This window comes from Lysinibacillus sp. NPDC058147, from assembly GCF_042884205.1.
Lineage (GTDB): Bacteria > Bacillota > Bacilli > Bacillales_A > Planococcaceae > Lysinibacillus.
On record NZ_JBHVUJ010000002.1, the window covers coordinates 129,667 to 187,337 of the forward strand.

Sequence of the window (57,671 nt, forward strand, 5' to 3'; positions counted from 1 at the left end):
ACAAGGAATAACAGGAACGACAGGGGCAACTGGGCTTCAAGGAATACCAGGGACGACAGGAACGACAGGAGCAACTGGACTTCAAGGAATAACAGGAACAACAGGAACAACCGGGGTTCAAGGAATAACAGGAACGACAGGAGCACCTGGACTTCAAGGAATAACAGGAACGACAGGAGCAACTGGACTTCAAGGAATAACAGGAACGACAGGAGCAACTGGACTTCAAGGAATAACAGGGACGACAGGGGCAACCGGGGTTCAAGGAATAACAGGATCGACAGGAGCAACCGGGGTTCAAGGAATAACAGGAACGACAGGAGCAACTGGACTTCAAGGAATAACAGGAACAACAGGAACAACCGGGGTTCAAGGAATAACAGGATCGACAGGAGCAACTGGACTTCAAGGAATAACAGGAACGACAGGGGCAACTGGGCTTCAAGGAATACCAGGGACGACAGGAACGACAGGAGCAACTGGACTTCAAGGAATAACAGGGACGACAGGGGCAACTGGACTTCAAGGAATAACAGGGACGACAGGAGCACCTGGACTTCAAGGAATAACAGGATCGACAGGAGCAACTGGATTTCAAGGAATAACAGGATCGACAGGAGCAACTGGACTTCAAGGAATAACAGGGACGACAGGGGCAACCGGGGTTCAAGGAATAACAGGAACGACAGGAGCAACTGGATTTCAAGGAATAACAGGAACAACTGGGCTTCAAGGAAATCCTGGTGCAACAGGAGCAACTGGCTCCACTGGTCCAACAGGTTCGAATGGTCCAGGACTAATGGAAGTTTACTTAAGTACAGATCAATCAGTTGCAAACAATGATTTTCTTGGGATTGGGAGTTCCTCAGCTTCTTTCATTAAAAATACATTTGTAGTTCCTCAAAATGCAGTTATAACAAGTTTAACTCTTAATATAAGAGATCATATTTTAACTGTTGGAGATATTACATCTGCACAAATATATTTAAGTACAAATTGTGGTTTTACTGCCCCGATAGCTACGGGTATTATAGCAACCATTACAGGACCTAGTACATCTACTTCTCCAAATTGTTGTACAACTACAACCTCAAACTTCTCTGTAAATAGTTGTACTCTTCTGTCCGTAGAAATAACTACTTCTGGTGGATCTTTTGCAAACGGTGTATCGGCAACTATTCGATATCATTTGCCCTAATAAAATTACCATGTTATAACTCCAATCATCCAAGTTAAATCATTTGCGGAATAGACATTCTAAATCCGCTCAATCATTCGAGAAGTTAAAAATCGTTACATTTACTGGTGCTGAAGCAGCCAAAGAAGGAACTAATAAAATACAAGTAGCTAAACGTGCGTAAGTTGCAAATATTGTAGCTGCACATTAGAAGATGACCAGCAAAGCTAATTTAGCCGAGCTGGTCTTTTTAATTTACATAATCAACTATAAGTCCTTAGCCCGATATGGTATAAGTCTATCACTGTATTTACGAGTAAATAAAACTTTGATATTCTATTTATGGAAAATATTTCTTAATGAAGGGGGTAATCAAGGTGTTAAAGTGAACAAAAAAATTTTATTTGTTGGGGCATTAATTATTTTTTTGGAAATGTAAATCTAGAAATCAAGGAGGCAATTCTTTTATGAAAAATAAACTATCTGCGGTGTTAGCAGCTACATTAGCGTTAACGATGAGCCTACCAACAGGTGCGATGGCGCTTTCTAGTAGTCAGACTACGGTTGTAGCTAGCCAAGAATTAGCTAGTCAAGAACTGAAAAAGATTGCTTCAGAGAAGGCTACTTTACTCACTAAGTCCTATGAGACGACGAGCGTACAGTATGCGCTAATTGATAATGGCAAACTAATTTTGTCGGATCAGACAGGCAAGAACGATATGAATGGTAAACAGCCGCTGACCAAAGATACCCTATACGGGATTGGTTCAGTCAGTAAAATGTATACAGCGGCGGCTGTAATGAAATTGGTCGATGAAGGAAAAGTCGATTTGGATACTCCTGTCGTCCACTATGTTCCTAATTTCAAAATGAAAGACGAGCGTTACAAAAGTATTACGCCACGTATGCTGTTGAACCACTCCTCCGGCTTGCAAGGTAGTACGCTTAGTAATTCGTTTTTATTTAATGATAATGATACCTATGCCCATGATAACTTATTGCAGGAATTGTCGAACCAGAGCTTGAAGGCGGACCCTGGCGCATTCTCGGTATACTGCAACGACGGCTTTACGCTAGCCGAGATTATGGTGGAGAAAGTCAGCGGTATGAGCTTTACCAAATTTATGCATCAATAGTTTACAAAACCCTTAAAGCTAAATCATACGAAAACGCCGCAGGACAAATGGGAAGACGATAAGCGAGCTGGACTTTATTTTCCAACGTTCCAAGGGCAGCTTCCTACTGAATCGGTGAATGTGATTGGTACGGGAGGGATCTCTTCCACAGCAGAAGATATGGTGCGATTCTCACAAATTTTTATGGGACAGGAAAAAGGAATCCTCTCTGATAAGGCAGTTAAGGCGATGGAGCATGAGGAATATAAAAAAGGAATGTGGCCAGGAGATGGAGAGAATATTGTCAACTATGGTCTTGGCTGGGATAGTGTGAAACTATATCCATTTAGTGAATATGGGATAAAGGGCTTGGCTAAAGGCGGCGACACGGCACTGCAACATGCTTCACTGGTCGTACTTCCTGAACAGAAGATGGCAGTGGCTGTGTTGTCCTCTGGCGGTAGCAGCACTACAAATCAACTGATGGCGACTGATATACTGCTCGCTGCGCTTAAAGAGAAGGGCACAATTAAGGATATCAAGCCGAACAAATCCTTTGGCAAGCCGGTCAAAGCCAAGATGCCTCAAGACGTAGCAAAGAAAGCGGGTTTTTACGGCAATAGTTTCGGTCAATTCAAAATAGAAATTACGAAGAATGGAGAACTGATCTTACCATCTAATCCAGAAGAAAAATATGTATATACTGCAAATGGAAGCTTTATTAATGCGGAAGGTACCTCCAAGTTCAACTTCATCACAGAGAAGAATAGACGAACATATTTGAAGGAGAGCACATTTATATCGATGCCAGGCTTAGGGCAAGCAGTGATTACTCAATATGTAGCCGAGAAACTAGAAGACAATGTGCTATCGAAGGAAACCACTGCCGCATGGGCAAAGCGGGAAGGCGTCAAATTCTATCTTGTGAACGAGAAATTTAGTTCTATGCAATATTTAATGATGCCTACAAATCAAATTAATAGCAAGGAAGGCATGGAGGGCTATTGGGAAAGCAGAAAAATTACAGGCCCTAACACTGCGATGCATCAGCTCCAAATACCTGTGATGGGTGGCCGTGATACGTCGGAAGCCCGTTTCTATACAGAAGGCGACGATGAATATATGGAGATGTCCGGATCTTTATTCGTAAGTGAATCTAACGTAAAACCGCTGGATGCAGGCCGATCATCCAAAGTTACGCTGCAAGCAAATGGGCATGCGAAATGGTTTACGATCCCGCAAGCGGCAGCAGGGAAAACGATGACCGTAGCGTTGCCATCAAAGAGTTCGTTCGCGGTGTATGATGAGAATGGAGTATGTATCAATTTTACCGTTGCAAGCGGCAATAACAAAGTAAAACTGCCGAAAAGCGGAACAGTTGTATTTGCTGGCGTGCCGAACTCGGAATTTGCAATCACGTTGAAATAACTATAATTCAAGAACGGCTTCAACAAAAACAATACGACACAGAAAAAACTAGTGCTCATTTGACTGCATTCTCAACTCGGAATTATGGAATTATGCAGAAGATAATAAAAAAATAAACAAAAGCCTCTATAAATGAAGTGAACCCCAAATGTTAGACCAAAAATCTAACTTTTGAGGTCACTTCATATTTGGTAGTGGCGTTTAAACTAAAATAATGAAATTGGATTTTCAATTTTATTTATAATAGGTGGATATAGATCAATATTTTCTTCTGTTTGTAAAGATGAATTGATCCCTTTGATTGTAAATTAGTCCTAAATCTAATTTCCAATCTACTCTATTTGAAATTCCAGAATATGATATATCTTTTTCTCTAAGGCAATAGATCTCCCTTTATATACTCCAGCAAAATCAATCCATTCTTGATCGAGTGCTATAGGTGTGTTGCATTTGCAACACACTTTTTTTATGAAAATTGCGTCAAAAATGATAATTAAATATGATGAATAATAATTTTACTAATCCAAGCAGCAAAGATAATCCAAATAATTATAAAAAGAATGCCAACAAACCAATTCTTTGGTTTTTCAGATTGTTTTAACTTTTCTGCAGCTTCTTTATTATCTTCAATTACATGCGGTGGAATTAGTTTTAAAGCGAGGGTAATTCCCAAAGGTACAATTATCAAATCATCAAGATACCCTAGAATAGGTATAAAATCTGGGATTAAGTCTATTGGGCTAAAAGCATATGCAACTACAAGCATTGCCAAAATCTTAGCATACCATGGTGTTCTGGGATCTTTATAAGACAAATAAAGTACAAATAAATTTTGTTTTATTTTTTTTGCAAAGGCTTTTAATTTGGATATTAAACTGTTGTTCATTGAAAATCTTTCCTTTCGCTACTATGAAGTATAAGTTATCTAAGTGAAAAGGGAAATAAAAACTAATGAACAATGAATCGTGTCAGAATAAAGGAAAGAAGATATGTTTAGAGTTCTTGACGACCGGACAAATGAAACGCTTTATCAAAACAAGGACAACATCTAGAGTTTTGTATTTGTAAACTGTGTAGTAATGATAAGTCGTTTACAATTTTGAAGAGTTAAACATGCGTAAATACCTTCAAAATAAAAAACAAGCAACCAATAAAAATTGATCGCTTGTTTTTGTACAGCAGTTTGTTAAATATATAACTCTATTGGGGGGATATATAACAATACCCATCTATTTAAATGAAATTTTGAGGAACACATTCACGAACACCAGAATTTCTCAATGAGTTAAATAAAGCTGCACCGATTCTTAATAAAACATTGTTATCTGTTCCATTTTCTAAATCATAAATAACGTAGTATGCATTATCAACTGTAAAAATACATTTTCGTTCTAATTTAAATCCAGGTGGTACAGGTGGAAGAGTAATAACTGGTCGAATCACAGGTGTATCTCCTTCATCTCTGATAAAATTGAAAGTTTGTTGGTCAATCTCATAGATATTAACTGGATCAATCTCCACACCTTGAGCTGGAATAGTAACTTCATCTTCAACTAATAGGAAAAAGCGTTCGTTTCGAAAATTGAAAAGACTTCTCGCTCCAATTTCAAATGATGCCATTTTATATTCACCTCCTCTTCTATTCAATATTGTATTCATATCGAATACTGTTGTTTGGACAAAAAGGAAGGTGGAGTAAAGAATAATTTCTGGACTGAAGTCATTAAATGCTAATAGTAAGTGTGAGATTGGATTACGAATATCATATATGCGTATAGCTTTAATGAACAATATGAGGATTAAATGAAAATAGAGCGATTATAATATCGCTCTAAAAAACTCATAAAATCCCATTTTCATCGGAATAGCCCAAATAAAGAATCCAAGGAGGGCAATTGGGCCAAGCAATAAATTATAAACCCTAGTTGGTAATATTCTTCCCAATATAGCTCTATAAATTGCTACACAAACCACCATTACAATAGGCAGTAATAACATAGGTGGAATGAAATAAAGCAGACTTCCATCAAGTGATAAACTTGAAAAGATGTCCATTGAATAACCTCGGTATGTATTTTTTGTAAATGATAACATAAAAAAGCCGCAGCGTCGTCACACGCTACAGCCCAGAATTGGTTACCCATTTGTGGTTTGTCAGTACAAGTATTATACCACAACTTAGGATGGCAAACCTAATGGGTTAACAAGGACGTAACGAAAGAGAATTTACTGAAATGGATTGAAGACTATAGCTGGATGATTGAGTCAATCGAAGAAGCAAGGCAGCCAGTGACGAAAGTCGATAATAATAGCTACATCGGTGCTAAAACCGCTATGTATGGAATTGAGGCAACACTTCCAAAGGCAAGTGGAAGTACAAGTGATCTGAGGTACAGAGACGGGTGTATTCAAGTAACAAACGCATTCGTGAATATGAGTATAAGGTTGCTGAAGTACAGAAACGTATTCCATTAGTAAATGAAGATAGAGAAATTGAGGTACTTCACAGGTTGCTTAATGGAAATAGCATGCGAGCAATAAAAAAATGAGAATAAAGCAAATGTACTTGCTGAAGTGACTAAAATTAGAGGCAAGATAGTTACTCTTTCTTTTGAAATAAAATCTCTTAGCATGTATTTTTCGAATTTAGAAAGTAGAATAGAAGAATTAAAAGAAATAATTAGAAAATCTTCAAATAATGTTGGAGGGCATCAAAGGTTTAATGGTTGGCGTTTTATTAGTGGATGGGTTAACACCTTGACTGAAGGTAATCAAATTGTTGAACGTGCTATTTAAGCAGGTAAAATAAGCTATGCTACGATTCGAGGTACAACTAAATAGAATTTCAAAGCCCGGGTACTCAATTAATTTTGAGCCTGGGCTTTTTTTGTTTATTATAGCTTCTCTAACATTTCAACAATTTTGTATATTTGCTCCTATTTTTTGATATATATATTCATTTGTGCAAGTGTTCATTCTTAGAAGATACGTAGTCCAATACTTATTAGGAAAATAGCTGCTATTAAAAAGAAGGGAATGAAAAAGGTTCTAATGCCTGATCGCATAAAAATTCCTCTTGCTGGATCAACTCCTACTAGTACTCCTCTTTGAACCCTTCCATGGATATCTCTGACTTCTATAAGCTCACCTTGGTGTCTAAATAGTTGACACATAGTAACCCTCCTTTCAGAAGAAAATTTTACTTAGATTCCTACAATAATTAGTAGAACAAACAATACAACAATTAATGTAAAAGAAGTTGTCGTGAATCCTCACATATCACCTCCTTTAGAGCATGGTAATTTAATATATGATTAATAAGAATAATGTTATAGAATAATTGTCAATAGCCACCTGAAATTTCTTTAATATAAGGTCAAAAAGATCTGTTATACTTTTGCATGAAAGTAGTAGAAACAAGTGAACTAATAAGCATAAAATAATCACCACCTGAAAAACCAGATAGGGATAGGCTGTTAGTTAAATATTCGATTTACGAAATATAAAACATAAAACAGAGTTGATTCTACACATTTTGTAGATTAACTCTGTTTTTATGTTTTAACAGCAACAATCTTTAAGAAAACAGCCTTTTCAAAAGAGCACCTCAATTACAAATGGTTATGTACCGAAGGTCGTTCTATTGCCTTCGATGCGAAGGAAATAAGCAATGCTAGTTTCCCCCTTGAAAATTTATTAGATCACCAATATGAAATACTAGAATCATGGCATAAAAATAAAGCATTTTCGTTTCTCGTTGTGAGTTTTCGTAAGTATAACAAAACATATCTTCTACCTTTCGAGGTTCTACAAAAGAGCTTTTAACGGTAAAATTATTGCGTATACAATTGGTCCTGTTCAAGATACGAACTTTGTCTTAGATACGCTTCATCAACTCCACCATCTTCCAGAAGGGGTTACCTTGCATAGTGATCAAGGCTCTGTATATACATCGTATGACTATCAAAAAGCAGTAAAAGAAAAAGGAATTACCATGAGCATGTCTCGTAAAGGCACGCCCGCAGATAATTCCCCAATCGAAACGTTTCACTCCTCGCTAAAGTCAGAAACGTTCTACCTTGACGGCATACACAGCACAACGAATGCATGTGTAAAACAAATCGTCGAAGATTATATTACTTATTATAACAATATCCGTATTCAAACGAAACTAAACAACCAGTCGCCCGTTAAATACCGGCAACTGGCTGTTTAAAAGGTGTTTTCTTACTGTCTCAAAAACGACAGTCAGTGCCCGAAGTATAAGGCTTTTATGATTTTAACATTAAAATCTGTTTTAAATTAAAGAATTTGTGTTAATTCTGAGTTCACAAACCGTTGGGCAGCAATGATTACACCTGCAGCTGTTCGTCCATAAACGCTATATATTCCGCCATTTTGATTTGGAACAATTTCAACTTCATATTGAGCTGCAACTACACTTGGAGTTACAAAAGTAGATCCATTAGCAATTGCGGCAAAAGGAGTTGTTGACAATAATTGTCTTGAACCGTCTAATCTAAAAACTCTTACTACCCCAGTTAGTAAACCTCCAGTTAGATTGAGAACTTTGATACGAACACTAGAGGCATTAGCTGGTTGATTTCCTGTGTTTTCAATTGGGCCAGTTGTTAAAGGCATGTAATATTCACCTCCTCATAACTAAAGATGAATAATCTGCAGATTACATTTTATAGTATGTAGTATTCTGTTACACTCTCTAGTCTAATTAATCAATTTCTATAATTAAAAGAAAAATGTTAATAGAAAAAATACCAAAAGAAAGTCTGTAAACAAATGTGATCCTATATATCAAGACATATTATTGTAGTAGAAACACCTAATAAGGTGAAGGGTCACCAGGCTGGGAGGGCGACCCTTAAATCGGAAATGTTAATATCCAGTCATGAATGTAGCGCCGATAATAATTAAAAGAATAAATAGAACAACAATTAAGGCGAATTGTGAACCATTACCATAACCGCCACCATAGTAGTAGCCGTTATTAATGCCACCAACGTTTCCACCATAGTATCCCATAAAGAACACCTCCTTTTTACAATATATAAGATGTTAGATGTAGAGAAGGAGTATGTTTAATAAACCATTTAGCTATAAGCATTTAAAAATATATTTTTGTGAGATAAGACCATAAAAAAGGGCCACTTGGAATGGAGTGACCCTTTGTAAAAAAGATAAGGAGGCGTAAGGCTAAATTAGCTTTACCTTACTATTATTATGATGTAATTGCTATGTTTGTATAGTGAATTGCCTGTGAATAGATTTAAAAATAAAAAAGCTATAGCGTCGTCATACGCTACAGCAAACTAATGAACAATATGAGGAAAATGTTCAGTACAAGTGGATGAGTTATGTTTAGGTTTTCGATTAGGCAATATGTATTGGCGGGATAGCGCTGTACAATAACGGTTGCTACCCCGAAACTAATGTATGTAATGGGATTAAGTAACTTTACAACTATAAATAAGTGTGGAATGGCTGAAGTGATAATGAAAAGAATCCGAAAAGAGGGATTACTATATATAACTATAATATATAAGCTTGGAGGGTCACTTGGTATAAAAGTGACCCTAAACACTAAAATTGTAGAAAGGCTAGAAAGCTTACACTATTAAAACTAATTGTTTTGTTGATTATTAGTCTTTAAGTTTGTGTAACTAATTCTACAGCTTCTATTACCAAAGGAGTTCCTGCTGTGATTGTACCAGTAACACCGTTAAAAGTTAATTCTGTTGCAGAAATTGTATATGAATCGCCTGCTTGTAGTACTCCATTAATATAGAAATTATAGTAACCATTTGTTACTACCGGAAAAGCAGTAGCGGCATTCCCGCTATCATCTAGAAATGCAGTTGCAGGGACTGTTGTACCGTCAGCAACTGTTAAATTTGCTGCTAACACATCAAAAAATCTTGTGGAAGTACCATTAACGTTTACATGAATATTAATAATGGAAAGTGCCATTTTATCTCATCTCCTTTCAAGATAAAAAGTTTAAAAGATTTTATATTACATTTGTTGAAATCCTAATGATTCTATAATGATGGGAGTTCCAGCAAAAATTGTCCCATTAAATGAATTAAGGATTAATGAATCTGGGGTTACTTTATACGCACCGCCCTCTTGCATTACAGCATTGATATAAAGATTGACATATCCATTAGGATTAAAAAGTTTGAATTCTGTTACTGGATTACCATTATCATCAGTAAATAAATTTGCAGGAATGGTTGCTCCATTTGTTAAGTCAATATCTTCAGTAACAATATAAAAATATCTATTTAATGTTGGAATAATAGTTCCTTTAGGGATAACAACTGGAGGAGGTTGAATAGAACCTATATCAATAGCTTTAATACGGGGCAAAAGAACTCGGTTATTTTCACCACAACTGTCACAAATCAATTTTTGTGAGTCCATTTTTTATCACCTCCATTCCTTAATATGTTAGCAACCCCGTAATCTATAGGCGTTTGTTACTTATAAATTTAGAAAACTGTGCATTCACTAATATTCTATGAATTAATGTCGGAAGGGGATTGGTAATATGACTATTAAAGAGATCTAAATAATATTTTTAATGAAATGATGGGATTTTTTAAATACCTAAAATCAAAGGAAAGGTATGAAAATTGAATCTTGAAGAAGTACAGGGGAGATAGTACTGAACAATTTGAGGATACAAACTATTAAAAAGGGTCACTGAGTTTGGAAGTGACCCTATAGAGGGATGGTGTGACGGTTAACTAACGCCACAACCTAATAAGTGCGTGCGATACACTCAACCTTAGAGTGTGCAAATTAAGATTACCTATACATTAAAAAGCCGCAGCGTTTGCAGACGCTACAGCTCTTTAAGAGATATTAAACCTTCATGTAAATTAATAATCTTCTAATATTGTTTATATTGATCTTCCTCAAATACCTGTTTTATATTTAGAAATATTCTTTTCTTTTTCAAAAATTGAAGTATTCTGTTCGTATTTTTTTGGATTAGATAGCTTTTCAAGTTGTTGTAACAACATATCGTGAGAAATATCATTTAAATCTTCGGACTCTTTCATGTTTTCTTGAGTTTGTTTTACTTCCCTAATAAGTAATCTAACTAATTTTTTTTCAATTGTCTTCACAATATATGTACGTATATAACCATCTTCATATCTGATTTCAAGTTTAGGTTTGTTATTTTTTTCGTCTTCGTCTTCGTCTTTATGTATATTTTTAATTCCAAATAAATCTAAGAGACTTTCTTTTTTTATATTTTTATTTACCTCTATTTTCAAATAATTTAATGTACTACCAGATTGAATTTTCATTCATAATTCTCCTTAAAATTGAGTATTTTTATACCCTATTATAACCTCTAAAGTTAATAAATGGGGGTTATTATGGAAATTTGCTAAATTATCGATTTAAGGAATACGAGCAAAAGATTGCAGAGGTGCAAAAGCGTATTCCGTTAGTAGAAGACGATAGAGAGGTGGAAGTCCTTCATAAGATTGCTGGATGGTGATAGTATGCGAGCTATTGGTAAACAGATGAGATTATCAAGTACAACGATATTCAGGGTAAGAAATAATATATTGAAACAAATGATGAAGTAGCCGAGAGGCTACTTCTTTTTAGTTAATTCTAATAGTATTGATTCTTCAACTAACGAAGCAAGGTAGTTGAAGAAAAATTTATGGTATACTTAATTTGGTAAATATGGAAAAATAAAAGGGGATTACGTTTTAGGAGGGTTTGTCTGGATTGCTCCAACGTGGTTATACATAAAATACTATTTACATACTAATCCATTTAATTACTTAAGAATGAAAGTTAATGTTAATTTAGGTTTATTTTGGGGAGTAGTTCTTTCACTGTTACTTGGCTTATATTTTGCTATTGAAACTTATATCATTAAGCAGCAATCATTCCAATTTTCATTATCTATTAATGATTACTTAAATGGTATTTTATTGGCTGGGATTGCTGAAGAAATTGTTTTTAGGGGATTTATTTTACAAGAGATTAATAAAAAAGTGGCCTTTGGGAAAGCAAATGTAATTACCGCATTATTATTTTTAGTAATCCACTATCCAGTTTGGATTCACAATAACATATTCTTTCATTTTGGGACGCATGTATATATTTTTGTTTTAGGCTTACTTTTTGGGTTCGTGTACAAAAAGACGGGGTCATTATGGTCAGTTATTATATTGCATGCACTTCATAATTTCTTTGTTACCATTATTTAGTGAATGAAATACGTATTAATTTTTTCATTTTATTCAAGTAATCTGGCACGTACCGCTTAAAACCTTATTAATTATCTAAGCAGCTAGGAAATTGTAAAATATATTTTAACGATTCGATTTGAAATCATTTAGGTCAATTTATATTATAAAAAAGGAGATACTAATGGAAAAAAAGAAAAAAAGCAAAACAAAAATGAATTCCTTGAATGGACTAAAACAATAATAATCGCAATTGATTGCTTTTATTATAAGACATTTCTTATTTACGCCAATAGTTGTGGACGGGGAATCGATGGAACCTACACTTCATAATGAAGAACGTATAATAATAAATAAATTTGCTTATAAATTTAATTAACCACAACACAATGATATTGTAGTATTTCATGCAACTGAAGATACAGATTATATAAAACGTGTAATTGGTTTGCCAGGGGAACATATTTCTTATAAAAATGATCGATTGTTTATTAATGGAAAACCTATAGAAGAGCCTTATCTAGAACCTTTAAAAAAGGAATTAAGACAACAAAAAATAGCAGGAAGTTTAACAGAAGATTTTTCACTTGAACAATATACAGAAGAAAAAATAATTCCTGAAGGATTTGTTTTTGTAATGGGTGACAACAGACGAAATAGTAAAGACAGTAGAATTTTAGGATTCATTCCTATAAACAAAATAATAGGGAAAGCGAGTATTGTTTATTGGACAAAAAGCGATATTCGATTCGCTAAATAAATAACTCAAAATATCCTTACTGATTCATGTGTTGAATACCAAATTATTTGTATTATTCATTTTGCAAATAATCCCGAATGTGAAAAACAGTGGTTTGATTTTACAACTGAAAAAAAATCTCTTACTTAAACTAACGATGTGCTTATTTGGCTTTAGTATTAAAAAAGAATGACTGGGCAGAAAAAGATTTACACAGTAAAAAAAATAAACAAGGACCATTGGTGTTAATTAGCCCATTAAAAGATACTCTAAAAGGAAACAGTAAGACAGTTCTTTATACAGATCGAACTTGCGCCTATAAAAGTCTATTTGATGATTTTCTTACATAGAAGCACATTAAAATAAGTTCAAAACATTTAAATACACTTAAATAGAAGGGTATAAAAATCACTAATTTGCTAAACCTTCATATTATGCACATCAAAAAATTAAAAACATCAGGATAGAAATCAAGGTCATAAGGATTACTTATTGAAAAAGATAATATTAATGTAATTTACTTATGAATATAAATGAGCTATCATGGGTATTGGAGAAAAGATGCTTTAACAATTTATATAGGCCTTTTCAAAAAGATATTTAGGGGGATCCGCAAATGGCACAAGGTAATTTACACAACAGCCGCGCATCATTCGAAGTTAATGGTAAAACTTATAATTACTATGACTTAGCTGCGATTGAAAAAGCTGGCGTTGCAAAAGTTTCAAACCTTCCTTACTCAATCAAAGTATTATTAGAATCAGTTTTACGTCAATATGATGCATATGTTATCAAAGAAGAGCACGTAAACGAATTAGCAAAATGGGGTAACGGTGCAGATCCAGAAGCTGAAGTACCATTCAAACCTTCTCGCGTAGTATTACAAGACTTTACTGGTGTACCAGTAGTAGTTGACCTTGCTTCTCTACGTTCTGCTATGAAAGAAATGGGCGGCGACCCAAGCAAAATCAACCCTGCTATTCCAGTTGACCTTGTAATTGACCACTCAGTACAAGTTGACAAATACGGTAATGCATCTGCATTAGCAGCAAACATGGACCTTGAATTCGAACGTAACGCTGAGCGTTATAACTTCTTAAAATGGGCTCAAACTGCTTACAATAACTTCCGTGCTGTACCACCAGCAACTGGTATCGTTCACCAAGTAAACTTAGAGTATTTAGCTCCAGTTGTACACGTAAACGAAAATGCTGACGGTACATTCGAAACTTTCCCAGATTCAGTAGTAGGTACTGACTCACATACAACAATGATCAACGGTATCGGCGTTCTTGGATGGGGCGTTGGTGGTATCGAAGCTGAAGCAGGTATGCTTGGTCAACCTTCATACTTCCCAATCCCAGAAGTTATCGGTGTTAAATTAGTTGGCGATCTTCCAAACGGAACTACTGCTACTGACTTAGCATTAAAAGTAACTCAAGTATTACGTCAACGTGGCGTAGTTGGTAAATTCGTTGAGTTCTTCGGACCTGGCGTAACTAAATTACCACTAGCTGACCGTGCGACAATCTCTAACATGGCTCCTGAATATGGTGCTACATGTGGTTTCTTCGCAATTGACGAAGAATCATTAAACTACATGCGTTTAACTGGTCGTGACGAAGAGCACATCGCGGTTGTAGAATCTTACTTAAAGTCTAACCACATGTTCTTCGATCCAACTTTAGAGCCAGTTTACACTGACGTATTAGAAGTAAACTTAGCTGAAATCGAACCAAACCTTTCTGGTCCAAAACGTCCACAAGACTTAATTCCACTATCTCAAATGCGTACTCGTTACAAAGAAGCAGTAGTGGCACCACAAGGTACACAAGGTTTCGGTTTAACTGAAGATGAATTTGCAAAAACTTCTGTAGCTAAATTCGCTGAAGGTGATGTAGAAATCCCAACAGGTGCTGTAGCAATCGCTGCAATCACTTCTTGTACAAATACATCTAACCCATACGTATTAATCGCTGCGGGCTTAGTTGCGAAAAAAGCTGTAGAAAAAGGTCTAACTGTGCCTAAATGGGTAAAAACTTCTTTAGCACCAGGTTCTAAAGTAGTAACTGGTTACCTTGAAGATTCAGGTTTACAAACTTACCTTGACCAAATCGGTTTCAACACTGTAGGTTACGGTTGTACAACATGTATCGGTAACTCAGGTCCATTACTTCCTGAAATCGAAGACGCTATCAAAGAGAACGATTTATTCGTAACTTCAGTTCTTTCTGGTAACCGTAACTTCGAAGGTCGTGTACACCCACTTGTAAAAGCTAACTACTTAGCTTCACCACCACTTGTTGTTGCTTATGCACTTGCTGGTACTGTGGATGTTGACCTACAAAAAGATTCATTCGGTAAAGACAAAGATGGCAACGATGTATTCTTCGCTGATATCTGGCCTTCAACTGAAGAAGTTAACGCTGTATTAGGTACTGTAGTTAACCGTGAATTATTCCAAAAAGAATATGAAACTGTATTCACAGCGAACGAAAAATGGAATGCAATTGAAACATCAACTGAGTCTCTATACACATTTGATGACAAATCAACTTACATCCAAAACCCACCATTCTTCCAAGGTCTTGCGAAAGAGCCAGAAGCTATCAAAGGCTTAGAAGGCTTACGCGTTATGGCGAAGTTCGGTGACTCAATTACAACTGACCATATTTCTCCAGCTGGTGCAATCGGTAAAGATACACCTGCAGGTAAATATTTAATCGAAAACGGTGTTGCAATCCGTGACTTTAACTCATACGGTTCTCGTCGTGGTAACCACGAAGTTATGATGCGTGGTACATTTGCAAACATCCGTATCCGTAACCAAGTTGCTCCTGGTACAGAAGGTGGTTTCACTACTTACTGGCCAACAGGTGAAGTAGAGTACATCTATGACGCATGTATGAAATACCAAGCGCAAGGTACTGGCTTAGTAGTACTTGCTGGTAACGACTACGGTATGGGTTCTTCTCGTGACTGGGCTGCTAAAGGTACTAACTTACTTGGTATCAAAACAGTTATCGCACAATCTTACGAGCGTATCCACCGTTCTAACTTAGTAATGATGGGTGTTCTTCCACTTCAATTCATGCCAGGTGAATCAGCTGATACTTTAGGCTTAACTGGTAAAGAAGAAATCTCTGTTAACATTACTGACAACGTGAAACCACGTGAAATCTTAACAGTTACTGCTAAATCTGAAGACGGATCAGTTAAAACTTTCCAAGCTTTAGCTCGTTTCGACTCAGAAGTAGAAGTAGACTACTACCGTCACGGTGGTATCCTACAAATGGTTCTTCGCGCGAAAGCTGCTCAATAATCATTTAAATAAAAACCGATCTCTTAGGAGATCGGTTTTTGTCTATACATAGGGGGATTTGATTTGCAAAAAGATAAACTAAAAGAGCGTGCTTTATCAATTGTTCCAATACCAAGTCATTATAAACTAATCATAGAAGAGTATTCTGAAGACGAAAGAATGATGTTTTCATGGGTGAATGAACATCAAGATGAAAGTATAACTGTTTAGTTAGACTGCTCTGGAAACCTCATATACTTATCAACTTATCAATTGAAAAAAATCATTCTGTTTCTGAGACAAACTTTTTATCTATTGATGAAAAAAGAAGATGTGCCGAACAATTTTTACTTAGTTATTATCCATCTGCACTAGAAGATTTAACGTTTTCAAAATCTAAACAACTATCAAGAGTGGATCGTTTTTATTTTGAACAAATTGTCATGGATTTACCGCTAGAACATGCTGGTTGTTTTATAGATGTTGATGCATTAGGAAATATTGTGGGGTTTAGATAGGATGGAGTGAAGATGAGTCCTAAAATCCCTTCAAGGCTAGTTTCAAAGGAAGCGCTATTGGAATATGTGCGGAATACATTGGCGTTACAACTAGTAATAACAAAATTATCTCGTGATGTTTACAATGTGAAGAAAGATGGACTCCAGCTCGTGTATCAAGTAAATTCATTTTTACACTTTAAAGCAGATTCTTTAGAACCACAATTAACGATAATTCATGATGAGAATGAGCCTGAAAGTTATGCTGCTCTTCCTTCATTGCCAACTAATATGATTGCCAATGAATTTACGAATGAAGAGATCATTGGTATAACAGATGAACTGGAGCTTATTCGAGAAGTAGACAGAGGACCAGAGATAGGAATCGTGTGGCGTAAACGGGATTGGGAGATGAGAGAGAAAGATTTATCATTGAACAATTTTTTTGAAATGAGATCAGAAGATACAGTAAAGGCTATTATTTCAAAGAAGACTGGTAAAATTCAAAGCTTCGTATGGATGTATGAACGCTCAGGGAATCTACAGCTTAGTCAAGCAGCCTGTTATCAAAAAGCATTAGATTTTTTGCTGAAAATAATTCCTGATTACTATCCTTATCTTCAACGATTAATTTGAGGAGATGAGGATGAGGATGATACGTCACTTAGAGAATCATTTATATTCCAAGCCTATAATAGCCAAGGTATAGCTATTCATGATATGGTTGTCGTTGTTGTTAATCGTATGACTGGTCAGATTGATAATTATGCTGGACCAAATTTTGATTTGTTTGAGCTTAGCCAAGTTCCAACAGAACCAGCTATTTCTCTGGAAGAAGCGTACCGTCGATTTGTAGAAAATGTCGATTTTCAATTGGTATGGGACAAAAATTACGATGACGAAATAGAGTCTTATCAACTGGTCTACCAAGCTTGTGATCGACATATTAGGTTACCTATCCGTTATATTGACGCAAAAACTGGCGAAATTATTGACAGTAATGTTTAACTTTTTTCAATGAATTGAGTTTGTAACGGCAGTTATAGAAGTCTCCAACCTCTAAAGGTAGTGAGATGAATGAGGTTTAAAGTTATTTTTCAGAGAGTGTCAAAACATCTGTATACAGTTGCAAAAACCGATTTCCAAGGAAGTCGGTTTTTTTACTCTGTCAAAATTAAATGGTCAGTGTAGAAATTAATCGAAGTGACGGATAGAACTACCGAATGTATAAAAACAACCTAAATATTAAGAGGTCATAGTTTTAAAAGCTTTACTCTTCTGCAATATCCAACTGTTTGTAATAGCTCTCTACAATGGGAAAAATATCTGGGTTAGAGTCATAGTAGGTGTTATCAATTTCACTTAGTGTGAATTTAAATTCCTTTCCACTATCAATAAGAGTAATACCATATCGCCATCCAACACGTTCGTCTTGATTGTCTTGCGGAGTAAACTTTATATCTTTAATCAGAAAAACGAATTCATTGATTTGTTCTTGCTTAGTTATCGTTTTTGAAGCACCAGTTGAACCATCTTGGATGATCACTTTATCGATGCTTTCAATTTTTGCATCCTTATAAAAAGCTTCTAATGATTGCATTTTTCCATTTGTACAAGCAGAAACCAAAAACAGACTTATCAATAAAACTAGAAACAAAATCTTTTTCATAGACTTCCTCCAAAAAGCTAAGTTTAATTTATTTCCAATTAGACGAAATAAATTACAAATAGTTACAGATTGTAGTAGATTCCTTTCCATTTAATATAGGGAGTAGATTAGATTTTTCAAATGCCATTGCCTCGACAATGGTATTAATACACCATAAAAATCTTGGTAATGGATAGGCAGGCTGAAGTGGTGGATAGAACCACCGAAATCGTGGATAGAAACGTCAAAGTCATGGATAGAACTGCTGAAATCCTGGATAGAAGCGTAAAAGTCGTGAAGACCCTGCCAAAATGATGGATCGAAACGTCAAAGTGACGGATAGCCCTGCCAAAATGATGGATCGAAACGTCAAAGTGACGGATAGCCCTGCCGAAATGGTGGATGAAGACGTCAAAGTGATGGATAAACCACTGAAACGACGGAAAGAGCGGCCGAAACGACGGAAAGAATCTCCAACGACGGAAGGTCCCGCCGAAGTGATGGAAAGAATCGTCAGAGCGACGGATGAAACCACCGAAACGACGGAAAGAATCGTCAGAGTGACGGATGAAATCATCGAAACGACGGAAAGAGCGGCCGAAACGACGGAAAGCCCCGCCGAAGCGACGGAAAGAACGGCCAATGCGACGGATAGCCCCATCAAAGTTGCAATTCTAACCATCAAAATGACGAATAGGATCATCAAAAATCAACAGTTAGAATCGCAATATTTAAATAAGTCTAAACGCTAAATTTGCCCTTCAAACTATAAAACTGTAAACAAATGGCAATCGACATAGAGATGACTGCGAAATAAATCAATGTTATTGTTCCAATCTGCAAGGACAGTACAACCCCACCTATGCTTGCACCGAGTGCACTGCCTAGATAATTTACAGAACTGTTTAAAGCCACTGCTGAACTCCCGTTATTCGGCTGATATGATAGTAAAATATGTTGTTGAGGTGCTTGGCATGCCCAACCCATTGCTCCCCAGATAAAGAACGGTAAGTATTTTAATATAGGTAAGTTAATCATCAAGGGTATACAAATAATGGATAAAGTTAAAGCGAATAAAATGATTGTAACTAAAGTTTTTGGTTTCCCAAAATAGTCGATTAAGAAACCGATTATTATACTTCCAAATAAGCCACCGAACCCCCATGCCCAAAGATATATTGTTATATTACCGGAGCCTGCCATGTCTTCTAAGAGGGGGGATAAATATGTGTACAATCCAAGGCTTGCAACACTGGCGAGAAATGTTATACCTACAGTTATAGTTACTCTTTTATCTAGGAATAACTTTAATCGTTCGTTAAGTGTAGGGGGAGGTGTAGCTGGGAAATTGGGAAGAAAAATATACATACATAAAACAGAAATTACACCGATTATAACTAATAGCCAAAGTGTTAATTTCCAATCAAATAAGTTGGATATATATATGCCTAAAGGAACGCCAAGTACTGTTCCCATACTCATTCCTCCTATAGTCAACCCTAGTGCTCGTCCTCTCTTTTCATTAGAAACGAACTTTGAAGAGGCCGCTACAGCTAAAGGTGAAAATAAACCAGCTCCAATTCCTGCAATTGCTCTCGATAGTAGAAGAATAGAAAAAGTCGGTGCTAATGCTGTCATGCTATTCGCTAGCGTGAAGATAAGCATTGACCATATTAAAATTTTTTTTATTGGTTTTCCAGCAAGTAAAGAAGAAAATAACGGCGCTGATATTGCATAAAATAAAGTGAAAATACTTACAGCCTGGCCAACTTGTGATGTGCTTTTGTGATACGTATCGCTAATTCCTGGGAGAAGCCCTGCGATCACATAGGCATCGAAGCCCAAGGCAAACATACCGAATGATAATAATAAAACATATTTCATATAGTGAACCTCCATAAATTAAAGATGCTAGGGATAGATGATCTATAACGTTATGTTATAATCGAAGCACCTTTTATATTTAATAGGTTACTAAAAAATAAAGAATATGGAACAATCACTATTTTATAAGGCTATAACAAATCGTTATAGGTTATGGAGGATTACAATGAATGTAGAATGGTTACATAGTTTTATTGTTGCAGCCAATCAGAAAAGTTTTTCTAAAGCTGCTCAAATCACGAATCTTTCCCAGCCAGCACTAAGTAAACATATACAAAACTTAGAAAATGATCTTGGCATCGAGCTATTTCATAGGACATCCATTGGCATTGAATTAACAGAAGCTGGCGAACGTTTTTACACTCGTATTACACCAGTTTTGACTGAATTAACGGCCATTCGTGAAGAATTACAGCAATTTAACCAGAGCAATCCAATTGTCATCGGTGGTCTGCCGAGTTTAGCCACTTACTATTTGCCAAACAAAATGAGTAAACTTAAGCTACTAGATCGGCCAATAACATTAATGATTCAAAATACGTCAAATGAACTGTTGCAATCTTTACAAAAAGGTAGACTTGATGCTGTCTTTGTGGATGCAAAATATTCAGGAGAATCTTTGTGGAGTTGTGAATTGTTTACGGAACCTTACTATGCTGTGTTTCCTTTGAATCATCGTTTTAATTCAAGAACAGTAGTTGATCTTGAAGAATTGTGTGAGGAGCCGCTTATTGTTCATCAAGCTCCTTGTGATTCAAGGAAGGACATAGTAGAACAAATACAATCTCTTGGCTACACGCCTAATATCATAACTGAGGTGAACTTTGGGGATTTTATCTTTGGAGCTGTAAGTACTGGAATGGGGATTACGATTGTACCAGAATTAATGGCTAAAAATATTGGTCATCTTCAGCTTTTCGCCTTACCGATTAATAATTTCGGAAGAACAAGAACAATTTCATTGGTTACAAAAACCAAAAAATTTGGATCGAAGTTACATCATTTATTATCAAATTAAATGGAATGAAGCTGTCTCAACTTAACACATTGAGACAGCTTCATTTAATTACTTAAACCCCATTAAATCCTTTACCTTTTGTGTATTTTCCACAGTTGTTAGCATTTCAAGTAAGTTAAAAGCTACATCGAATGCAGTGCCGGGATTTGAGGATGTAATAATATGTTCAGTTCGAACAATTCGCTCATTGACGATGTCTACACCATAGGATTGTAGCTGTGCTAATCGTTTGCTTGTTGGATGATTATAAGTAGTAGCTTGTCGATTATGTAGGACGCCACTATGACCTAAAATTAGGGAAGCTACACAAACCGTAGCAATCGGTTTTTTGTGTTCATCGAAATGACGAACGACCGCCTGAAACTCTTCGCTAAAGGCATCATCATAAAATCCAGCTTCCTCAAAGCCTCCAGGAATCGCAAGTGCATCAAAATCCTCTAATGAAACTTCATGAAGCAATTTTTCGGGTGCAACGTTAAAATTCCATGTACATTGTAATTGATTATGCAATCCTACGGTCACGACCTCTGTTGTGCCGTCGCCCTCCCATTTATTCCAGCCAAGTACATCAGTAAAAACACTCGCTTCAACAGCCTCAAATCCATTTGCTAATAGTAATAATATTTTTTTCATGTTGTTAATGCCTCCTTTATATGATTAATTGTAATGAATAAGGCTATTCAATGACAGAATCTGTATAATGTAATTTAGATAATTTACTTTATAATAAAAGGAATTTCATTAAATCTAATTAATTAAAAAAGGTGGATACGTATGGATCAAATAGATACTGAAATTTTACAGCAATTGCAGCGAAATGCAAAAATATCGATGAAAGAATTAGCGGCGACGGTTCATTTATCATCTCCTGCAGTAATTGAGCGTGTTAAAAAATTAGAAGAGCAGGGGATTATTGAGGCTTATAGTGCGAAGGTAAATTTAAAAAAGTTGAATCGCGATATTCAAGCTATTATTTTATTTAAATCAATTGATTGTAAAAGTCTTTCGGATTTTTGTAACCGACATCCCGATGTCCTTGAATGCTATCGTGTAGCGGGTGAAATCAGTTATATTGTGAAAATTGCAACCAATTCAGTAGAAACATTAGAGCAGTTTATTGACGATGCAATGCCTTATGGAACGCCATCAACAAATATTGTGCTTTCTTCAAATAAAAAAGCGGTCATTGCGCCTTTCTCTGATAAAAATTAGTGAATTCGGAGTTGCTCGAGTAATCCTTAAATCCAAATCTTTATTTTAAAAAATACAAAAAAGCAAACCTCTATTCAGTGAGCACCGTTTATAGGGCAGAGAGGGGGAGAGATGTTGCTTGAAATTAACGAACTCGAAGAAATAATGCAGCAGCTTACAGAAAGGCTCATCCGACTTGCCTTTTATTACGTCAAGGATTTACAAAGTGCCGAAGATATCGTTCAAGATGTATTTATTAAATTTTACGATAATCAGCAAAACTATGAGGAAAGAGGAGAATTACGAGCATATTTTTCGAGGCTCGTCATTAACAAAAGTAAAGATTATTTACGCAGCTGGACATACCGTAAAATACAAGTTCAACAGAAGATCTTTGCCAAGCAGGCTGTCACGAAAAGGGACATGCTAGTACAGCAAGATGAACAAACCTTAGTAGAAAACGCCATCTTAGCACTACCATTAAAACAGCGTGAGGTCCTTATTTATTTTTATTTTGAGGAAATGCCTGTTAATAAAATTGCCGAGCTTTTAAATATTCCGGAGAGTACGGTGAAAACAAGGCTACGTCGTGGACGAGAGCTATTAAAGCCAAAGCTACAGCAAATTGAATGGGAGGTCCTGCTACATGAGTAAAGTCGATATAAGGGTAATAAAGGATTTAACCGAAAGCAAAAAGCGTGTGATGACAAATGTTGTACAACATATAGAACAGTCTGGGATGAAAAAAAGATCTTGGCATTGGCAATATAGTGTAATGTCTATTATTTTAACAGTTTGTATTGGACTATTTCTGTATACCCAATTCAGCGGAAGTCAGGAGCAATCAGCAAGTATACCAACTGTTTTAAATGAAAAGCTTCTAAACTTCTATTTGGAAACGGATCCCCGCGTTAAGGATCAGAAATGGTCCAATGATGCAAAGAAGGAGGCGTTTGATTCCTTTTTACAGATTGAATCTTTATATGCCTACGCTCAATCAAAGGGGATAGCTCCTTCGCAAAAACAAATTAATGAACAGCTTGAATCATTGATAGAAGTAGGTATAAATCAAAACGAAGCGCAATTTGCTAAAGAATTAAAAAAGCTGAATCTTACAAAAGAAGAGTATATCGAACAATTTTTTAAACCGATATCTTATAAAATAGCTATAAACTATTCACTAATGAAGCAGGAAAAGAAACAATACAAAGATGTTAATATGCCGATACTATATTTTCTAGTTTTGAAAGATGCTATGAACTATTTAGAGGAGCACTATAGTCAAGAGATAGTTGCCTTACGTGAAAAATTTGATATTCCAGTTGGGGAAAAAGAAATCCATTCTAAAAATGGGTTAATTGTAGCAATCAAGGAACATGAATTTTTAGTTGTTTCCTATGCAGATAAAGCGGATATTGGTAAATTATCAATTAATGACATCATACAAAAACACGGTAATGGTACGTGGTTCCCATTAATCGATGCTCCTACAACATTGTCGCTTGGAGATGAAGTAGAAGTGAAATATAGTACAGATTTAGTAGGAGACCAAGATAATCCTAAAATAAGATTTGCAGATATAGATAGCATGGAAATACTGGAAGAACATCAATGAATCAAGGCTAGACATTCGAAAATTTCAAGAATGTCTAGCTTTTTATTTAGCTGTTTTTTATATTTGGATTAGGGTACAATTGTTGTAAGTATTTGTATATTTAGGGGTGTAGTAAAAAATGATTATACAAATTCACAAAAAGGTAGAGGAGAAAGATTGGCTATGAAATTAAATATAAACCTACTTAAGGAAATTGAATTAAAAGAAATACTAACAGATATAGATAGTGGAAATAAAATATGGCAGAACGAGGACCAAACTCAGCTCATACAATCAATGATGCAACATATCGGCTCATTAGATAGTGAACTACGGGATGACTTAATATATGGATCGTTTTATGAATTGATCCATGAAAAAAACTTACTAGAGCATTCACTTTTAACGGAGCTTTTAGAGGAATGTTTGAATAATTTATTATGTAAGGGTATTGAAGAAAGCGAATCAGATTTAGTTTTTACCCGTACATTTACGTCGCTTTTGATTGCCCTTATATTGTTTAGAGAAAACGCAGACGATTTTTTATCTGAACAGATAATCGCTGATTGTAAAGATAAAGTACTAGCTTATTTAGCAGCAGAAAAGGATGTAAGGGGCTATGTGCCAGTGAAAGGGTGGGCTCATAGTGTTGCCCATATGGCTGATGCAATCAATGAATTGGTGAAAAATCCTAAATTAAATAAAGCCTCTTATATTGAAATTGTAAACGCACTATGGAACGCCGTTTTGAAAGAAAATTATGCTTTCATTCACAATGAAGATGAACGGATTTTAGTACCTATGTTCACAATGCTTGAGCATGGTTTAGAGGAGCAACAGATCATTAAATTGCTGCAAGAATTACCTGCTACTTTAAACGTAAAAAAAGAACAGCTCGATGTACAGCATCACAGAATTTTACTTTTTAACTGTAAATCCTTTGTGAAAAGCTTTTATATTAAAACAAATGGGAAGCCTGAGTTCGCAACTCTACATAAAAGCATCAAAGCTTGTCTCGATGAATTATAAGGAAATCACTGTCAATATTAGTACTTTGAAATTATTGACAGACAAAAATTTGTTTGTTAAGATGAGTGACAATAAAAGCATACAAATTCGTTGATGAGAAAGAGTAGTGTTTCATTTTGTTCTACAGAGAGCCGACATTTGGTGGAAGTCGGTGTGCAGGTGTAACATGAAGATCCTCTCTGAGAAGATTGGCTGAACATAGTAAGCTAATCCGGGTGTCTACCGTTAAAAAGAACACGTATGATTGTACGTTGCTGAGTGCTATTGAACGTTGCTTCAATAGAATTAGGGTGGTATTCGCGGTTAACCCCGTCCCTTGCTTGGGACGGGGTTTTTTGTATGCCTTTTATACAATTAGTATAGGAGGAATTTACATGCAAGTCGAAGAGAAAAAAGAAACAACTGTAGAAAGAGAAACAAGGATTCGTCGATTGTGGGAACAAGAAGGAACGTTCCAAGCGTCTGTTGCGAATCGTTCTAACAATAAGCCTTTTGTATTTTACGAAGGTCCTCCTACAGCGAATGGTTTACCACACGTAGGCCACGCATTTGGCAGAACAATTAAAGATGTCGTGGCTCGTTATAAAACGATGCAAGGTTATTTAGTTGAGCGTAAAGCTGGCTGGGATACACATGGTTTGCCTGTAGAGTTAGGCGTCGAAAAAAAGCTAGGCATCTCTGGCAAGCAAGAAATTGAGAAATATGGTGTCGAACAATTTATTCAAGAGTGTAAGGGAAGTGTCTTTACCTATGAGAAGAAATGGCGCTCCTTTACAGAGCAGCTAGGCTATTGGATTGACATGGATGACCCGTATTTAACCCTTAGTAATGATTATATTGAGTCCGTTTGGAATATTTTAAGTCATGTGCACAAGGAAAAGCTTTTGTATAAGGGCCACCGCGTTTCACCATATTGCCCTAGCTGTCAAACATCATTAAGCTCCCATGAAGTTGCACAGGGCTATAAGGATGTAAAGGATTTATCAGTCACAGCAATGTTTAAATTAAAGGATAAAGATGAATATTTTCTTGGTTGGACAACGACTCCATGGACATTACCTGCAAATGTTGCATTAGCCATGAATCCTAAACTTATGTATGTTCGAGTGAAGCAGCACAATAAAGTCTATATCTTAGCAAAATCACTAGTGAATAAAGTGTTTGCTGATTCTGTTGAAGTGTTAAGTGAACATGAGGGGCATGAATTTGAAGGTGTGTCGTACACCCCACCATTTTCTTATGTCACAGTTGATAAGGGGCATGTCGTTGTTCTAGCGGATTATGTCACTGAGCATAGTGGAACTGGTATCGTCCATATCGCGCCTGCATATGGGGAGGACGATTATAAAACGGTACAGCAAAATAGGCTATCGTTTGTCAATGTTGTTGATTTAAAGGGTTGCTATACAGAAGAGGTCCCAGAGCTTGCTGGTAAATTTGTGAAAGATTGTGATGTCGAAATCATTAAAATGCTCGCTAAAAAGGAGCTATTGTTTGATAAGGAAAAATATGAGCATAGCTATCCTCATTGCTGGCGCTGTGATTCACCATTGCTTTACTACGCGACTGACAGTTGGTTTATCAATATGTCAGCATTGAAAGATAAACTTTTACAAAATAATAATCAAGTAACATGGTATCCCGAACACATTAAACACGGAAGATTTGGCAACTTCTTGGAAAACCTAGTGGACTGGAATATTAGCCGTAATCGCTATTGGGGTACACCGTTAAATGTGTGGGTTTGTCGGGATTGTGGTCATGAAGAAGCGCCAAATAGTATTGCATCTTTAAAAGAACTAGCGAAGGGCACTATAGATGATATTGAGCTTCACAAACCATATATTGACGAGGTTGTGTGTACTTGTCCAAAGTGTAGTGGTGACATGGAACGTACACCCGAAGTGATTGATGTTTGGTTTGATAGTGGATCCATGCCATTTGCTCAGCATCATTATCCTTTTGGAGACCTTACTACTTTTAACAATCAATTTCCGGCGGATGTGGTCATCGAAGGTATCGACCAAACGCGAGGCTTTTTCTATAGTTTATTAGCGGTTTCGACTTTATTCACAGGAAAGGCACCATATAAAAATGTACTTTCTTTAGGGCATGTTTTAGATGAGCATGGACAGAAGATGTCGAAAAGTAAAGGAAATGCGTTAGAGCCAGTTGACCTGATAGAGCAGTACGGAGCGGATGCTTTACGATGGGCATTTTTAGTGGACAGTTCACCTTGGAATCCTAAACGTTTTTCAACAAAAATTGTGATGGACGCTAAATCAAAGCTAATCGATACACTAGATAATACGTTCAAATTTTATCAGCTATATGCAGAAATAGATGGCTTCCAGTACGATGCTAACAAGACTGGCACACGTACAAAGTTAGATTATTGGATATTGTCTCGATTACATCATACGATCCAGCTCGTGACAAAATCTATGGACGACTATCAATTTACACAAGCAACACGTGAAATCGGCAAGCTTGTGGAAGAGCTAAGTAATTGGTATATCCGTCGCTCACGTACAAGATTTTGGGCAAACGGATTGTCAGAGGATAAACAAGGTGCCTATAGTACGCTGTATGAGCTACTAACGACGATTTGCCAATTACTAGCACCTTTCACGCCATTTATCGCAGAGGACTTATTTCGACAATTATCAGGAAGAAGTGTTCATTTACAAAACTACCCAACATACAATGAATCGCTCGTTAATGCTAAGCTTGAAAAAGAGATGGCGAATATTTTAACAGTCGTAGAGCTAGGACGTAGCATTCGAAATAGTCAAGGGATCAAGGTAAAACAGCCGTTAAGTGAAATCATTGTCTCTGTTGACGGTGAGTTAACAGATTATCAACCATATAGCGAGCTCGTAAAAGATGAATTAAATATAAAAGAATGTGTTTGGACAAATGATTTTTCAGCATATGAAACTGTTCAGTATAAGCTTAATTTTAAAACGGCGGGTGCTGCATTTGGACCGAAAGTGAACAAAGTGAAAGATTACGTAGTGAATTTAAGTGATGAGGAGAAAAATTTATTACAGGTAACAGGTTTAGTTCCGTTAACTATCGATGGGGAACAGGTAACATTATTAAAAGCGCACGTGTTAACAGAATCTATTGTAAAGGACCATTATATCTTAGCAGAAGATGCTTCTTGTCGAGTCCTTATGAATGTTCATCTGACAGCTTGCTTACTTGAAGAAGGACAGATTAGGGAAATAATTCGCACAATTCAAGATACACGCAAAAAATGGAAACTCCCTGTTGAACAGTATGTATCGATATCGATTGCTGGAAGTGAAAAAGCAATAACTATCATCCAGCAGCACGAAGCGTTACTAAAGGCAAATGTGTTGTTAAATGATATTCATTATGTGAGTGACGATTATGGTGAACGATATATAGAGACAGAAGTGTTTGATGAAAAAGTTTCTGTTTATTTTAAGCTGTAGAATCTTTAAAGCTCAGGTAATCTATTCGACAGAAGAAGTGATCGGGTAAGCTTGGAAACTGCCGGATAGCCAGAAGAAGTGATCAGGTAAGTCCGGAAACTGCTCGGGTAGATAGAAAAAGTGATCGGGTAAGTCCGGAAACTGCTCGGGTAGATAGAAAAAGTGATCGGGTAAGTCCGGAAACTGCTCGGGTAGACAGAAAAAGTGATCGGGTAAGTCCGGAAACTGCTCGGGTAGACAGAAAAAGTGATCGGGTAAGTCCGGAAACTGCTCGGTAGATAGAAAAAGTGATCGGGTAAGTCCGGAAACTGCTCGGGTAGATAGAAAAAGTGATCGGGTAAGTCCGAAAACTGCTCGGGTAGACAGGAAAAGTGATCAGGTAAGCCCAGAAACTGCTCCGGTTGACAAAAGAAGTGATCGGGTAAGCCCAATAACTGCTTAGGAGTCGCCAGAAAAAAGCACAGAACGATGCAAAGACTGTTCAGGTACCAGTATTTTATTAAAAGATGAGTGTTAAAGTAATGCACTAAAAACAAAGTGCAACATTATAATATGCTATTTTTAAGCTTAACTAATAGTGGTAATAAAACTTGTATTATTATGCTAATATTTACACAAATAAGAATATTAAAGGAGACCTTTATGAATTCGTATGAAACTAAAGTTAAAGAATTTTTAGACTCTAATAATGTAAAAGCTGAACACTTCGTTTTTAATCAATCATGCCACTCCGTAAAAGAGGCTGCTGAAGCAGTTAATGGTTCAGAAGACGATTTTGTAAAAAATATTTGCATGATTGACTCTAATAATGAATTAATAGTAGCTATTGTAAAAGGAAACAATAGAGCTAGTACAACTCGTGTAGCGAAATCATTAAACATAGAAAAACCAAGACTTGCTAGCGAAAATGAAATTATTGAACATACAGGTTTCCCACCAGGTGGAGTTCCTTCTTTTGGTTTTCATGCACAGTTTTTAGTTGATCCCAAAGTTACAAATATGGATTACATATATACTGGTGGTGGTTCTGGAAACTCATTAGTTAAAATAAATGTTCAAGACTTATTAAGAATCAATCAAGGTACTATTATTAAAGTAAGTAAATAGCAATTTTTAACAACCGTATAAAATGACGGTTGTTTTTATTTAATACTAACTTTGATATATTTGCTCCTTTAGTTGAAGCTCGAATAGTAAAATTTACAGATTCAATCAAACTATATCTTTAAAAACAATAAAAGCTGAACTAATACCACTACTACTGAACAATATGAGGAAATCAATAAATAAAATAATCAACTACTTATTACGAATATCAAGAATTTGTGAGAAATCTACTTGAACTTACGGTGCAATAAAGTGTATGGATATATGTGGTAAAATAAGTATTGAATAAAAGCATGGAGAGTGAATGTAATGAGGGTACTACGGGATTTAACAAGTTTACTATTGGAGTATATAAGAATGTTTTTTTTACTCATAATTTTTTATTTGATTTTAGGCAATATTGTTGTTTATATTTACCGAAGATTAGGAACTGAAGTTTCAATTATTTATGGAATAATGATGGTAATCTCAATTTTAATTATATTTACTATTTTATATCGAAATAAATGGCAATTTAATGGATGGTATAAAGGGGATGTTAAAGATAAACTCTCAAAAACATTGACAAAATGGTTGATTTCAATCGCAGTATTATTATTGTTATTACCTCCTCTCCTAAGTTTCATTTTCCACTAACGGGTTAGATTGTTCAATTTATATACTTGTGTTATCGATGCAAGTTAGTTTAAGTAGGAAAAAGTTGGATTTACATCGAAATATAATGTAATAAGCTAGATTGGAGTGCTTACAATGATTAAATTCTTTGAATACAACTGGCAGGTAAGGGATGAATGGTTTGACTGGTGCAATCAACTGACAATTAAAGAGTTGTTAAAAGACCGCAGTGGTGGAGTAGGAAATATATTATATACACTTTTTCACATAATTGATGTGGAATATAGTTGGATTCGTGGTATTCAAGGCAAAGAAGATATTGTTTTTGAGTTTGCTGATTATAATACACTTGAAAAGGTTAAATCACTCTCAGATAAATCACGAAATGAAATAGCTGAATTTATAAAAACAAATGTAGAAGGTTTAAAAGAAAAACTAGTAAGTGTTTCTTGGGATGAAGATAAATATACAGTTGATGAAATATTACATCATATAATTACTCATGAAATTCACCACATAGGTCAACTTTCTGTGTGGGCAAGAGAATTAGAACTAAGCCCTGTACCTGCTAACTTTATTGGAAGAGAGTTAACGAGGGAGATTATTAATAAAGAATGAAAAAACAGGCAAGAGTTCCAACTCCTAATGCATATGAATTATATCAAGGATTAAGAGATATGAAAGTTGATACAGAATTAATTATTTTTAAAGGAATGGCATATAGTTCTGACCAGCCAGGAGTTAATGTTGCTATTATGAAGCAGAATTTGATGTGGTTTTCACACTATATTCTTGGAGAAAGTATGAAAGATTTTAGAATACCGATCAAATGAACGATGGCGAGTGACCTGTTGTCATTTGGAGGCGTTTTTCAAAGGAATTGTATGCCATCTCAGGTTCATAAAGTTTCATATTATTTTACTGCTTTGATTTACAAAGCCGATTTTCTCTAAACATAGAGGAAATCGGCTTTTTCTCTAAGAAAATTTGCTTAGCGTAAGAAAATCACGTTTGTTGGCGCTATCCTTTGTTTAAGCTAACAGGACTTTACTTCAAGATTGGATTCCGTAGAGATCCCATCTTTTTCTTATTCAAATAATGGCGTAAATACTTCAATAACCACAAAGGATATTTATGGTAAAATTTGTTAGGAGGGGAGAATAAAATTGAGTAAAAGGAAAAAAGTGCTATTTCGAATTTCGATAGGTTTGAACATAATTCTTATCGCAATTGTAGCTTGGGGAATAATAACAATGAATTTTGTTAAAGAGCAAGTTTTTATTACGGAAGTGCAGCATAACTTAGTAGAATTGGAAGGGTTGATAGAAAATCAGATTGATGATAACTGGTCCGAACCTAATTTAGTTACAACCAAATTAGGAGATGTAATGAATGGAATTTGGCTTGGTATGACTACTGGAAAGCAATTAGGAACGCTTTCTAAAAGTGACAACGACATTCTTGAACTTTTATATTCTAAATTAAATCAATATCCTAAAGATGAATTATATAGATTTGTTGATTTAACTGAAGAGGATAAAAAGAATTTTGAAGAATTGCGGGAAACACTTCGTGAAGTAGGGTTAGGATTAAATATTACTATAAGTGCAAATATGGATTCCTTTATAAATCAAGCAGAGAAATTAAACGAAAAAATAAAATATCCATTAAATTAACATTTACTTAATATTTTGCAAACGGAGATAAAGAATAATATATAATTTGTTTTAATGTTACTATTAGTTTAATTAGATTTTTACAAAAATAGGGGGATTAAAATGGAAATTCGTTCAGTTAAAGGTTCAGACTACTATGTAATTTCACCTCTAATCAATGAGTGGTGGGGTGGCAGGAATATGTCTGATATGTTACCAAAATTATTCTTCGACCATTTTACACAAACAAGTTTAATTGCAGAAAAGGATGGTAAACTTGTGGGTTTTTTAATAGGTTTCCTTTCTCAAACTTATTCAAATGAGGCATATATTCATTTCGTTGGGGTCCATCCTGAATACAGAAAGCATAATATTGGAAAACATTTATACAATGAATTTTTTAATGTGGTAAAGCAAAATAATCGAAGTATTGTTCGTTGTGTAACGTCACCTGTAAATAAAGTATCGATTGCCTATCATACCAAGATGGGTTTTGAAATTGAGGATGGAGATAGAAGTGTTGAGGATCTATCAATAAATACAGACTATGACGGACCAAATCAAGATAGAGTTTTATTTGTAAAAAAATTAGATTAAATTCAAGTTTCATTTTGCATTAATGCATGCGTTAATTTAAGATCATTGAGTTGCGAAGGCAGCTCTTTTTTCTTTAAACAGGTGTAAAACGGAAAAAGTAAGATGAGAAGGTGGACAATGGACACGAATAATCGGAAAATAAGATTAGAGTTTCTCTTGCAAAAGCAAAAAGAGAAAGAAAGAAATAATGAATTACAGATGCAATTAGATTGGATGCTGGAGCCGTTCTCAACTAAAGACAGTATTAGGATGTTAGATGTTGAGGAAAAGGAAAAAATGAAAGCTGAATTTATAGCGAACATCCCCATAATTGAATGGGTAAGTCTAGACATAGAGAAAATGAATAACAAGTTCGTGATACATAATGTTAATAGTGATAAGGTAGCATCGTTTTTTAACGATAAAGAACTTTACACTGAGAATTCAGTTTATCTTTTCTTACAAGACGACTTACCACCTTTTAGTAAATTACCTTGGGTGAAGATGCCTCTATCCAAGATTATTGAAAATATTATTCATTTAGCAGCAGAAGATGCCTATCAACAGTATGTATTTTGCCCATCACCTAAATTTGTAATAGAATTCGTTAAACCTGACTTAATAACCATTGCTTGGTAACAAGTGAGGCTTGATCGATACGTTTCTCTAACGGCGTAGGTTATTGTAATAATGACATTAATAAAAACCAATAGAAAGGATGGAGTGAATGACGATAGATTTAGGTCAATATTTGCATAATGCTTTTCCAGGACTTACTTTGGCACCTAGTCTTTATCATCAATGGGATATAGGCATTCATTTTGAATTAGGGGCTGGAATCTATCAACTTAAAGATGATGGTAGTCTGAATCACGAAATGTTTGACTGTGTATACAGTCAAGCATTGACTATTTTTAACGAACTTTTTTCTGATTTGGATGAAATTTTTCTTGTAGCGAATGTTTATCAACACAAGTCAGATGAAAATAAGAACAATCGAATAAAAGTTTACGATCGTTATATAAAAAATAAAGATTTAAAATTCCATTTAAGACAAGAGACTTTGCCGTATGTATTCGATGCTGAAGAAGCTTACGATTATTATACTTCTCGATTTTCCTTAAAGTGCCGGAAACAGGATTTTAAATACCCATTGCTTATTAAAGCAACGTGTAATGAGGATTTCCCCTTGAAACCTAGATTAGATAAAAAATGGGGGGCAGCTTCAAACTATCCAGATGTGTTTTTTATAAATATGACTAAAAATGTGATCTTTTTTATTTATGATGATAGAGGATGCGAGGTCATCGCAACTAATAAAAAAACTATATATCCTTTATATAAAAAATACGGCGATTGGATTGATGAATACTCACGAGAAGAAATTGTTAAACGCTTCAAATAGGAGTACCATTATGTAATTCTTACTTCTATAATCGAACACAAACATTTATAACCAAGGTATTGAATACCGAAAAAAATCATTGAGTTGCATATGCAGCTCTTTTTTTATTGAACTAACGAAACAGTTTAGTTGAACAAACATTATACCTTTATAGGAAAAATGTTTTCGTAAAAACAAACGTAATTCAAAAATGTTTGTTTTTTATTAAACGTAGTATTATAATGTTTGTGTTAGGTAGTTGGTTTTTGAAACGGATACTATTCATTCATTTGTAATGACAGTTATTGCAAGGAACTTTCATCAATACGAAGAAGCACTGCGGGAACTATATACTGGTGATTTGAATCGTTTTTACCATTTCATCGATGACTCGGCACCTGGTATTAGAAAAACCATATCAAAAGATTAGCCGCTAATGCATTCCCTGAATCAGGTATCGGACTGCAGCAATCGAAGATTCACGCCTTCTGCCTATGACAGAACTTCCGATATCAAAATAAAAGGAGGAGAACATGATTATGAATATCCTGAAAGTCAATGACGTCGATTTGGCCTTTGACAGTTTCGGTAACGAAAATGACGAAGCTATTATCCTAATCGCCGGACTTGGAACCCAGATGATCCGATGGACGGATTCGTTTTGTCGGATTTTAGCAGCGCGGGGCTATCGAGTAATCCGCTTTGACAATCGCGACGTAGGTTGCTCGACGCACTTTAACCATTATCCGACTCTAGATTTTCACGCACTGGCTACTGCTTTAATGTCGGGACAGCGACCGGACATCCCATACACTCTTGATGACATGTCCAACGACGCTATCGGACTGCTTGACGCCTTATCAATTGACCAGGCACATTTCGTTGGTAGGTCGATGGGGGGAATGATCGCCCAGATTGCAGCTAGTGAGTACCCTGAACGGGTTTTATCACTCACATCCATTATGTCTAGTTCTGGTAATCCAGCCCTTCCGCAAACTTCCCCAGAAATCATGACGATGATGACTAAACCGGCGCCGAATCCATTTGAGGATGAGGCAGGATTTTTGGCGCACAGTCTCTCTTTTGCCAAACGCATCGCCGGCACCGGTTATCCGTTTGAAGAGGATGCTTATCGGGCGCTCATTCTGGAGGAAGTCCAGCGAGCTTACAATCCAGGTAGTGTCGGACGACAAATTGCTGCTATGGCTGTCTCTGGTGACCGTCGTCCACGGTTGGCGACCATAAAAGTACCAGTACTTGTCATTCATGGGGTGGACGATCCCTTGTTCGTCCCGGCGTGTGGCGAGGACACGGCTTCCGCCATACCAGGTGCCGAGCTAATGTTGGTTGACGGTATGGGACACGACCTGCCGCACCAACTGTACAAAGTAATCGCTGATGGCATAGAGCGAACAGCTCGTCACAATTGACACAGGCTTCCTGAATAGCAACAGCCGGGGTCCCGCGATGTAAATGGGATTGAGTAGGGGCGCAGAGCTAATCAATCTGCACCCTTCGCGTACGACCCGGGTGGACATGGCGGTGCGCTTATTACGGTTGCTTACATAGCTAAATTTCATCAATTAATTATGTGTGCAAATAGCTTACTTTGTGAAATATTACACTTAAACTATCGGGGGCGTTTCTACAATAAGTAGAGACGCTTTTTTTATAATCTAGCAGTTTAGTTGAATAAGGGGAGGTGAGTTTATAATATTAAACAAAAAAACGAAGCAATTGGACTGAGAAACGTTCATACTTTTTCGATTAATTAAAAGCCACCTCATTTAATTATTAATGAGATGGCTACTGTTTATATTTGATTGGTGTATTCTTAATAATTAGTTGTAATTGAATAATATGGTCATTAACAAATGCTTTTATGAATGTATATAGGATACTATTCTATTAAGTGTATTACTTTAACTCTTGATTTTTAATAAAAGTCAGTATCCGAGCGTTTTTTATGAATTGGTTACAGTAAACCACTTAGAAGATAGAGAGCTGTTGCCCAAATGAAAATTGCTGAGCATTTATTAAAAATGTTCATAAGTTTCCCAGAACTATCAAGTTTTTTCAAGGATACACCAGCGATAATAAGACCGAAAAACCATAACCAAGAAATCAAAACACATGCTGCAGTGAACAACATTTGCTCCGTCCCACTATATTTTAAAGCACTCGTCCCGATAACACCTATTGTATCTAAAATGGCATGTGGATTTAAGAGAGAGACAGAAACTGCAAATAGAATTTGTTTTTTTACAGGGAGTGCTTCGTTATTATCTGCAGATGCCGGATTTGAACGCCAAATTGTATAGCCCATATAAAGTAAGAAAAGTATTCCGACACTCATCAAGGCGATACGTAACCACTCAAATTGCAACACAATTAAAGATAAACCGAATACGGCAAGTAATATCAGAAGCGTATCACAAATTGAGGCTGTTATACTGGCGGGTAAGGCCCGAACTAGATGGGGCTGTGTTGCACCTTGAGAAAAGACAAAGACATTTTGTACGCCTAAGGGCAAAATAAGTCCAAATGCTAAAATCATTCCATGTAGAAATGCTTCCAATGAAATTCCTCCTTTCACTAAACATTTTAGATATGTTATAACTAAAAGAAAACGACCAATTGGATGGTTTTTAAGCCACCCAATTTTGAGTGTTAGAGGTTGGTGATAAGAATGAAATGGCAGCCAAGTAGAAAAGATGAATTGACATTACAGCAGCAAATTATTCAGTGGATTACTGAGCATATAGAACGTGGAGATTGGGTGGCAGGAACAAAGCTACCGACACAAAGACAGCTAGCTATGCAGTTTGGGGTCAATCGTAGTACTGTTCAGCAGGCGTTAGAGGAGTTAAAAGCAGCTGGAATATTGGAATCGAAGGTAGGATCAGGTATTTATGTAGCACAAAATTCATGGGATTCATTAATTACACAAACACAACCAAATTGGCAAAAGTACATAGACACGAGTCTCCATAAGCCTAATTATCATACTATTCAATTAATCAATGAATACGAGCAGCGCGATGATGTCATTCGATTGGGAACTGGGGAGCTAGCACCAAGTTTATTACCGACCGCTGAAATTGAGGCGTCATTGAAAGAGCTCTCTTTGCAGCCCAAGGCTTTAGGCTATTCATCACCACAAGGTAGCGAAAAACTTCGAGAAGCAATTTGCGAATATGTGAAAAAAAGGGGGATTTATGCAAAGCCCCAAAATGTATGTATTGTCTCAGGTGCACTTCAAGCATTGCAGCTCATTGCTGTTGGACTGCTTGAGCAGGGTTCAATCGTATTCCAGGAACAGACGTCTTATTTAAATTCAGTCCATCCTTTCCAGTCTGTTGGTATGCAAATGATAGCTATCGATCGTGATGAACAGCTTGCACAAATCTTAGCTCAAAAGAAAAGAAAAAGGCAGGCTGTATTTTATGCTGTTCCCACTTTAAACAATCCTACTGGTGGGGTATGGACGGCGTTTGAAAAAAGAGAGCTTTATCAAGCGTGTAAAGCATCTCGTATTCCCATCATTGAGGATGATGTCTATCATGAATTGCTCTTTGAAGCGGCGACGCCTCCAATTAAGTCCATGGATGATAGCGGGCAAGTCCTTTATATTGGCAGTGTTTCGAAAACATTAAGTCCCGGACTTCGTATTGGCTGGTTAATTGGTCCAACTACAGTAATTGAGCGATTAGCAGATATAAAAATGCAAACGGATTATGGTTCGAGTGCTATTTCACAGGAGATTGTGCTGCATTGGTTGCAATCAGGGAAGTATGAAAATCATATCGTTATCTTACGCCAAAAATTACAGCAAAAGGCAGATTATGTAGAGACTATTTTACAAGAAAAATTCATTGATATTGCTGAATGGAATAAGCCAAAAGGGGGTTTTTATATTTGGCTAAAGTTTAATGAACCGATCGTTGATAAAGAGTTATTTACTAAGCTTTTGCATCGACAAGTTCTTATTAATCCTGGCTATATTTACGATCCTCAAGATACCCAGCATATTCGATTATCATATGCGTATGCAACAGATGATGAGTTGGAAAAAGGCTTAAATATCCTATTTGAAATTGCAAGAATGAAGAAATAAAGTTTTTAGGTCGATACTAAAAGAAATCCCCATTGTGTAATCACGATGGGGATATTTCATTCTTAAAATAATAAGAAGAATATATCAATAATTCGATTGTATTAACTTTCTCTGACGACGAATTCGATCAGCTTTAATGTTTAACTCTTACCAAATTGTATTTGAATAAAAGTGTCATTCCGGCATTCATCAAAAAATGCACAAGAAAAGGTACTAAAATATTGTTTGTTTCAAAATAAATCCATCCGAAAATTAAACTTGGAACGGTTATATTTATTAACATTATAGGTTTTTTGAAGTATTGAGTGTGCATCCCTAGGAACAGTAAAGTTGTTATTATAATTGCAGTCCACTGTTGTTCTAGAATTACAAGAAGTAAATTTTGAATAATTCCCCTAAACAGAACTTCTTCAAATAACGCCCCTATAAACATAAATGCAATAATACTTAATAACGAATAGTCTTGATAGCTTTTGTTAGTTTCGTCCATGTATTTCGAGGGAATAAACAAAGTTAAAATTACCCCAAACAAAAGTAGACCAAATGAAGCGAGAACTATGCTCATTACTATTGTGAATGGCTGATTGAATGATAGGAAATTTTGTATTGTGAATACATCATAAATTATTAAAGTGAAAATGATAGCTACACAAACGAATGTAAAAGAAGAGAATACAAAAATAGCGTCTTTCGGGCTAAAATCCTTCTTTATCTTTTGTGATTTGTTTTTCTCCATATATTTCCTCCTTTCTCCGTGCTTATAGAATAAAGAGATATTTTACCATAATATTTTTGTGAAAAATGCAATTGCTACTACTTCCCTGATAAATACTCTTTTTTGAGAAAAATTCGGGTTAGTAGAGGCAAACATGTATTCATTCAAATTCATATATTACAGAATTATTAAAGTTTACAAAATGTTAGTCAGATGACAGGTGTTTTAGTTAATCCCAAATAAGGTTGTTATCTGTGCTAGTGGGGTAAATTACACAAGGAGAAAAGCTTAAGGTTGGAACTTCTTTTTGGAGAGGTTATTTTCAAAGATATGCTAAATTACTATAATTAAATATATCCTTATTATGTATATTAACCCTATATCGTATTTTCTTAATGAAGATTTTATTTCTCCATTATTTCGTTGCTATAATGAAACTCGTAACAACTAAAAACTCACTGATCTAAATGGACAATATTATAAGCCTATTGGGGAGAAGAAGGAGAGATTTGTATGAAAGCAAAAGGTATTTTTAGGGAATTACTATAGGGATTTTTTGTTCAATTTTTATACCATACCTTTTTTCTAGCGTAGGGAATACCTTAGCAGGCGGTCGTATAAGCTACTGGGGAGAAAGTTGGTTATATATAGCATTTTCTATTCCCATGATTCTATCCATGCCATAATAGGATATTATCTATCTACTCAAAAGAATATCCCTAATAAAAAAATGTGGTGGATTAGTTTCTTTTTAGCTTTAATTGTCAGCTTATTTATTGGCACAGCGGGTATTCTAATTAGTGAAATGACATTGCGCGGTAATTTAAATACTCTTAATATAGAAGATTCAATGATATGGGGCGTTATTTACAGTTTTGTACTCCTTCCAATAACTGTACCTTCAAGAAAGTTTATTTTAAATTCTTTTGCATTATTGGATTCAAAAATCCGCAATTTAAAAATTATATAATATAATAACCAGATGAAATTACTCAATTAATTCTTTTTTTGTACATAGGGCATTTAAAAAGTTATTCATGTGAAAAAAACATGAGTGCCCATTCTCGCACTTCCTTTTCGGTTAATCGCCATTTTCAAACAAAGATAGTAGGGTGAAAAAAGAAAAATGATTCGTTTTGTAGAAATAATAAAGGGTCACTGAGTTGAAAGTGACCCTAATGAGGGAGGCTGTGACGGTCAACTAACGTCGCAACCTAATAAGTGCGTGCGATACACTCAACCTTAATTTGTGCAAATTGATGTTACTTATACTTAATAAGTTGCAGCGTCGTTAATATGTATTGGCGGGAGAGGGTAGTGCAGTAACAATTTGGGGCGATGTCAAGTAACAGGTGCTATCCCAAAACTAATATATGTTAGGATGAAAAAAAGAGCCATTTCCTAAAAAAAGAAATGACTAAAAGTAATTACAGGAGTGAACACATTGAGGGATTGCTAAGCGAATAAGCTTAACACTACTATAACTATGTTGTAATTATTGTTTTGTATAGTTGAAGGACTTGGAAAGTAAATAAAAAAACTACAGCATACTATTGAACAATTTGAATATTAAACGAAAATAGAGCGATTTAATCTTATATAAGGGTATAGGAATAGAGGATAATTAGTCTATTATAGAGTCTGGTTTAAACTGCCCAATTATTTTAATAAAAAAAAGAGCTGCATATGCAACTCATTGATCTTCAAATAAAGACTCCGTAATTTCTTCACAATTATTTAATTTTGTTTCTATCTTACTTTTTAATCTTTAAATATACTTATCATCTCATCATATACATTTTTAGTTTCATCGTATGTAGGGATATCAAGAAATTGAACATTTGAGACATTTTCGAAAAAGAAATCTTTAACAAAGATTTTCACACACTTCTTAATTTCATTTATGTCCAACTCATCCGAAAGTTTAGTCCACATATAGATATAAGTGGGTTTGTGATTACTTCTGTTTAAAGGCGCAAAATGATTAACTTGATACAATAAACCTTCATCATCCCTCGGATATATATAATCATAAACTATCTGAGAATCATCTTTCAGAAATTCTCCAATATCCTTCTTGTAATCATAATCTTCTTGGTAGTTTAATTCATTATTATATAAATAATCTAGGCTTATGTGAGTGATAATTTCAAAATAACCCAATTTATTTGTCTTATTTGCATCTGAATAAAGTGTTATCTCATCATTACAGCTTTTATCACAAAATCCATATTCTCCAAACCAAAAATTCGTATGACGAATGCTAATGTATACTGTGTCTAACATTTGAATGTCCCTCCTTTATTATTTGATTGGTTAGTTATTAACTAACCAAGGCTGGAGAAACGTCACCGTTCCTATTTCATTCCATAGAATACTTTATCCATCAAATCTTAACAATGTATTGCCTTATTTTATATATGTAATTTTTACCTCTTTCAATTGAGCTACACCGTAATTTAAATTTGTTGAATATGCCACTGACGAAAATAAATACAGCCTTTAGTAAAGCAGGAATCAATACCCATTCATCGGCACAACTACTCATTTTTATTTTCATTATAATATGAAAAGCCGCAGTGTTTGTCTACGCTACAGCTCAGATTTAAAAGAGAATCGACTTACATTTGTTTATTTCATAAATGAATGTGTAGGGTTGTGCGGAATTTAGATACTACTGAATAATATGAGGGAAAATCAATTATGCCTCGGTATAATTGCTGAAAGAAGTTAAAATAATGGTGGGATAGCAAACTGCAATGACGTTTGGGGCGATGCTTAATGTAAGCTATCCCGAAGTAAATATATGTAAAAGGGTTTAATAACATTCCAACTGTAAATATGATTAAAAAGAGCTTTTAAAATGACAAGAGCCATTACTAAGCAAACATTAAAGGGAGTCGCCAGGTTAAACTGTTTTACATAAGTAGCGATTACTTTGAAAAAGAAATTAAATTTATGAATAACTGCATCCCACCTCTATTTAGGTATGTGATGTTTTAACAAAGGAATCTTAAGATAAAAAAGCGAATATATAATTTAAAAATCCTAGAGGTGGTTTGTAATTATGTTAACGAAATATCGCTCCAATACATATATTCCGGAATCGGTGAAGGCAAGTAAAATGTTAGCCCAAAGACATAATTTCGAGTATTCTTGCTCAGATGAAGCTGGGAGACTGTTAGCAGTGCTTGGATTCTTTCTACCTTTGCACCAAACGTACAGTTTGTCTCAGTGAATCATGGAAAGGAAAGAATTGATGCTATTGCTCAAACAATTCGTCATCAGCAGGCAGAATTTTTAGTAGGCGACTGGAAAAAAGCAATAGCAAAAGGTCCTTTTCAATTCATTTATGCTGATGCAGCTGCTGCTAAAACGATTGAAGGCGTACAACTATTGGAGGTATGTTAGTAATGGACGATTTTACGCCAGAAGAACATTTCCCAGATGAATGGCGAGGGAAACCTGATAAGATCAGGGATTTTTGGTTAAATCATAAGGGATTAAGAGCCACAGAAATTTATTTAACAGCAACAACCTCTGCTATCATCGCAACGAAGCTGAAAGAAAATGAATAATCCAAGTAAAGAATCCATACATAGTTTAATAACGATTTCTTTATGAAGAGGTGAATAATTGGAAAACATGCCAGATGGCTATTCTTATGTTCCACAGCCTATACGGAAAGATGGGGCGGGGTGGGTGGATAAAGGGCCGAGAGATATTATGAGAGATCTGGAAAACCCAGATATGCTTGTCCCTCCAAAAACAGATGCTGGACTTGTACCAAATTTAAAGTTTTCTTTTTCTGATACGCATATGGTATTAAAAAATGGCGGTTGGTCTCGAGAAGTTACTGCTCGTGATTTGCCAATTGCTACTACATTAGCAGGTGTCAATATGAGTTTGACACCTGGTGGAGTACGTGAGCTGCATTGGCATCAACAAGCAGAATGGTCGTATATGCTTCTTGGTCATGCTCGCATTACAGCGGTCGATCAAAATGGGCGTAATTTTATTGCTGATGTAGGACCGGGGGATTTATGGTATTTCCCACCTGGAATTCCGCATTCCATACAAGGTCTTGAAGACGGTTGTGAATTTTTACTGGTGTTTGACGATGGGCATTTCTCAGATCTTAGTACACTTTCAATATCTGATTGGTTTGCACATACTCCTAAAGATGTGCTGTCTTCTAATTTTGGCGTTCCTATTAGCGCTTTTAATCATATCCCGAAAGAACAGGTTTATATTTATCAAGATAAGGTTCCGGGACCTCTAGACACACAAAAAGTACAATCCCCGTATGGTACAGTCCCTCAAACCTTCAAACATCGCCTGCTTGCCCAAACTCCTATTAAAACTCCTGGTGGCAATGTCAGAATTGTGGATTCGACAAACTTTCCTATTTCTAAAAATATCGCCGCAGCGCTTGTAGAGATTAAGCCTGGTGCTATGAGAGAGCTGCATTGGCACCCAAATAACGACGAATGGCAATATTACCTTCAAGGTCAAGGACGTATGACAGTGTTTGTAGGAAATGGTGTGGCTAGAACATTTGATTATCGTGCAGGCGATGTTGGATACGTACCGTTTGCAAATGGTCACTACATTCAAAATACCGGTACGGAAACATTATGGTTCCTTGAAATGTTTAAAAGTGATAGATTTCAGGATGTTTCATTAAATCAATGGATGGCCCTTACTCCATCTGAGCTAGTACAAAGCAATTTAAATATTGGTCCTGAACTTCTTAATGTATTAAGAAAGGAAAAGTGGCCGGTTGTAAAATATCCTGGATTTTCTTATTATCCAAGATGAGTATATAGAAAAGCAGGTGGAAAAGATAAAAGACCTTATCTTTCCCACCTGCTTGTTTTTAATATTGATATTTATTTCTAGTAGTAAGTAGTATACCGATTGCTGGGACAGTACAAATAAGCATTGCTGCAAATGATAGTCCAGGTGAAATCTCGTATAAATAGCCTCCTAAAAATGTAAGAATCGCTGTACTTAATCCCATTGCTAATGCCGAGTAAAGGCCTTGCGCATTCGGAATTTGCTCCTTAGGCAATGTTTTTGTTAAATAGCTAATAAAAGCGTAATGCGCAAGAGCAAAAGATAATGCATGCAATGTTTGAGAAGCGATAAATACCCAGACATTAGGGAATAGGTAAATAAGTAACCAACGTAGTGAAGATCCACTTGCTGCTAAAAGTAATAAAGAAGATGAGCGCCATTTTTTAAATAGCGTATCAGCTTTCATAAAGTATAAGATTTCGCAAATTACGGCGATGTTAATTATCATCCCCATGTAGAATGGATCAACATGTAGATCACCTAAATATATATAGCCGTAGCTGTAATAAGAAGCATGTGCTCCTTGCAATAGGATAACGATTAATAAAACAATAGGGAAGCCTTTAATAGTCCATAATGTTTTCATCGACAATGATTTTGCACGTTGTTCTTTCGTCGGTACAATAAGTAACTCCTTTGGTGTAGCCATTTGCTGCATCAACAGCATACCAATCAGGCCGACCACCATACTCCAAAAGATAATGTTATTGCCAAATGCACCTGTCAGCATACTAATGATTAACACTGCAATGACAAAGCCGAGGGAACCATAGGAGCGGCTTTTGCCATAGTGTACATTTCCATGCTGTACGAGCGTTGCTGCACTACTTTCAACGGCAGGTAGCAGTGCTGGATAAAAAACGCTAAATAAAAGGGTAACAATAAGGAGCGAGATAAAGCTCGTGCTTAGTAAGTAAAATAAAGTTGTGATTAGGGCACCTATTGCTAGAATACTAACGAGTCGTTTTTTGTGCACATATTTTGCAAGCGTCGGGAAGAAAAATAGATTTGAAGTTGCTCGTGCTAAAAGACCGCAGCCCATTATGACGCTAGCCTGTGAAACTGTAAGATGTTTGGCATCTACAAGCCAACCAGTCCAGTAAGGTAAGAAAATGCCCCATGTAAAGAAAAATGCAAAGAAATTTTGAGAAAGCCATCGTTGATTGTTCATAAAATTACGTACCTCCATTAACTATGTTGAATAATAGCATGTTCATCGGTACAATAATGTGAGATATCTCACAATTTTTCGGAGGAGGGAGTAAAATAATGCATATACTGACAGCTGAGGAACGTTCATACTATCTCGATAAATATCCAATAGATGATTTTTTTTCTTTTGAAATTGATCCATTTCTAGAAATATGTAAGTTTGACAAAGGTGAATGGATTTTTCAAGAAGGGTCATTTCCAGATACGCTATACTACATGATCGAAGGAAAAGCAAAACTATACATGACACATAAAAATGGCAAGGTCTCCCTTATAGATTACTTGGAGGCACCACGTTTTATGGGGGAAATTGAGTTGCTTAATGAGGCAAGATATACAAAGGGGATTCAGACAGTAACCGAGACGATTTGTTTTTCGATTACACAGTCCTGTAAAGAAAAGTTACTCACGGATGTACTATTTTTACGTAAACTTTGTGTGTTTTTAGGGGAAAAGGCGTTCAAAATGACGTCAAAATATACACAAAATCAAGCATTTCCACTAGAAAATCGACTCGCTGCATTTATTCAATTTTCGTCAGATCAAGGAATTTATAAAGAAAAGCATACGGAAATCTGTGAATATTTAGGGGTTTCCTATCGGCATTTATTATATGTGCTTGCGCAATTTTGTGAAGAGAAAATTTTAGAGAAGAAAAAGAATGGCTATCACATTATCAATGAAAAGCGTCTTTCCGAATTGGCACAGGAGATACTTTGAGGAATACTACAGCTTATTGTACTCACTTTTTTTAATCAACCAGCGTGCGATTTCCTTGCCGCTATGGTAGAAGTTGACCTCATCGACTCGTTGGTTTTGAACGGAGATATTTAGTGTTTCGTCTATAACGCCAAAAGGTATTACCCCTATACATTGGTGTTTGTTAGGTGAAATTCTTTTGTGCTTTGCCTCAACTTCAATGTGAGTTTTCGCAAATTTTTGCGCATTTTGGAATGGACAAGCAAGTAATTCTCCTTGTTCCAATGTTGTGCTTGGTGAATAACAGTTACTTTTCATTCAACATGCCCCCTTTGTCGTTATTGTTATTGTACAAGACATGTGATCGGAATAGTCTTCATTTACAAGGCTTTAACGAAAACTTAAAGGTTAGGCAATGCCTTAGAAGTTAAATTAGTAAAATGTAACCGTATTCATGCCGTTTACGAATAGAAATCATAGAAAACTTGTATAATTTTAAGAGAAAAACACGTACTCAAACTATTGTGAATTTTCCTAACAAAACGTATTATTGTAATTAGATTTAACGTGAAAGGCTTCACATTGTCACGTAATCGTAAGGAGGAATTTTTAATGAGTGGAATTCGAGTAGGTATTGTAGGTTATGGAAATTTAGGGCGCGGAGTAGAGTATGCTATCTCGCAAAATCCAGATATGGAATTAGTAGCGGTTTTCACACGTCGCGATCCTTCAACTGTAAACATTGCAAGTAATGCAAGCGTATATTTAGTGGATGATGCTGAAAAATTCCAAAATGACATTGATGTAATGATTTTATGTGGTGGTTCAGCAACAGATTTACCTGAGCAAGGACCACACTTTGCACAATGGTTTAATACAATTGATAGCTTTGATACACATGCGAAAATTCCTGAGTTTTTCGAAGCTGTTGATGAAGCAGCTCAAAAATCTGGTAAAGTATCAGTCATTTCAGTTGGCTGGGATCCAGGTTTGTTCTCATTAAATCGTATACTTGGGGAGTCAGTTCTACCAGTAGGCACAACATATACTTTCTGGGGAGACGGTTTAAGTCAAGGTCACTCAGATGCTATCCGTCGCATCGAAGGTGTTAAAAATGCTGTACAATACACATTACCAATTAAAGAGGCAGTAGACCGTGTTCGTAACGGTGAAAATCCTGAGCTGACAACACGTGAAAAACATGCACGTGAATGTTGGGTTGTTCTTGAGGAAAGGGCAGATGCTGCAAAAGTTGAGCAAGAAATTGTGACAATGCCAAACTATTTTGATGAGTATGACACAACAGTAAACTTTATTTCTCAAGAGGAATTTAAAGCTAACCACACTGGCATGCCACACGGTGGCTTCGTTATTCGCAGTGGTGAGAGCGGTGCTAACGATAAACAAATTCTTGAATTCTCATTAAAGCTTGAAAGTAATCCAAACTTCACGTCTAGTGTTCTAGTAGCTTTTGCACGTGCAGCTCATCGCTTAAACCAAGCAGGAGACAAAGGTGCAAAAACAGTATTCGATATCCCATTCGGTCTGTTATCACCAAAATCAGCTGCTCAATTACGTAAAGAACTTTTATAATATACTTAATCAAATCCCGATTATCATATTATTTGATAATCGGGATTTTTTATTTTTTTACGAGTCAATTCTGTAAATTAACATATAGTATATGGTAAACTGTCAATAATTTAACTATTTAAAGATTTTTATATTTTTTCTATGAAGTTGTAACCTTACATAACCAGTTGAATGGGGAGGTTATCACCAAATGACAACAGACATTATTATCCAATCAAAATGTATTCCACCGAGTCCGTTCAATCATTGTATTAGTAGAGCAACATTAATGAAAACATTAAAAAAAAGCCTAAACCATTCTTGCACACTTATTCATAGTGGAGCAGGGTATGGCAAAACAACAACCCTTACACAATTTCTACATGCTCAATCAAATAAATTTTCCTGGTATAGTGTGTCGGAGGAAGATGATAATATATTGCCCTTCTTAAGGCATTTATTTTTTAGTATCACACGTATTATTCCGAACTTCGGTCAAGAATTTGATGCATGGAATCAATTATCACGTTTTCCGAAAATAGAGGAACTTAATCGTTGGTTTAAGCTATTTGTCAACAGTTTATGCGAAATCGAATCCCCGATTTTAATTGTCATTGACGACTACCACCTCGTTGACCATGAATTTCATATTAATTATGTCATGGAAAAAATAATTGAGTTTTCACCACCGAATGTTCATTTTATCGTCGCCTCTAGAACGTTGCCGAATTGGGATATTACGAGAAGATTAAAGCTACAAAAAAAATTACTCGTTATTGCAGAAGGAGAATTAGCGTTTTCTTCAGAAGAAATCGCTGTTTTTTTTGAGGATTACGTAGCAGTTCATTTAACAGAAGATGAAATATCTAAGGTTTTGGAAATTACAGAGGGTTGGGCAATTAGTATCTCTTTATTAGCTGAACAATGGAACAAGGAGACATTAGCTCATTGGCTAAATATCTCTACAAATGACCTTTTCACCTATTTGTCGGAGGAAGTATATCTGAAGATGTCTACATTTGAGCAAGAGGCATTATTAAAGCTGGCGATTTTCCCTACTTTCTCAGAGGAGTTTATCACGCAAATTTATGGTACGGAAATAACAGAGGCGTTAAACCTGTTTGTACAGCGACATTTATTTATTCAACCAATCACAAAGGATGGCTCATATCGTTTTCATGCCTTGTTCAGTCGCTTTTTAGAGCTAAAATGGCAACAAAATGCTTCGCAATATATTGTATTGCATAAACAAGCAGCATTATATTATGTAAAAGAAAACAATATACAAGCTGTTCTTCATCATGCATTTAAAACGAATGATCAAGGTTTTTGTGGTGAACTATTACAAAATCATGCTGAAAGTCTAGTCCGTGCAGGGCAATTTGAGTGGTTAGTAGAAAAAATAAATCGATTTACAGCTAATGAAAAATCGGAATATTACAAACTTTATTACTTCGAAGGTGAGTGTCACCGCTATCGTGCTTATTATGAAAAAGCGAGGCAATGCTATGAAAATTGTGCAAACATCGCAAAAAGTAAGAATGATTTTCTATTTATGACGAAAGCACAAGCAGGTTTAGCACATATTTATCTTGATACAATCCAGCCGGCATTGGCAGAGCCGCATTTGAAAAGGGCGTTAGAGTTAGCGAATCATACGCCGTTAAACGAAGAGGAACTTCACGAATTGCAACGGCAGTATGCTGAAAATTTAGTGAATATAGGGAAGGCGAAAGGAGCACAAATTTTTACGGATGAGGTTGCTTTGACAGAGGAAGTGCTACAAAGATCAAATGTCGATGTTAGAATTTTGTTAAGAACAGGGCAACTACTAGAAGCAAATGAGTTGCTGACGAAAAGATTGGAATTACCACCACAGCTTGTCGCGACACATAGAGAGAGTGAGCTGTTGGCATCATTTGTCTATGCGTTATTAGGGCTAGGGAAGGATGCTTGGTATGCCGCTCAGCATGGGATTCGTAGGGGGTTACGTGAAAAATCGGTATTTATTGAGTCTGTTGGCTATATTCGCAAAGCACATGCGTTACTATTAGTAGATTTTCCTGACTATCAAGGAGCGTGTAATGCCTATGAGAAAGCCCTTACTTTAATGAATACCATTAATATATCTCGCGTGAAGGCCGAGCCATACATGGGACTTGCAATTGTCAAACATGCGCAAGGAGATATTATCTCTGCTAAAAAATATGTAGCGCTCGGATTACGGGAAACGGAGCAAGTACAAGATTCATGGATGACCGCTCTTATTTTAATCGCTGAGGTTAAAATTATTATCTCTCAACAGGAATTTGAACGGGCTAGGCAATTATTAATAAAGGCACAGCGATTATTCCAGGACTGTGGCGATCAAAATGGTGAGATGCATGTTCTTTTCTTTCAATCTGTCATTGCCTTCAAAGAAAATAATCCTCTACAATTCAATCATTATTTTCAGCAGTTTGCACAGTTATGTATTACAAATGGTTATGACTACTTTTTACAAAGGAAAACAATCCTCGGTCCACCGAGTAGGATGATCTTTTATGAGCTTTTACAATTTAGTAGAAAGTGTGATGGAGAAAATGCCGCTATTCTAGCGATGAGTAGCTTTTTTCAAGTAGAGGATAATATTGTTTATCCACATGAGGAAATACAGATGAATTTTTTAGGCAGTCTAAATTTAATAAGAATGCATCGAAAGATTGAGGATAAAGAATGGCAACGTGATAAATCGAAGGAGCTCTTCGTCTATTTGTATTGTCATCGCAACCGGTTTACGCCAAAGGAAGAGATTGCACAAGCATTATGGCCAGAGCGGAATGTTGAATCGCTAGATCGAGATTTTAAAGTTGTATTGAATGCGTTATTAAAGGTTCTTGAGCCAAATAGAAATGCACGTCAGGACAGCTTTTTCATCCAGCGTAAAAATAATATGTATCAGTTGCAGCATATCCAATTTCTACAAATCGATGTCGAACGTTTTCTCTATTTTTATGATTTAGGGATGGAGGAGTTCGATCCACAATTGTCAAACGAATGGCTGTATCTTGCTGAAATGAGCTATACGGATGCACTTTATGCTGAAAAAAAGCAGTTAGATTGGCTTATACAAGATCGAGAAAAGCTGCAATCATTATATATTGAAGTACTGGAAAAATTAGCACAAAATGCAACGAGGCAACAAAATTATAAGCAAGCTATTTTTTATGCAGAAAGAATGATTCGTGAGGATGCACTATGGGAAGAAGGCTATCGATTGTTAATGTATAGTTACTATCAATTACAAAACCGCTCCCTTGCATTAAAATGGTATGAAAAATGTGTGCAGCAATTAAAAAGCGAACTAAATACAACACCAATGGAATCGACAATGGTTGTATATGATTTAATAATGGGGTAGTGTATATTTTGTGTAACAACCATTTTTTGTAATAACGACTCATGGATTGTAATGGAGACTGGACGACCTAAGGAAAACGCTCAGTCGGAACAGAATCCACTTTATAATAATATTTGGAGGAACTATTATGTCATTTTGTAAGGTGAGTAAGGCGAATATTTACTATGAAGTTATTGGGACTGGAACACCAATCGTCATGCTCCATGGATATTCGCCAGATCATAGACTAATGAAGGGATGTATGGAGCCCGTTTTTGCCGAAAGGGAGGGCTGGAAACGAATTTATATTGATCTTCCAGGGATGGGCAAGACGACAGACTACGAAAAGATCAATAACTCAGATGAAATGCTAGTGGCCGTAATGGAACTAATTCATACCTTACTACCAAATGAACGTTATTTATTGGTAGGAGAATCTTATGGTGGATATTTAGTCCGTGGAATTATGAGAGAGTATCATGAACAAATTTTAGGAGCAGCGTTTATTTGTCCGTTGATTATTCCAGATAAACAAAGTCGAACTGTGCCAGAACAAAGTGTTGTCTCGGCGGATAAAGACTTCTTATCGTCACTAACGAAACAGGAGCTAGAAGATTTTAGCTCCCATCTCGTTGTTTTAGATGAATATAATTGTCAGCGATACACGAATGAAGTATTAGCAGGACAAGAAAACGCAGATGTAGAATTTTTAGAAAAAATCCAAAAAAGCTATAGTTTTTCTTTTCTTGTAGATGAGATTTCATTTGATAAACCTTGCTTATTTTTGCTAGGTAAACAGGATTCCATGGTTGGCTATAAGGACGCTTTTGCCATTTTAGATAAATTCCCAAGAGCAGCCTTCACAATTTTAGATAAGGCCGGGCATAACTTGCAAATTGAGCAAGCGAGTTTGTTTAATAGTCTTATGCTTGAATGGTTGGATAGGGTAGAGGAATTTAACGATTGATATTTTAAATAAAATGACAGAATGAAATCCCTTGATCTGTTGAAGCATTTACTTACTCAATAAATTCATGGGATTCTTTCTGTCTAAAATCTTATCCCGTATTTTCCTCATAGGAATCTATATCAATTTTTATAGTCTCGAGTCTTTCTTTAATGACTTTCCCCTCGTTATCCAATGTACGAATTACTGGCGTAATGAATATTGCGGAAGCCTTAGCATTAAAGTTACTTATTATTGCTTGACCATTCGAGTAATCATCAGTTACTTTTGTTGTCGCCGTTCCTGTTGTTTCTTCATATTTGTTTTCTAAATTATCAACTATGTCTAAAGTTATGAATTCAGTAGCAAAGTCCATATCACAGCTAAAGTAAATGTATGCTGAATTTCCAGAAATCGAAATACGATTAAAAATAAATTCATGCTGTTTTGATGACAGAGTTTCGTATATTTCTAAATCCTTTATTAATAATTTTGAAGCCACAGATGGAAAATTTATTAAGCATGTTGAGCTAATTCCAATAGCAAAAATGGAAGCAATTGCCCATTTACGGGTTTTCTTTGTCTTTGTTTTCTTTTGTAAAACGGTGTTAATTACCTTTTGCTTTTCATTTTTTGAAACCACTACTGGTATAATTTCTTCTAAATCTAACTGTAAGATACTTTTTTCCTTAATCATATCCAGCACTCCTTTAATTTAGGATTTTTAGCAAGCTTTTTCTTTCCCCGATATAAACGACTTTCCACTGCTGATATTGAAATATGTAGAATTTCTGCTATTTCACTATTTGAATATTCTAGATAATACCTCATTAAAAATAATTCTCTATCTATATCAGGTAGATGCATTATTTCAAGAAGCAATTGTTCTTTGGCATACAATTTATCCAGTTCTTGTTCAATATTATCTGAAGCAATAAGAGGTGGAATATTATCCATAGGTAGTGTAGCAAGTTGTTTTTGCTGTTTTCGATAAATATCAATCGCTTTATATTTAGTAATCATCCCTATCCACTTTTTAAAATCTGCTTCTCCCCCGATGAAATAATTACTTTTTTGCCATATTAGAAGGAATACATCATTTACACATTCCTCTACTTGCATGTGATCTGATGGTTTGTCTAAAACTTTCAAAGTAATTGCCTTCACAAATCCTAAATAGTGTTCAACTACATATTTAAGAGCATTTTCATCATGTCGTTGAAGCCGTTCGATAAAATCATTCATTTTGTCACTCCTTATGATCGTTATACATACTATAACGAAATTTTTGTGGAACACTCGCACGTAAATGGAAAATTTTTCTGATTTGAGTTGAAAACATTTTTAAAAAAAGCATCTAACGTGATAATGTAGCTGTTTATGCCTTTCGGATGCAATAATGGCAGGCAAATTAAAAGAATCCGTTTTGAAAAAAGATTGATCAAAATGGATTCTTTTCTTATGGAATAGTTTACATTGTTATAAAAAAGTTTGATCATTTTTTCCTATGTTCTTCCGCAATCACGCCCAGTTGCGGGAGAGCAACCATTTGTAGCAAGCATTTTCTACTCTGAGGTTACATCATTCTACCTTGCGATTCTTACAAATTTTTATAAGTTATAGTAAGTTATAGTAAGTTATGGTAAAAATGAAATTTAGGAGTTGAAATCATGGAGTTCTATAAAAAGCTAAAAGAAGAACGCTTAAAACATAATTTATCACAAGAAGAATTAGCCATAAAATTAAATATAAGTAGACAATCTATTTCTAAATGGGAGCTTGAAAAAAGCTATCCAAATATTGAAACACTTATTACATTGAGTGATCTTTTCAACATTAGCATTGATGAATTAATTAAAGGAGATAATTTCTTGAAAGATAAAATCATCAAAGAAGGAAAAAGGGGGGAATTACAAATGACAGATCGATTCAAAGGGCTATATGTATTGAGTTCAATTTTAGTAGTATTTTGGCTTTTTGTACTCCCATGGTCCAATCTATCAGGTCTAACATTAAGCATAATTAATTTCATAGCTGTTATTTACTTTGTAATTGTCGGTAATTACATCAAAAATAACAAGAAAAAATTTTTTAATTAAGGCTTTTCCAAAAGATTGTTGCTGTTAAAACTAAAAGGCGGATTTAATCTACAAAGCGTGTAGATTAAATCCGTTTTTTTTGTTTTGATAGTTCATGAATTGAAATTTAACTAAATCCCCGTTACTTGAAAAGCAAAATATCAATTCACTTTTTTACTAAAATTAAAATCCACCTTATAACTCCAATCACCAGAATGAAAAATCCATTAGCTAATGTTATAAATCTTAAAAATGCACCACCATAGCTTTCACCTTCCCCCTGTTCGCTACCGCTATACATTTGCGACAGGGCCCCTTGCGACTGCCGTTACGCTTTCTTCGCAGAAAAAGTCGCTCCTCACAAGGTATATTACTGAAAAAGCGAAAAGTAAAGACTTTAGAAAACCCTTTGATCAAGTGAAGTGACACAAACCATCAGTGCGGTCAGATAGAGTGCATGAAGGTAGATATCGATATTTTTCGAAAGTTTGGTGATAAATTAAAAAAGTTGGGTGATAAAACGATAAAGTTGGTCGATAAACAATCAAAAGTTCTCGATAAATCTCAAAACTGTGCTCCACTTTCGTCGCAGAAAAATGAGCTACCCTTTAGGGCAGCTCATTTTTTGTAACTAATTTGTAACTGGAGTTTTATATAGTGGATATAGCAACGAAAGCGCTTTCTTTTTAGCTTAATATGAAAGGGGTTTTGGGATGAAGAAGCATTGGTTAATTATGCTTTTATTGATGTTGACAATGTTAATAGTGGCATGTAATTCAGAGGGGGCGAAGGATAGTTCAAGTGGAGGTAAGGATTCGGAGGATGATACAAAGGGGACTACTGAGGAAGGGGGTACTATTAAAATTGGTGTGCTTGCGTCTTTGACGGGTGCTCTTGAGTCGTACGGGAAACAAACACAGCATGGCTTTGATTTAGGGATTGAGTATGCTACAGGCGGTACGATGGAGGTTAATGGTAAGAAAATAGAAATTGTCTATGAAGATACAGAAACAAAGCCTGAAGTAGCGGTACAAAAAGCGACAAAGCTATTAGAAGATGACAAGGTTGATTTCTTAGTTGGTTCCTCTAGTTCAGGTGATACGCTCGCTGTTTTACCTCTTGCGGAAGAATATCAAAAGATTATGGTGGTGGAGCCTGCAGTAGCGGATAGCATTACGGGCTCAGAATTTAATAAATATATTTTCCGTACAGGTCGAAATTCTTCTCAGGATGCTTATGCAGCAGCGGCAGCGATTGCGGGAAAGGGTGTTAAAATCGCAACGTTTGCACCGGATTATTCTTTTGGTTGGGATGGTGTAAAGGCATTTAAGACAGCTGCAGAAAAGCTAGGCGCTGAAATTGTTTTAGAGGAATATGCAGATCCAGCAGCAACTGATTTTACGTCCAACTTGCAAAAAGTAATTGCTGCAAAACCAGATTATTTATTTGTCGTATGGGCCGGAGCAAACTCTCCGTGGAATCAAATTGCAGATTTAAAAATTCAGGAAAAGGGCATTAAAATTTCAACGGGTGCACCAGATATTGTTGCATTAAAACTTATGAATCCGTTAATTGGTATGGAAGGGTTCTCTGTTTATTATAACACGTTACCACAAAATGATGTCAATAAATGGTTAGTGGAGGAACATCAAAAACGCTTTAATGACGTTCCGGATTTATTTACGCCAGGAGGAATGTCTGCAGCTATCTCTATTGTTGATGCGCTGAAAAAATCAAATGGTGATACAGATGCGGAAAAGCTTATCGGCATTATGGAAGGGATGTCATTTGAAACACCAAAAGGAACGATGACTTTCCGTAAAGAAGACCATCAAGCATTACAGTCGATGTATTCTGTCCGTTTAGAAAAACAAGATGGTGTAGATTATCCAGTACCAGTTCTAATTCGTGAGCTTAGCCCTGAAGAAACGGCTCCTCCGATAATGAATAAGTGAGATTACGAGACAGATATTTTTCTGTCTCTCTTCATCCACTTTCAAATGAGAATGGGTGAAGAGTGATAGAAGTACTAGAAAGGAGAATACGATGGAACCTATTTTACGAACAGAAAACTTAACTATTCGTTTTGGCGGACACACAGCTGTCGACCAGGTGAATTTTAATATGCCGGAAAAGCATTTGAAATCAATTATTGGACCAAATGGAGCTGGAAAAACAACCTTTTTTAATTTGCTTAGTGGAGAGTTAAAACCGACTGCCGGGGATGTCTATTATAAGGGACAATCACTTGCGAAAAAATCCGCAATTGAAAGAACACGAATGGGTCTCGGACGATCTTTTCAAATTACGAATGTTTTTCCGAACTTGACAGTGTTAGAAAATGTCCGTTTAGCTGTTCAATCCAAGGAGAAAATTCGTTACCAATTATTTCGCCATTACAAAAGCTATAAGGCGATTACCGAAAAAGCCGAGGAGCTATTAACACTTGTATTGCTTGACAATAAAAGAGATGCCTTTACGACAATGCTATCCCACGGGGAAAAGAGGAAGCTTGAAATTGCTATGCTGTTAGCACTTGATACGGAAATCCTTTTACTTGATGAACCAACGGCAGGTATGTCTTTAGAGGAGGTGCCAACGATTTTAGAAGTTATTCGCACCATTAAAAATCAAGGTGATAAAACAATTCTGCTCATTGAACACAAAATGGATATGATTCTAGATTTATCGGACTCGATAATGGTCCTATTTAATGGTCAGCTTCTTGCAGATGGAACACCAGAGGATATCATGAAAAACGAAACCGTACAAAATGCATATTTAGGAGGTCTGTACGATGAACACCTTACTGAAATTAAATGATGTCCACACATATATCGGTCAATATCATATTTTGCAGGGGGTCGATTTTGAGGCAATGGAGGGCCAGGTAAGTGTACTGCTTGGTAGAAATGGGGCGGGTAAAACGACTACTTTAAAAACGATTATGGGGTTAACGCCTGCTTCAAATGGAGAGGTAGAATTTTGCTCACATTCTATAAAAAGAAGCCCCACTTATAAAGTTGCAAAATTAGGAATAGGCTATGTACCTGAAAATCAAGGGATTTTTGCAGATTTAACGGTAGAGGAAAATATGAAAGTGGCTATGCGTAAAGAAGATACAGCTAGTTTCGAGCGACAAAATTATGTGCTGGAGTTGTTTCCTGATTTAAAGAAGTTTTGGAAGAAAGCTGGTGGACATCTTTCGGGTGGTCAAAAACAAATGCTGTCCATGGCAAGGGCATTTATCAATGATAGTAAATTAATGTTGATTGATGAGCCTTCTAAAGGACTGGCGCCGATAGTGATAGAGAAAGTAATGGAGGCAATCATTGAAATGAAAAAGCAAACGTCCATCGTACTTGTAGAGCAAAATTTTATGATGGCGAGCCGAATTGGCGATACGTATACATTGATTGACGATGGTAGAACTGTTCACTCGGGCAACATGCAGGATCTAATCCATCATGACGAACTAAAAAGAAAATATCTTGGAATCGGATAAAGGTGGTGTACTTTATTGGAGTTATTCGTCAATTTAGTCATTAATGGCCTTGCAACTGGCATGTTAATTTTTTTACTAGCGGCAGGTCTGACGTTAATTTTTGGACTAATGGATGTTTTGAACTTTGCACATGGAGGTTTATTCGTTTGGGGGGCTTATGCTGGAATCTTTACGTATATATTCACTGAGAGCTTTTTAATCGGAGCTGTTGGTGCCATCGTAACAGGGGCTTTACTCGGACTCATTACTGAAAAATTAATTATAACTCCTGTCTATGGTAATCATATTCAGCAAATTTTAATTACATTAGGGCTGATGCTCGTGCTACAAGAGATGATTAAAGTTGTTTTTGGCCCAAATGGTGTGGCAGTGAAAACACCGAGTTACTTAACAGGTAGCTGGGAAATTGGAGACGTTATTATCATTAAATATCGATTATTTATTATTGTAGTAGGTTTTATCATTTTCGGTATATTCCAATACATGTTAAAGAGAACGAAGATTGGGCTTGTCGTTCGGGCAGGTGTACAGGATAAAGAAATGGCACAGGCACTTGGCATTCATATAAAACGAGTATTTTTATATGTCTTTATGGTTGGTGCGGCACTAGCAGCACTTAGTGGCATGTTAATGGCTCCATATTCAGGTGTCATCTATGCGGAAATGGGCATGGAGTATGCAATCTTAGGTTTTATCGTTGTTGTAATCGGAGGAATGGGCAGTTTTTCGGGCTCACTTTTGGCAGCTATATTAGTCGGTTTAGCAGGTAGTTTCATGGCTTATTATGTGCCAGTTCTATCGCTTGCGGTCAATATGATTTTAATGGCTATTGTTTTAATTTTCCGTCCACAAGGCTTATTTGCTATGAGAAAGGAGAGATCAACATGAAAATGAGGCTTTCATTGCAGCATGTATGCTTTTTCCTA

59 protein-coding genes, 5 pseudogenes and 1 other annotated feature (1 of these 65 running past the window's edge) are annotated in these 57,671 nt (G+C 35.9%); of the genes and pseudogenes, 44 read left to right on the forward strand and 20 right to left on the reverse strand.

What is annotated here, in order from left to right:
• Positions 1-7: 7 nt before the first annotated feature.
• A complete protein-coding gene (locus tag ACFVT8_RS06000) occupies positions 8-1,198 on the forward strand; it encodes a collagen-like protein (protein ID WP_483869500.1) in 1,191 nt (396 codons plus the stop codon).
• A 446-nt stretch (positions 1,199-1,644) separates the two neighbouring features.
• Positions 1,645-3,720, forward strand: a pseudogene (locus ACFVT8_RS06005) (serine hydrolase domain-containing protein).
• 493 nt (positions 3,721-4,213) lie between these two features.
• Here ACFVT8_RS06005 and ACFVT8_RS06010 read toward each other — a convergent pair.
• From ACFVT8_RS06010 to ACFVT8_RS06020, 3 genes are all read right to left on the reverse strand, one after another.
• Complete coding sequence (locus ACFVT8_RS06010; RefSeq protein WP_387082694.1) at positions 4,214-4,606, reverse strand: YkvA family protein; 393 nt, start codon at positions 4,604-4,606, stop codon at positions 4,214-4,216.
• A 347-nt stretch (positions 4,607-4,953) separates the two neighbouring features.
• Complete coding sequence (locus ACFVT8_RS06015) at positions 4,954-5,340, reverse strand: spore coat protein (RefSeq protein WP_387082695.1); 387 nt, start codon at positions 5,338-5,340, stop codon at positions 4,954-4,956.
• Positions 5,341-5,538: 198 nt separating this feature from the next.
• Positions 5,539-5,775, reverse strand: coding sequence for a hypothetical protein (locus ACFVT8_RS06020; RefSeq protein WP_387082696.1), 237 nt, complete (start codon positions 5,773-5,775; stop codon positions 5,539-5,541).
• 519 nt (positions 5,776-6,294) lie between these two features.
• Here ACFVT8_RS06020 and ACFVT8_RS06025 point away from each other — a divergent pair.
• Positions 6,295-6,516, forward strand: a complete 222-nt coding sequence (locus ACFVT8_RS06025; RefSeq protein WP_387082697.1) for a hypothetical protein — start codon at positions 6,295-6,297, stop codon at positions 6,514-6,516.
• Between the two features lie 407 nt (positions 6,517-6,923).
• Here ACFVT8_RS06025 and ACFVT8_RS06030 read toward each other — a convergent pair.
• Positions 6,924-6,989, reverse strand: a pseudogene (locus ACFVT8_RS06030) (YjcZ family sporulation protein); the annotation flags it as partial.
• A 304-nt stretch (positions 6,990-7,293) separates the two neighbouring features.
• Between ACFVT8_RS06030 and ACFVT8_RS06035 the strand changes: the two are divergent.
• A complete protein-coding gene (locus ACFVT8_RS06035; RefSeq protein ID WP_387083363.1) occupies positions 7,294-7,545 on the forward strand; it encodes a Holliday junction resolvase RecU in 252 nt (83 codons plus the stop codon).
• Positions 7,541-7,936 (forward strand): annotated as a pseudogene (locus ACFVT8_RS06040) (transposase); the annotation flags it as partial. The gene ACFVT8_RS06035 and the pseudogene ACFVT8_RS06040, both read left to right, overlap by 5 nt.
• Positions 7,937-8,022: 86 nt before the next feature.
• Here the strand turns inward: ACFVT8_RS06040 and ACFVT8_RS06045 are convergent.
• The 5 genes from ACFVT8_RS06045 to ACFVT8_RS06065 form a co-directional block, all read right to left on the reverse strand.
• Positions 8,023-8,361 (reverse strand): ATPase, encoded by a 339-nt coding sequence (locus ACFVT8_RS06045; RefSeq protein ID WP_387082698.1) that lies wholly within the window; start codon positions 8,359-8,361, stop codon positions 8,023-8,025.
• 252 nt (positions 8,362-8,613) lie between these two features.
• A complete protein-coding gene (locus tag ACFVT8_RS06050; RefSeq protein ID WP_387082699.1) occupies positions 8,614-8,760 on the reverse strand; it encodes a YjcZ family sporulation protein in 147 nt (48 codons plus the stop codon).
• Between the two features lie 624 nt (positions 8,761-9,384).
• Positions 9,385-9,705 carry a DUF4183 domain-containing protein gene (locus ACFVT8_RS06055; protein WP_387082700.1) on the reverse strand — a complete coding sequence of 107 codons (321 nt, stop codon included), beginning with the start codon at positions 9,703-9,705 and terminating at the stop codon, positions 9,385-9,387.
• A gap of 45 nt (positions 9,706-9,750) precedes the next feature.
• The gene (locus ACFVT8_RS06060; protein WP_387082701.1) at positions 9,751-10,161 is read right to left on the reverse strand and encodes a DUF4183 domain-containing protein; all 411 of its coding nucleotides are present in this window, start codon (positions 10,159-10,161) and stop codon (positions 9,751-9,753) included.
• Positions 10,162-10,658: 497 nt separating this feature from the next.
• Positions 10,659-11,057: a hypothetical protein gene (locus ACFVT8_RS06065; protein ID WP_387082702.1), complete on the reverse strand. Its 399-nt coding sequence runs from the start codon at positions 11,055-11,057 to the stop codon at positions 10,659-10,661.
• Between the two features lie 498 nt (positions 11,058-11,555).
• Here ACFVT8_RS06065 and ACFVT8_RS06070 point away from each other — a divergent pair, with 498 nt between their 5' ends.
• From ACFVT8_RS06070 to ACFVT8_RS06105, 8 genes and pseudogenes are all read left to right on the forward strand, one after another.
• A complete protein-coding gene (locus ACFVT8_RS06070; RefSeq protein WP_387082703.1) occupies positions 11,556-11,981 on the forward strand; it encodes a CPBP family intramembrane glutamic endopeptidase in 426 nt (141 codons plus the stop codon).
• Between the two features lie 219 nt (positions 11,982-12,200).
• Positions 12,201-12,720 (forward strand): annotated as a pseudogene (gene lepB / locus ACFVT8_RS06075) (signal peptidase I).
• A 12-nt stretch (positions 12,721-12,732) separates the two neighbouring features.
• Positions 12,733-12,849: a helix-hairpin-helix domain-containing protein gene (locus ACFVT8_RS06080; protein WP_387083364.1), complete on the forward strand. Its 117-nt coding sequence runs from the start codon at positions 12,733-12,735 to the stop codon at positions 12,847-12,849.
• 466 nt (positions 12,850-13,315) lie between these two features.
• Entirely contained in the window at positions 13,316-16,021 is a 2,706-nt protein-coding gene (gene acnA / locus ACFVT8_RS06085; protein ID WP_387082704.1) for an aconitate hydratase AcnA, read from the forward strand.
• Between the two features lie 63 nt (positions 16,022-16,084).
• Complete coding sequence (locus ACFVT8_RS06090; RefSeq protein ID WP_387082705.1) at positions 16,085-16,231, forward strand: YcdB/YcdC domain-containing protein; 147 nt, start codon at positions 16,085-16,087, stop codon at positions 16,229-16,231.
• Positions 16,232-16,314: 83 nt separating this feature from the next.
• Positions 16,315-16,518: a YcdB/YcdC domain-containing protein gene (locus tag ACFVT8_RS06095; RefSeq protein WP_387083365.1), complete on the forward strand. Its 204-nt coding sequence runs from the start codon at positions 16,315-16,317 to the stop codon at positions 16,516-16,518.
• Between the two features lie 12 nt (positions 16,519-16,530).
• Positions 16,531-17,133, forward strand: a complete 603-nt coding sequence (locus tag ACFVT8_RS06100) for a YcdB/YcdC domain-containing protein (protein ID WP_387082706.1) — start codon at positions 16,531-16,533, stop codon at positions 17,131-17,133.
• Positions 17,134-17,241: 108 nt separating this feature from the next.
• On the forward strand, positions 17,242-17,505 hold the full coding sequence (locus tag ACFVT8_RS06105) for a hypothetical protein (RefSeq protein ID WP_387082707.1): 264 nt from the start codon (positions 17,242-17,244) through the stop codon (positions 17,503-17,505).
• Positions 17,506-17,767: 262 nt separating this feature from the next.
• On the opposite strand, the gene ACFVT8_RS06110 is transcribed toward ACFVT8_RS06105, so the two are convergent.
• Entirely contained in the window at positions 17,768-18,166 is a 399-nt protein-coding gene (locus ACFVT8_RS06110; RefSeq protein WP_387082708.1) for a hypothetical protein, read from the reverse strand.
• Positions 18,167-18,456: 290 nt separating this feature from the next.
• Here ACFVT8_RS06110 and ACFVT8_RS06115 point away from each other — a divergent pair, with 290 nt between their 5' ends.
• On the forward strand, positions 18,457-18,897 hold the full coding sequence (locus ACFVT8_RS06115; RefSeq protein WP_387082709.1) for a hypothetical protein: 441 nt from the start codon (positions 18,457-18,459) through the stop codon (positions 18,895-18,897).
• Here ACFVT8_RS06115 and ACFVT8_RS06120 read toward each other — a convergent pair.
• Positions 18,887-20,029: an MFS transporter gene (locus tag ACFVT8_RS06120; protein WP_387082710.1), complete on the reverse strand. Its 1,143-nt coding sequence runs from the start codon at positions 20,027-20,029 to the stop codon at positions 18,887-18,889. The genes ACFVT8_RS06115 and ACFVT8_RS06120 overlap by 11 nt on opposite strands.
• A 166-nt stretch (positions 20,030-20,195) precedes the next feature.
• On the opposite strand from ACFVT8_RS06120, the gene ACFVT8_RS06125 reads away from it, so the two are divergent.
• Positions 20,196-21,047, forward strand: coding sequence for a LysR family transcriptional regulator (locus ACFVT8_RS06125; protein WP_387082711.1), 852 nt, complete (start codon positions 20,196-20,198; stop codon positions 21,045-21,047).
• A gap of 48 nt (positions 21,048-21,095) precedes the next feature.
• Here the strand turns inward: ACFVT8_RS06125 and ACFVT8_RS06130 are convergent, their stop codons facing one another.
• The gene (locus ACFVT8_RS06130) at positions 21,096-21,680 is read right to left on the reverse strand and encodes a DJ-1/PfpI family protein (RefSeq protein WP_387082712.1); all 585 of its coding nucleotides are present in this window, start codon (positions 21,678-21,680) and stop codon (positions 21,096-21,098) included.
• Positions 21,681-21,821: 141 nt separating this feature from the next.
• On the opposite strand from ACFVT8_RS06130, the gene ACFVT8_RS06135 reads away from it, so the two are divergent.
• The 14 genes and pseudogenes from ACFVT8_RS06135 (at position 21,822) to ACFVT8_RS06200 (ending at position 35,092) form a co-directional block, all read left to right on the forward strand.
• Entirely contained in the window at positions 21,822-22,259 is a 438-nt protein-coding gene (locus ACFVT8_RS06135; RefSeq protein ID WP_387082713.1) for an Lrp/AsnC family transcriptional regulator, read from the forward strand.
• Positions 22,260-22,370: 111 nt separating this feature from the next.
• The gene (locus tag ACFVT8_RS06140) at positions 22,371-22,892 is read left to right on the forward strand and encodes a sigma-70 family RNA polymerase sigma factor (RefSeq protein WP_387082714.1); all 522 of its coding nucleotides are present in this window, start codon (positions 22,371-22,373) and stop codon (positions 22,890-22,892) included.
• Complete coding sequence (locus ACFVT8_RS06145) at positions 22,885-23,853, forward strand: hypothetical protein (RefSeq protein ID WP_387082715.1); 969 nt, start codon at positions 22,885-22,887, stop codon at positions 23,851-23,853. Before ACFVT8_RS06140 ends, ACFVT8_RS06145 begins: the two co-directional genes overlap by 8 nt.
• Positions 23,854-24,015: 162 nt before the next feature.
• Complete coding sequence (locus ACFVT8_RS06150) at positions 24,016-24,861, forward strand: DUF2785 domain-containing protein (protein WP_387082716.1); 846 nt, start codon at positions 24,016-24,018, stop codon at positions 24,859-24,861.
• Between the two features lie 81 nt (positions 24,862-24,942).
• Positions 24,943-25,181, forward strand: a binding site (T-box leader).
• A gap of 54 nt (positions 25,182-25,235) precedes the next feature.
• Positions 25,236-28,325: an isoleucine--tRNA ligase gene (gene ileS, locus ACFVT8_RS06155; RefSeq protein WP_387082717.1), complete on the forward strand. Its 3,090-nt coding sequence runs from the start codon at positions 25,236-25,238 to the stop codon at positions 28,323-28,325.
• A 642-nt stretch (positions 28,326-28,967) separates the two neighbouring features.
• Positions 28,968-29,432: an aminoacyl-tRNA deacylase gene (locus ACFVT8_RS06160; protein WP_387082718.1), complete on the forward strand. Its 465-nt coding sequence runs from the start codon at positions 28,968-28,970 to the stop codon at positions 29,430-29,432.
• A gap of 750 nt (positions 29,433-30,182) precedes the next feature.
• Positions 30,183-30,665: a DinB family protein gene (locus ACFVT8_RS06165; protein ID WP_387082719.1), complete on the forward strand. Its 483-nt coding sequence runs from the start codon at positions 30,183-30,185 to the stop codon at positions 30,663-30,665.
• Positions 30,665-30,880 (forward strand): annotated as a pseudogene (locus ACFVT8_RS06170) (S9 family peptidase); the annotation flags it as partial. The gene ACFVT8_RS06165 and the pseudogene ACFVT8_RS06170, both read left to right, overlap by 1 nt.
• 333 nt (positions 30,881-31,213) lie before the next feature.
• Positions 31,214-31,723: a hypothetical protein gene (locus ACFVT8_RS06175; RefSeq protein ID WP_387082720.1), complete on the forward strand. Its 510-nt coding sequence runs from the start codon at positions 31,214-31,216 to the stop codon at positions 31,721-31,723.
• A 102-nt stretch (positions 31,724-31,825) separates the two neighbouring features.
• Positions 31,826-32,299: a GNAT family N-acetyltransferase gene (locus tag ACFVT8_RS06180; RefSeq protein ID WP_387082721.1), complete on the forward strand. Its 474-nt coding sequence runs from the start codon at positions 31,826-31,828 to the stop codon at positions 32,297-32,299.
• 117 nt (positions 32,300-32,416) lie between these two features.
• Positions 32,417-32,917, forward strand: coding sequence for a hypothetical protein (locus ACFVT8_RS06185; RefSeq protein ID WP_387082722.1), 501 nt, complete (start codon positions 32,417-32,419; stop codon positions 32,915-32,917).
• Positions 32,918-33,011: 94 nt separating this feature from the next.
• Positions 33,012-33,683: a DUF3885 domain-containing protein gene (locus ACFVT8_RS06190; RefSeq protein ID WP_387083366.1), complete on the forward strand. Its 672-nt coding sequence runs from the start codon at positions 33,012-33,014 to the stop codon at positions 33,681-33,683.
• Positions 33,684-33,957: 274 nt separating this feature from the next.
• Positions 33,958-34,092: a hypothetical protein gene (locus tag ACFVT8_RS06195; protein ID WP_387083367.1), complete on the forward strand. Its 135-nt coding sequence runs from the start codon at positions 33,958-33,960 to the stop codon at positions 34,090-34,092.
• 109 nt (positions 34,093-34,201) lie between these two features.
• The gene (locus ACFVT8_RS06200; protein WP_387083368.1) at positions 34,202-35,092 is read left to right on the forward strand and encodes an alpha/beta fold hydrolase; all 891 of its coding nucleotides are present in this window, start codon (positions 34,202-34,204) and stop codon (positions 35,090-35,092) included.
• 545 nt (positions 35,093-35,637) lie between these two features.
• On the opposite strand, the gene ACFVT8_RS06205 is transcribed toward ACFVT8_RS06200, so the two are convergent.
• Positions 35,638-36,240, reverse strand: coding sequence for a LysE/ArgO family amino acid transporter (locus ACFVT8_RS06205; RefSeq protein ID WP_387082723.1), 603 nt, complete (start codon positions 36,238-36,240; stop codon positions 35,638-35,640).
• Between the two features lie 111 nt (positions 36,241-36,351).
• Here ACFVT8_RS06205 and ACFVT8_RS06210 point away from each other — a divergent pair, with 111 nt between their 5' ends.
• Positions 36,352-37,779, forward strand: a complete 1,428-nt coding sequence (locus ACFVT8_RS06210) for an aminotransferase-like domain-containing protein (protein WP_387082724.1) — start codon at positions 36,352-36,354, stop codon at positions 37,777-37,779.
• Between the two features lie 133 nt (positions 37,780-37,912).
• On the opposite strand, the gene ACFVT8_RS06215 is transcribed toward ACFVT8_RS06210, so the two are convergent.
• Entirely contained in the window at positions 37,913-38,515 is a 603-nt protein-coding gene (locus tag ACFVT8_RS06215) for a CPBP family intramembrane glutamic endopeptidase (RefSeq protein WP_387082725.1), read from the reverse strand.
• 616 nt (positions 38,516-39,131) lie between these two features.
• Here ACFVT8_RS06215 and ACFVT8_RS06220 point away from each other — a divergent pair.
• Positions 39,132-39,464, forward strand: a complete 333-nt coding sequence (locus tag ACFVT8_RS06220) for a hypothetical protein (protein ID WP_387082726.1) — start codon at positions 39,132-39,134, stop codon at positions 39,462-39,464.
• Positions 39,465-40,255: 791 nt separating this feature from the next.
• Here ACFVT8_RS06220 and ACFVT8_RS06225 read toward each other — a convergent pair.
• Entirely contained in the window at positions 40,256-40,780 is a 525-nt protein-coding gene (locus tag ACFVT8_RS06225; RefSeq protein WP_387082727.1) for a hypothetical protein, read from the reverse strand.
• Positions 40,781-41,728: 948 nt separating this feature from the next.
• Here ACFVT8_RS06225 and ACFVT8_RS06230 point away from each other — a divergent pair.
• From ACFVT8_RS06230 to ACFVT8_RS06240, 3 genes are all read left to right on the forward strand, one after another.
• Positions 41,729-41,905, forward strand: coding sequence for a hypothetical protein (locus tag ACFVT8_RS06230; protein WP_387082728.1), 177 nt, complete (start codon positions 41,729-41,731; stop codon positions 41,903-41,905).
• A gap of 2 nt (positions 41,906-41,907) precedes the next feature.
• Positions 41,908-42,072, forward strand: coding sequence for a hypothetical protein (locus ACFVT8_RS06235; protein ID WP_387082729.1), 165 nt, complete (start codon positions 41,908-41,910; stop codon positions 42,070-42,072).
• A 67-nt stretch (positions 42,073-42,139) separates the two neighbouring features.
• Entirely contained in the window at positions 42,140-43,315 is a 1,176-nt protein-coding gene (locus ACFVT8_RS06240; protein ID WP_387083369.1) for an oxalate decarboxylase family bicupin, read from the forward strand.
• A gap of 58 nt (positions 43,316-43,373) precedes the next feature.
• Here the strand turns inward: ACFVT8_RS06240 and ACFVT8_RS06245 are convergent, their stop codons facing one another.
• Positions 43,374-44,525, reverse strand: coding sequence for an MFS transporter (locus ACFVT8_RS06245; RefSeq protein WP_387082730.1), 1,152 nt, complete (start codon positions 44,523-44,525; stop codon positions 43,374-43,376).
• A 98-nt stretch (positions 44,526-44,623) separates the two neighbouring features.
• Here ACFVT8_RS06245 and yeiL point away from each other — a divergent pair, with 98 nt between their 5' ends.
• The gene (gene yeiL / locus ACFVT8_RS06250) at positions 44,624-45,286 is read left to right on the forward strand and encodes a transcriptional regulator YeiL (protein WP_387082731.1); all 663 of its coding nucleotides are present in this window, start codon (positions 44,624-44,626) and stop codon (positions 45,284-45,286) included.
• Positions 45,287-45,292: 6 nt separating this feature from the next.
• Here the strand turns inward: yeiL and ACFVT8_RS06255 are convergent, their stop codons facing one another.
• A complete protein-coding gene (locus ACFVT8_RS06255; protein ID WP_387082732.1) occupies positions 45,293-45,583 on the reverse strand; it encodes a hypothetical protein in 291 nt (96 codons plus the stop codon).
• Between the two features lie 294 nt (positions 45,584-45,877).
• Between ACFVT8_RS06255 and ACFVT8_RS06260 the strand changes: the two genes are divergently transcribed.
• The 3 genes from ACFVT8_RS06260 (at position 45,878) to ACFVT8_RS06270 (ending at position 51,183) form a co-directional block, all read left to right on the forward strand.
• Complete coding sequence (locus tag ACFVT8_RS06260) at positions 45,878-46,858, forward strand: diaminopimelate dehydrogenase (protein WP_387082733.1); 981 nt, start codon at positions 45,878-45,880, stop codon at positions 46,856-46,858.
• Between the two features lie 190 nt (positions 46,859-47,048).
• Positions 47,049-50,237, forward strand: a complete 3,189-nt coding sequence (locus ACFVT8_RS06265) for a BTAD domain-containing putative transcriptional regulator (protein WP_387082734.1) — start codon at positions 47,049-47,051, stop codon at positions 50,235-50,237.
• Positions 50,238-50,364: 127 nt separating this feature from the next.
• Positions 50,365-51,183 carry an alpha/beta fold hydrolase gene (locus tag ACFVT8_RS06270; RefSeq protein WP_387082735.1) on the forward strand — a complete coding sequence of 273 codons (819 nt, stop codon included), beginning with the start codon at positions 50,365-50,367 and terminating at the stop codon, positions 51,181-51,183.
• A gap of 91 nt (positions 51,184-51,274) precedes the next feature.
• Here the strand turns inward: ACFVT8_RS06270 and ACFVT8_RS06275 are convergent, their stop codons facing one another.
• Positions 51,275-51,859 carry a hypothetical protein gene (locus ACFVT8_RS06275; RefSeq protein ID WP_387082736.1) on the reverse strand — a complete coding sequence of 195 codons (585 nt, stop codon included), beginning with the start codon at positions 51,857-51,859 and terminating at the stop codon, positions 51,275-51,277.
• Positions 51,856-52,407: a sigma-70 family RNA polymerase sigma factor gene (locus ACFVT8_RS06280; RefSeq protein WP_387082737.1), complete on the reverse strand. Its 552-nt coding sequence runs from the start codon at positions 52,405-52,407 to the stop codon at positions 51,856-51,858. The genes ACFVT8_RS06275 and ACFVT8_RS06280 overlap by 4 nt, the downstream gene beginning before the upstream one ends.
• Positions 52,408-52,832: 425 nt before the next feature.
• Between ACFVT8_RS06280 and ACFVT8_RS06285 the strand changes: the two genes are divergently transcribed.
• Entirely contained in the window at positions 52,833-53,261 is a 429-nt protein-coding gene (locus ACFVT8_RS06285; protein WP_387082738.1) for a helix-turn-helix domain-containing protein, read from the forward strand.
• A gap of 145 nt (positions 53,262-53,406) precedes the next feature.
• On the opposite strand, the gene ACFVT8_RS06290 is transcribed toward ACFVT8_RS06285, so the two are convergent.
• On the reverse strand, positions 53,407-53,541 hold the full coding sequence (locus tag ACFVT8_RS06290; protein ID WP_387082739.1) for a hypothetical protein: 135 nt from the start codon (positions 53,539-53,541) through the stop codon (positions 53,407-53,409).
• Positions 53,542-53,953: 412 nt separating this feature from the next.
• On the opposite strand from ACFVT8_RS06290, the gene ACFVT8_RS06295 reads away from it, so the two are divergent.
• The 5 genes from ACFVT8_RS06295 to ACFVT8_RS06315 all read left to right on the forward strand — a co-directional run.
• Positions 53,954-55,195, forward strand: coding sequence for a substrate-binding domain-containing protein (locus tag ACFVT8_RS06295; protein WP_387082740.1), 1,242 nt, complete (start codon positions 53,954-53,956; stop codon positions 55,193-55,195).
• A 91-nt stretch (positions 55,196-55,286) separates the two neighbouring features.
• Positions 55,287-56,063: an ABC transporter ATP-binding protein gene (locus ACFVT8_RS06300; RefSeq protein ID WP_387082741.1), complete on the forward strand. Its 777-nt coding sequence runs from the start codon at positions 55,287-55,289 to the stop codon at positions 56,061-56,063.
• Positions 56,038-56,745 (forward strand): ABC transporter ATP-binding protein, encoded by a 708-nt coding sequence (locus ACFVT8_RS06305; RefSeq protein ID WP_387082742.1) that lies wholly within the window; start codon positions 56,038-56,040, stop codon positions 56,743-56,745. Before ACFVT8_RS06300 ends, ACFVT8_RS06305 begins: the two co-directional genes overlap by 26 nt.
• Positions 56,746-56,760: 15 nt before the next feature.
• On the forward strand, positions 56,761-57,633 hold the full coding sequence (locus tag ACFVT8_RS06310; protein ID WP_387082743.1) for a branched-chain amino acid ABC transporter permease: 873 nt from the start codon (positions 56,761-56,763) through the stop codon (positions 57,631-57,633).
• A 2-nt stretch (positions 57,634-57,635) separates the two neighbouring features.
• Positions 57,636-57,671, forward strand: partial view of a branched-chain amino acid ABC transporter permease gene (locus tag ACFVT8_RS06315; RefSeq protein ID WP_387083370.1) — the 5' portion only. 978 nt of this gene lie beyond the right edge of the window; 36 of the gene's 1,014 nt are visible here — the first part of the coding sequence; its start codon is at positions 57,636-57,638; its stop codon lies beyond the right edge, outside the window.

Excerpts from the sequence above, each read along its gene's own strand:
- ACFVT8_RS06010 (WP_387082694.1), bottom strand. The coding sequence starts at position 4,606 with ATGAACAACAGTTTAATATCCAAATTAAAAGCCTTTGCAAAAAAAATA.
- ACFVT8_RS06015 (WP_387082695.1), bottom strand. The coding sequence starts at position 5,340 with ATGGCATCATTTGAAATTGGAGCGAGAAGTCTTTTCAATTTTCGAAAC.
- ACFVT8_RS06020 (WP_387082696.1), bottom strand. The coding sequence starts at position 5,775 with ATGGACATCTTTTCAAGTTTATCACTTGATGGAAGTCTGCTTTATTTC.
- ACFVT8_RS06045 (WP_387082698.1), bottom strand. The coding sequence starts at position 8,361 with ATGCCTTTAACAACTGGCCCAATTGAAAACACAGGAAATCAACCAGCT.
- ACFVT8_RS06050 (WP_387082699.1), bottom strand. The coding sequence starts at position 8,760 with ATGGGATACTATGGTGGAAACGTTGGTGGCATTAATAACGGCTACTAC.
- ACFVT8_RS06055 (WP_387082700.1), bottom strand. The coding sequence starts at position 9,705 with ATGGCACTTTCCATTATTAATATTCATGTAAACGTTAATGGTACTTCC.
- ACFVT8_RS06060 (WP_387082701.1), bottom strand. The coding sequence starts at position 10,161 with ATGGACTCACAAAAATTGATTTGTGACAGTTGTGGTGAAAATAACCGA.
- ACFVT8_RS06065 (WP_387082702.1), bottom strand. The coding sequence starts at position 11,057 with ATGAAAATTCAATCTGGTAGTACATTAAATTATTTGAAAATAGAGGTA.
- ACFVT8_RS06070 (WP_387082703.1), top strand. The coding sequence starts at position 11,556 with ATGAAAGTTAATGTTAATTTAGGTTTATTTTGGGGAGTAGTTCTTTCA.
- acnA (WP_387082704.1), top strand. The coding sequence starts at position 13,316 with ATGGCACAAGGTAATTTACACAACAGCCGCGCATCATTCGAAGTTAAT.
- ACFVT8_RS06100 (WP_387082706.1), top strand. The coding sequence starts at position 16,531 with ATGAGTCCTAAAATCCCTTCAAGGCTAGTTTCAAAGGAAGCGCTATTG.
- ACFVT8_RS06105 (WP_387082707.1), top strand. The coding sequence starts at position 17,242 with ATGACTGGTCAGATTGATAATTATGCTGGACCAAATTTTGATTTGTTT.
- ACFVT8_RS06110 (WP_387082708.1), bottom strand. The coding sequence starts at position 18,166 with ATGAAAAAGATTTTGTTTCTAGTTTTATTGATAAGTCTGTTTTTGGTT.
- ACFVT8_RS06115 (WP_387082709.1), top strand. The coding sequence starts at position 18,457 with ATGATGGATCGAAACGTCAAAGTGACGGATAGCCCTGCCAAAATGATG.
- ACFVT8_RS06120 (WP_387082710.1), bottom strand. The coding sequence starts at position 20,029 with ATGAAATATGTTTTATTATTATCATTCGGTATGTTTGCCTTGGGCTTC.
- ACFVT8_RS06125 (WP_387082711.1), top strand. The coding sequence starts at position 20,196 with ATGAATGTAGAATGGTTACATAGTTTTATTGTTGCAGCCAATCAGAAA.
- ACFVT8_RS06130 (WP_387082712.1), bottom strand. The coding sequence starts at position 21,680 with ATGAAAAAAATATTATTACTATTAGCAAATGGATTTGAGGCTGTTGAA.
- ACFVT8_RS06135 (WP_387082713.1), top strand. The coding sequence starts at position 21,822 with ATGGATCAAATAGATACTGAAATTTTACAGCAATTGCAGCGAAATGCA.
- ACFVT8_RS06140 (WP_387082714.1), top strand. The coding sequence starts at position 22,371 with ATGTTGCTTGAAATTAACGAACTCGAAGAAATAATGCAGCAGCTTACA.
- ACFVT8_RS06145 (WP_387082715.1), top strand. The coding sequence starts at position 22,885 with ATGAGTAAAGTCGATATAAGGGTAATAAAGGATTTAACCGAAAGCAAA.
- ACFVT8_RS06150 (WP_387082716.1), top strand. The coding sequence starts at position 24,016 with ATGAAATTAAATATAAACCTACTTAAGGAAATTGAATTAAAAGAAATA.
- ileS (WP_387082717.1), top strand. The coding sequence starts at position 25,236 with ATGCAAGTCGAAGAGAAAAAAGAAACAACTGTAGAAAGAGAAACAAGG.
- ACFVT8_RS06160 (WP_387082718.1), top strand. The coding sequence starts at position 28,968 with ATGAATTCGTATGAAACTAAAGTTAAAGAATTTTTAGACTCTAATAAT.
- ACFVT8_RS06165 (WP_387082719.1), top strand. The coding sequence starts at position 30,183 with ATGATTAAATTCTTTGAATACAACTGGCAGGTAAGGGATGAATGGTTT.
- ACFVT8_RS06180 (WP_387082721.1), top strand. The coding sequence starts at position 31,826 with ATGGAAATTCGTTCAGTTAAAGGTTCAGACTACTATGTAATTTCACCT.
- ACFVT8_RS06185 (WP_387082722.1), top strand. The coding sequence starts at position 32,417 with ATGGACACGAATAATCGGAAAATAAGATTAGAGTTTCTCTTGCAAAAG.
- ACFVT8_RS06195 (WP_387083367.1), top strand. The coding sequence starts at position 33,958 with ATGACAGTTATTGCAAGGAACTTTCATCAATACGAAGAAGCACTGCGG.
- ACFVT8_RS06200 (WP_387083368.1), top strand. The coding sequence starts at position 34,202 with ATGAATATCCTGAAAGTCAATGACGTCGATTTGGCCTTTGACAGTTTC.
- ACFVT8_RS06210 (WP_387082724.1), top strand. The coding sequence starts at position 36,352 with ATGAAATGGCAGCCAAGTAGAAAAGATGAATTGACATTACAGCAGCAA.
- ACFVT8_RS06215 (WP_387082725.1), bottom strand. The coding sequence starts at position 38,515 with ATGGAGAAAAACAAATCACAAAAGATAAAGAAGGATTTTAGCCCGAAA.
- ACFVT8_RS06225 (WP_387082727.1), bottom strand. The coding sequence starts at position 40,780 with ATGTTAGACACAGTATACATTAGCATTCGTCATACGAATTTTTGGTTT.
- ACFVT8_RS06235 (WP_387082729.1), top strand. The coding sequence starts at position 41,908 with ATGGACGATTTTACGCCAGAAGAACATTTCCCAGATGAATGGCGAGGG.
- ACFVT8_RS06240 (WP_387083369.1), top strand. The coding sequence starts at position 42,140 with ATGCCAGATGGCTATTCTTATGTTCCACAGCCTATACGGAAAGATGGG.
- ACFVT8_RS06245 (WP_387082730.1), bottom strand. The coding sequence starts at position 44,525 with ATGAACAATCAACGATGGCTTTCTCAAAATTTCTTTGCATTTTTCTTT.
- yeiL (WP_387082731.1), top strand. The coding sequence starts at position 44,624 with ATGCATATACTGACAGCTGAGGAACGTTCATACTATCTCGATAAATAT.
- ACFVT8_RS06255 (WP_387082732.1), bottom strand. The coding sequence starts at position 45,583 with ATGAAAAGTAACTGTTATTCACCAAGCACAACATTGGAACAAGGAGAA.
- ACFVT8_RS06260 (WP_387082733.1), top strand. The coding sequence starts at position 45,878 with ATGAGTGGAATTCGAGTAGGTATTGTAGGTTATGGAAATTTAGGGCGC.
- ACFVT8_RS06265 (WP_387082734.1), top strand. The coding sequence starts at position 47,049 with ATGACAACAGACATTATTATCCAATCAAAATGTATTCCACCGAGTCCG.
- ACFVT8_RS06270 (WP_387082735.1), top strand. The coding sequence starts at position 50,365 with ATGTCATTTTGTAAGGTGAGTAAGGCGAATATTTACTATGAAGTTATT.
- ACFVT8_RS06275 (WP_387082736.1), bottom strand. The coding sequence starts at position 51,859 with ATGATTAAGGAAAAAAGTATCTTACAGTTAGATTTAGAAGAAATTATA.
- ACFVT8_RS06280 (WP_387082737.1), bottom strand. The coding sequence starts at position 52,407 with ATGAATGATTTTATCGAACGGCTTCAACGACATGATGAAAATGCTCTT.
- ACFVT8_RS06285 (WP_387082738.1), top strand. The coding sequence starts at position 52,833 with ATGGAGTTCTATAAAAAGCTAAAAGAAGAACGCTTAAAACATAATTTA.
- ACFVT8_RS06290 (WP_387082739.1), bottom strand. The coding sequence starts at position 53,541 with ATGTATAGCGGTAGCGAACAGGGGGAAGGTGAAAGCTATGGTGGTGCA.
- ACFVT8_RS06295 (WP_387082740.1), top strand. The coding sequence starts at position 53,954 with ATGAAGAAGCATTGGTTAATTATGCTTTTATTGATGTTGACAATGTTA.
- ACFVT8_RS06300 (WP_387082741.1), top strand. The coding sequence starts at position 55,287 with ATGGAACCTATTTTACGAACAGAAAACTTAACTATTCGTTTTGGCGGA.
- ACFVT8_RS06305 (WP_387082742.1), top strand. The coding sequence starts at position 56,038 with ATGAACACCTTACTGAAATTAAATGATGTCCACACATATATCGGTCAA.